The 54,511-nt window shown below is 72.1% G+C and carries 61 protein-coding genes (1 of these 61 cut by a window edge); 31 read left to right on the forward strand and 30 right to left on the reverse strand.

Annotated features, from left to right (window positions below; all coding sequences use genetic code 11):
* The first annotated feature begins 272 nt into the window (after positions 1-272).
* Positions 273-971 (forward strand): hypothetical protein, encoded by a 699-nt coding sequence (locus BM290_RS42840; protein WP_093621741.1) that lies wholly within the window; start codon positions 273-275, stop codon positions 969-971.
* 255 nt (positions 972-1,226) lie between these two features.
* Here BM290_RS42840 and BM290_RS42845 read toward each other — a convergent pair whose 3' ends face one another.
* The 5 genes from BM290_RS42845 to BM290_RS48865 all read right to left on the reverse strand — a co-directional run bounded on the left by BM290_RS42845 (position 1,227) and on the right by BM290_RS48865 (position 6,211).
* On the reverse strand, positions 1,227-1,856 hold the full coding sequence (locus tag BM290_RS42845; RefSeq protein WP_239144096.1) for a lysophospholipid acyltransferase family protein: 630 nt from the start codon (positions 1,854-1,856) through the stop codon (positions 1,227-1,229).
* 84 nt (positions 1,857-1,940) lie between these two features.
* Positions 1,941-2,474: a P-loop nucleotide/nucleoside kinase family protein gene (locus BM290_RS42850; RefSeq protein WP_093621742.1), complete on the reverse strand. Its 534-nt coding sequence runs from the start codon at positions 2,472-2,474 to the stop codon at positions 1,941-1,943.
* 31 nt (positions 2,475-2,505) lie between these two features.
* A complete protein-coding gene (locus BM290_RS42855; RefSeq protein ID WP_093621743.1) occupies positions 2,506-3,771 on the reverse strand; it encodes a histidine decarboxylase in 1,266 nt (421 codons plus the stop codon).
* A gap of 5 nt (positions 3,772-3,776) precedes the next feature.
* On the reverse strand, positions 3,777-4,721 hold the full coding sequence (locus BM290_RS48860) for a hypothetical protein (protein ID WP_093621744.1): 945 nt from the start codon (positions 4,719-4,721) through the stop codon (positions 3,777-3,779).
* A gap of 26 nt (positions 4,722-4,747) precedes the next feature.
* Positions 4,748-6,211: an APC family permease gene (locus tag BM290_RS48865; protein WP_093621745.1), complete on the reverse strand. Its 1,464-nt coding sequence runs from the start codon at positions 6,209-6,211 to the stop codon at positions 4,748-4,750.
* A 484-nt stretch (positions 6,212-6,695) separates the two neighbouring features.
* Here BM290_RS48865 and BM290_RS42870 point away from each other — a divergent pair, with 484 nt between their 5' ends.
* On the forward strand, positions 6,696-7,388 hold the full coding sequence (locus tag BM290_RS42870; protein WP_373871152.1) for an MBL fold metallo-hydrolase: 693 nt from the start codon (positions 6,696-6,698) through the stop codon (positions 7,386-7,388).
* Here the strand turns inward: BM290_RS42870 and BM290_RS42875 are convergent.
* The 4 genes from BM290_RS42875 to BM290_RS42890 all read right to left on the reverse strand — a co-directional run bounded on the left by BM290_RS42875 (position 7,306) and on the right by BM290_RS42890 (position 12,047).
* A complete protein-coding gene (locus BM290_RS42875) occupies positions 7,306-8,607 on the reverse strand; it encodes a hypothetical protein (RefSeq protein WP_143134148.1) in 1,302 nt (433 codons plus the stop codon). The genes BM290_RS42870 and BM290_RS42875 overlap by 83 nt on opposite strands.
* Before the next feature lie 264 nt (positions 8,608-8,871).
* Positions 8,872-11,214 carry an ATP-binding cassette domain-containing protein gene (locus tag BM290_RS42880; protein WP_093621748.1) on the reverse strand — a complete coding sequence of 781 codons (2,343 nt, stop codon included), beginning with the start codon at positions 11,212-11,214 and terminating at the stop codon, positions 8,872-8,874.
* 12 nt (positions 11,215-11,226) lie between these two features.
* The gene (locus BM290_RS42885) at positions 11,227-11,640 is read right to left on the reverse strand and encodes a VOC family protein (RefSeq protein WP_093621749.1); all 414 of its coding nucleotides are present in this window, start codon (positions 11,638-11,640) and stop codon (positions 11,227-11,229) included.
* A complete protein-coding gene (locus BM290_RS42890) occupies positions 11,637-12,047 on the reverse strand; it encodes a helix-turn-helix transcriptional regulator (RefSeq protein WP_093621800.1) in 411 nt (136 codons plus the stop codon). The genes BM290_RS42885 and BM290_RS42890 overlap by 4 nt, the downstream gene beginning before the upstream one ends.
* A gap of 115 nt (positions 12,048-12,162) precedes the next feature.
* On the opposite strand from BM290_RS42890, the gene BM290_RS42895 reads away from it, so the two are divergent.
* Positions 12,163-13,179 carry a hypothetical protein gene (locus BM290_RS42895; RefSeq protein WP_239144097.1) on the forward strand — a complete coding sequence of 339 codons (1,017 nt, stop codon included), beginning with the start codon at positions 12,163-12,165 and terminating at the stop codon, positions 13,177-13,179.
* Positions 13,180-13,248: 69 nt separating this feature from the next.
* The gene (locus tag BM290_RS42900; protein WP_093621750.1) at positions 13,249-13,560 is read left to right on the forward strand and encodes a hypothetical protein; all 312 of its coding nucleotides are present in this window, start codon (positions 13,249-13,251) and stop codon (positions 13,558-13,560) included.
* A gap of 31 nt (positions 13,561-13,591) precedes the next feature.
* Here BM290_RS42900 and BM290_RS42905 read toward each other — a convergent pair whose 3' ends face one another.
* Positions 13,592-13,909 (reverse strand): winged helix-turn-helix domain-containing protein, encoded by a 318-nt coding sequence (locus BM290_RS42905; protein ID WP_093621751.1) that lies wholly within the window; start codon positions 13,907-13,909, stop codon positions 13,592-13,594.
* Positions 13,906-14,376, reverse strand: coding sequence for a hypothetical protein (locus BM290_RS42910; RefSeq protein ID WP_239144098.1), 471 nt, complete (start codon positions 14,374-14,376; stop codon positions 13,906-13,908). Before BM290_RS42910 ends, BM290_RS42905 begins: the two co-directional genes overlap by 4 nt.
* 107 nt (positions 14,377-14,483) lie before the next feature.
* On the opposite strand from BM290_RS42910, the gene BM290_RS42915 reads away from it, so the two are divergent.
* The 6 genes from BM290_RS42915 (at position 14,484) to BM290_RS42935 (ending at position 19,258) form a co-directional block, all read left to right on the forward strand.
* A complete protein-coding gene (locus BM290_RS42915) occupies positions 14,484-14,948 on the forward strand; it encodes a GNAT family N-acetyltransferase (RefSeq protein WP_239144099.1) in 465 nt (154 codons plus the stop codon).
* A 191-nt stretch (positions 14,949-15,139) separates the two neighbouring features.
* Entirely contained in the window at positions 15,140-15,436 is a 297-nt protein-coding gene (locus tag BM290_RS42920; protein ID WP_093621804.1) for a hypothetical protein, read from the forward strand.
* Positions 15,437-15,447: 11 nt separating this feature from the next.
* On the forward strand, positions 15,448-16,350 hold the full coding sequence (locus BM290_RS42925; protein ID WP_093621752.1) for a S66 peptidase family protein: 903 nt from the start codon (positions 15,448-15,450) through the stop codon (positions 16,348-16,350).
* 422 nt (positions 16,351-16,772) lie between these two features.
* Positions 16,773-16,943: a hypothetical protein gene (locus BM290_RS48870; protein ID WP_177320134.1), complete on the forward strand. Its 171-nt coding sequence runs from the start codon at positions 16,773-16,775 to the stop codon at positions 16,941-16,943.
* Positions 16,944-17,413: 470 nt separating this feature from the next.
* Complete coding sequence (locus BM290_RS42930) at positions 17,414-18,820, forward strand: FAD-binding oxidoreductase (RefSeq protein ID WP_177320135.1); 1,407 nt, start codon at positions 17,414-17,416, stop codon at positions 18,818-18,820.
* Positions 18,821-18,829: 9 nt separating this feature from the next.
* Positions 18,830-19,258 carry a cupin domain-containing protein gene (locus BM290_RS42935; RefSeq protein ID WP_093621754.1) on the forward strand — a complete coding sequence of 143 codons (429 nt, stop codon included), beginning with the start codon at positions 18,830-18,832 and terminating at the stop codon, positions 19,256-19,258.
* Positions 19,259-19,268: 10 nt separating this feature from the next.
* Here the strand turns inward: BM290_RS42935 and BM290_RS42940 are convergent, their stop codons facing one another.
* From BM290_RS42940 to BM290_RS42950, 3 genes are all read right to left on the reverse strand, one after another.
* Entirely contained in the window at positions 19,269-19,862 is a 594-nt protein-coding gene (locus BM290_RS42940; RefSeq protein WP_093621755.1) for a putative glycolipid-binding domain-containing protein, read from the reverse strand.
* A 76-nt stretch (positions 19,863-19,938) separates the two neighbouring features.
* Entirely contained in the window at positions 19,939-20,268 is a 330-nt protein-coding gene (locus tag BM290_RS42945; protein WP_143134149.1) for a hypothetical protein, read from the reverse strand.
* Between the two features lie 218 nt (positions 20,269-20,486).
* Positions 20,487-20,945, reverse strand: a complete 459-nt coding sequence (locus tag BM290_RS42950) for a hypothetical protein (protein WP_143134150.1) — start codon at positions 20,943-20,945, stop codon at positions 20,487-20,489.
* Positions 20,946-21,086: 141 nt separating this feature from the next.
* On the opposite strand from BM290_RS42950, the gene BM290_RS42955 reads away from it, so the two are divergent.
* Together BM290_RS42955 and BM290_RS42960 are read left to right on the forward strand one after the other, a co-directional pair.
* Positions 21,087-21,875 carry a LamG domain-containing protein gene (locus BM290_RS42955; protein WP_239144100.1) on the forward strand — a complete coding sequence of 263 codons (789 nt, stop codon included), beginning with the start codon at positions 21,087-21,089 and terminating at the stop codon, positions 21,873-21,875.
* Positions 21,876-21,993: 118 nt separating this feature from the next.
* Positions 21,994-22,485, forward strand: a complete 492-nt coding sequence (locus BM290_RS42960; protein WP_093621758.1) for a hypothetical protein — start codon at positions 21,994-21,996, stop codon at positions 22,483-22,485.
* Here BM290_RS42960 and BM290_RS42965 read toward each other — a convergent pair.
* Positions 22,482-23,246 carry an RNA ligase family protein gene (locus BM290_RS42965; RefSeq protein WP_093621759.1) on the reverse strand — a complete coding sequence of 255 codons (765 nt, stop codon included), beginning with the start codon at positions 23,244-23,246 and terminating at the stop codon, positions 22,482-22,484. The two genes, BM290_RS42960 and BM290_RS42965, sit on opposite strands and share 4 nt — an antisense overlap.
* A 70-nt stretch (positions 23,247-23,316) precedes the next feature.
* Here BM290_RS42965 and BM290_RS42970 point away from each other — a divergent pair, with 70 nt between their 5' ends.
* Positions 23,317-24,099, forward strand: coding sequence for an SAM-dependent methyltransferase (locus BM290_RS42970; protein ID WP_093621760.1), 783 nt, complete (start codon positions 23,317-23,319; stop codon positions 24,097-24,099).
* Between the two features lie 6 nt (positions 24,100-24,105).
* Here BM290_RS42970 and chvE read toward each other — a convergent pair whose 3' ends face one another.
* Complete coding sequence (chvE, locus tag BM290_RS42975; RefSeq protein ID WP_093621761.1) at positions 24,106-25,239, reverse strand: multiple monosaccharide ABC transporter substrate-binding protein; 1,134 nt, start codon at positions 25,237-25,239, stop codon at positions 24,106-24,108.
* 132 nt (positions 25,240-25,371) lie between these two features.
* On the opposite strand from chvE, the gene BM290_RS42980 reads away from it, so the two are divergent.
* The gene (locus BM290_RS42980) at positions 25,372-28,101 is read left to right on the forward strand and encodes an nSTAND1 domain-containing NTPase (RefSeq protein ID WP_093621762.1); all 2,730 of its coding nucleotides are present in this window, start codon (positions 25,372-25,374) and stop codon (positions 28,099-28,101) included.
* Between the two features lie 126 nt (positions 28,102-28,227).
* Positions 28,228-29,508 (forward strand): RICIN domain-containing protein, encoded by a 1,281-nt coding sequence (locus BM290_RS42985; protein WP_239144101.1) that lies wholly within the window; start codon positions 28,228-28,230, stop codon positions 29,506-29,508.
* A gap of 35 nt (positions 29,509-29,543) precedes the next feature.
* On the opposite strand, the gene BM290_RS42990 is transcribed toward BM290_RS42985, so the two are convergent.
* Both BM290_RS42990 and BM290_RS42995 read right to left on the reverse strand, forming a co-directional pair.
* A complete protein-coding gene (locus BM290_RS42990) occupies positions 29,544-30,158 on the reverse strand; it encodes an FMN reductase (protein WP_093621763.1) in 615 nt (204 codons plus the stop codon).
* The gene (locus BM290_RS42995) at positions 30,155-31,249 is read right to left on the reverse strand and encodes an LLM class flavin-dependent oxidoreductase (protein WP_093621764.1); all 1,095 of its coding nucleotides are present in this window, start codon (positions 31,247-31,249) and stop codon (positions 30,155-30,157) included. The genes BM290_RS42990 and BM290_RS42995 overlap by 4 nt, the downstream gene beginning before the upstream one ends.
* Positions 31,250-31,446: 197 nt before the next feature.
* Between BM290_RS42995 and BM290_RS43000 the strand changes: the two genes are divergently transcribed.
* From BM290_RS43000 to BM290_RS43020, 5 genes are read left to right on the forward strand one after another with little or no spacing between them, the layout of a single operon-like run.
* Positions 31,447-32,007, forward strand: a complete 561-nt coding sequence (locus BM290_RS43000) for an RNA polymerase sigma factor (RefSeq protein ID WP_093621765.1) — start codon at positions 31,447-31,449, stop codon at positions 32,005-32,007.
* On the forward strand, positions 32,004-32,804 hold the full coding sequence (locus BM290_RS43005; protein WP_093621766.1) for a hypothetical protein: 801 nt from the start codon (positions 32,004-32,006) through the stop codon (positions 32,802-32,804). The genes BM290_RS43000 and BM290_RS43005 overlap by 4 nt, the downstream gene beginning before the upstream one ends.
* 33 nt (positions 32,805-32,837) lie before the next feature.
* The gene (locus BM290_RS43010) at positions 32,838-33,635 is read left to right on the forward strand and encodes an ABC transporter ATP-binding protein (protein WP_093621767.1); all 798 of its coding nucleotides are present in this window, start codon (positions 32,838-32,840) and stop codon (positions 33,633-33,635) included.
* Positions 33,632-34,987, forward strand: a complete 1,356-nt coding sequence (locus tag BM290_RS43015; protein WP_093621768.1) for a hypothetical protein — start codon at positions 33,632-33,634, stop codon at positions 34,985-34,987. The genes BM290_RS43010 and BM290_RS43015 overlap by 4 nt, the downstream gene beginning before the upstream one ends.
* Positions 34,984-35,601: a hypothetical protein gene (locus tag BM290_RS43020; RefSeq protein WP_239144102.1), complete on the forward strand. Its 618-nt coding sequence runs from the start codon at positions 34,984-34,986 to the stop codon at positions 35,599-35,601. Before BM290_RS43015 ends, BM290_RS43020 begins: the two co-directional genes overlap by 4 nt.
* 52 nt (positions 35,602-35,653) lie before the next feature.
* On the opposite strand, the gene BM290_RS43025 is transcribed toward BM290_RS43020, so the two are convergent.
* The gene (locus BM290_RS43025) at positions 35,654-36,913 is read right to left on the reverse strand and encodes a hypothetical protein (protein WP_093621769.1); all 1,260 of its coding nucleotides are present in this window, start codon (positions 36,911-36,913) and stop codon (positions 35,654-35,656) included.
* A 147-nt stretch (positions 36,914-37,060) separates the two neighbouring features.
* On the opposite strand from BM290_RS43025, the gene BM290_RS43030 reads away from it, so the two are divergent.
* Positions 37,061-38,143 (forward strand): alpha/beta fold hydrolase, encoded by a 1,083-nt coding sequence (locus tag BM290_RS43030; RefSeq protein ID WP_373871151.1) that lies wholly within the window; start codon positions 37,061-37,063, stop codon positions 38,141-38,143.
* A 48-nt stretch (positions 38,144-38,191) separates the two neighbouring features.
* A complete protein-coding gene (locus tag BM290_RS43035) occupies positions 38,192-38,587 on the forward strand; it encodes a PNPOx family protein (RefSeq protein ID WP_093621771.1) in 396 nt (131 codons plus the stop codon).
* Between the two features lie 76 nt (positions 38,588-38,663).
* On the opposite strand, the gene BM290_RS43040 is transcribed toward BM290_RS43035, so the two are convergent.
* Positions 38,664-40,055 (reverse strand): hypothetical protein, encoded by a 1,392-nt coding sequence (locus BM290_RS43040; protein WP_093621772.1) that lies wholly within the window; start codon positions 40,053-40,055, stop codon positions 38,664-38,666.
* 87 nt (positions 40,056-40,142) lie between these two features.
* On the opposite strand from BM290_RS43040, the gene BM290_RS43045 reads away from it, so the two are divergent.
* Positions 40,143-40,928 (forward strand): cyclase family protein, encoded by a 786-nt coding sequence (locus BM290_RS43045; RefSeq protein WP_093621773.1) that lies wholly within the window; start codon positions 40,143-40,145, stop codon positions 40,926-40,928.
* A gap of 1 nt (position 40,929) precedes the next feature.
* Here the strand turns inward: BM290_RS43045 and BM290_RS43050 are convergent, their stop codons facing one another.
* Positions 40,930-41,436: a DUF6529 family protein gene (locus tag BM290_RS43050; RefSeq protein ID WP_239144103.1), complete on the reverse strand. Its 507-nt coding sequence runs from the start codon at positions 41,434-41,436 to the stop codon at positions 40,930-40,932.
* 8 nt (positions 41,437-41,444) lie between these two features.
* Positions 41,445-43,151, reverse strand: a complete 1,707-nt coding sequence (locus tag BM290_RS43055; RefSeq protein WP_093621774.1) for a serine/threonine-protein kinase — start codon at positions 43,149-43,151, stop codon at positions 41,445-41,447.
* A 143-nt stretch (positions 43,152-43,294) separates the two neighbouring features.
* On the opposite strand from BM290_RS43055, the gene BM290_RS43060 reads away from it, so the two are divergent.
* The 3 genes from BM290_RS43060 (at position 43,295) to BM290_RS43070 (ending at position 44,965) form a co-directional block, all read left to right on the forward strand.
* On the forward strand, positions 43,295-43,807 hold the full coding sequence (locus BM290_RS43060) for a DUF1990 domain-containing protein (protein ID WP_218163316.1): 513 nt from the start codon (positions 43,295-43,297) through the stop codon (positions 43,805-43,807).
* 105 nt (positions 43,808-43,912) lie between these two features.
* Positions 43,913-44,353: a deaminase gene (locus BM290_RS43065; protein ID WP_093621776.1), complete on the forward strand. Its 441-nt coding sequence runs from the start codon at positions 43,913-43,915 to the stop codon at positions 44,351-44,353.
* 336 nt (positions 44,354-44,689) lie between these two features.
* The gene (locus BM290_RS43070) at positions 44,690-44,965 is read left to right on the forward strand and encodes a hypothetical protein (RefSeq protein WP_093621777.1); all 276 of its coding nucleotides are present in this window, start codon (positions 44,690-44,692) and stop codon (positions 44,963-44,965) included.
* A 36-nt stretch (positions 44,966-45,001) separates the two neighbouring features.
* Here BM290_RS43070 and BM290_RS43075 read toward each other — a convergent pair whose 3' ends face one another.
* A complete protein-coding gene (locus BM290_RS43075; RefSeq protein ID WP_093621778.1) occupies positions 45,002-45,898 on the reverse strand; it encodes a S1C family serine protease in 897 nt (298 codons plus the stop codon).
* Between the two features lie 416 nt (positions 45,899-46,314).
* On the opposite strand from BM290_RS43075, the gene BM290_RS43080 reads away from it, so the two are divergent.
* The 5 genes from BM290_RS43080 (at position 46,315) to BM290_RS43100 (ending at position 48,885) form a co-directional block, all read left to right on the forward strand.
* The gene (locus tag BM290_RS43080) at positions 46,315-46,722 is read left to right on the forward strand and encodes a DUF732 domain-containing protein (protein ID WP_093621779.1); all 408 of its coding nucleotides are present in this window, start codon (positions 46,315-46,317) and stop codon (positions 46,720-46,722) included.
* A 245-nt stretch (positions 46,723-46,967) separates the two neighbouring features.
* Positions 46,968-47,249 carry a peptidoglycan-binding protein gene (locus BM290_RS43085; RefSeq protein WP_093621809.1) on the forward strand — a complete coding sequence of 94 codons (282 nt, stop codon included), beginning with the start codon at positions 46,968-46,970 and terminating at the stop codon, positions 47,247-47,249.
* A gap of 96 nt (positions 47,250-47,345) precedes the next feature.
* Positions 47,346-47,753: a hypothetical protein gene (locus BM290_RS43090; protein ID WP_143134152.1), complete on the forward strand. Its 408-nt coding sequence runs from the start codon at positions 47,346-47,348 to the stop codon at positions 47,751-47,753.
* A gap of 83 nt (positions 47,754-47,836) precedes the next feature.
* Positions 47,837-48,166, forward strand: a complete 330-nt coding sequence (locus BM290_RS43095) for a hypothetical protein (protein WP_143134153.1) — start codon at positions 47,837-47,839, stop codon at positions 48,164-48,166.
* Between the two features lie 14 nt (positions 48,167-48,180).
* The gene (locus BM290_RS43100) at positions 48,181-48,885 is read left to right on the forward strand and encodes a TIGR03089 family protein (RefSeq protein ID WP_093621782.1); all 705 of its coding nucleotides are present in this window, start codon (positions 48,181-48,183) and stop codon (positions 48,883-48,885) included.
* Positions 48,886-49,429: 544 nt separating this feature from the next.
* Here the strand turns inward: BM290_RS43100 and BM290_RS43105 are convergent.
* The 7 genes from BM290_RS43105 to paaA form a co-directional block, all read right to left on the reverse strand.
* Entirely contained in the window at positions 49,430-50,269 is an 840-nt protein-coding gene (locus tag BM290_RS43105) for a hypothetical protein (protein WP_143134154.1), read from the reverse strand.
* Between the two features lies 1 nt (position 50,270).
* Positions 50,271-50,804, reverse strand: a complete 534-nt coding sequence (locus BM290_RS43110; RefSeq protein ID WP_093621784.1) for a GNAT family N-acetyltransferase — start codon at positions 50,802-50,804, stop codon at positions 50,271-50,273.
* A gap of 68 nt (positions 50,805-50,872) precedes the next feature.
* On the reverse strand, positions 50,873-51,988 hold the full coding sequence (locus BM290_RS43115) for a 2Fe-2S iron-sulfur cluster-binding protein (protein ID WP_093621785.1): 1,116 nt from the start codon (positions 51,986-51,988) through the stop codon (positions 50,873-50,875).
* Between the two features lies 1 nt (position 51,989).
* Positions 51,990-52,484 (reverse strand): 1,2-phenylacetyl-CoA epoxidase subunit PaaD, encoded by a 495-nt coding sequence (gene paaD / locus BM290_RS43120; protein WP_093621786.1) that lies wholly within the window; start codon positions 52,482-52,484, stop codon positions 51,990-51,992.
* Positions 52,478-53,368: a 1,2-phenylacetyl-CoA epoxidase subunit PaaC gene (paaC, locus tag BM290_RS43125; RefSeq protein WP_093621787.1), complete on the reverse strand. Its 891-nt coding sequence runs from the start codon at positions 53,366-53,368 to the stop codon at positions 52,478-52,480. Before paaC ends, paaD begins: the two co-directional genes overlap by 7 nt.
* Before the next feature lie 9 nt (positions 53,369-53,377).
* On the reverse strand, positions 53,378-53,665 hold the full coding sequence (gene paaB / locus BM290_RS43130) for a 1,2-phenylacetyl-CoA epoxidase subunit PaaB (protein ID WP_177320136.1): 288 nt from the start codon (positions 53,663-53,665) through the stop codon (positions 53,378-53,380).
* Positions 53,662-54,511 carry the 3' portion of a 1,2-phenylacetyl-CoA epoxidase subunit PaaA gene (paaA, locus tag BM290_RS43135; RefSeq protein WP_093621789.1) on the reverse strand. The gene runs 68 nt beyond the window's last position, so only the last 850 of its 918 coding nucleotides appear in the window; the start codon falls outside the window, past its right edge — the gene reads right to left on this strand; its stop codon occupies positions 53,662-53,664. Before paaA ends, paaB begins: the two co-directional genes overlap by 4 nt.

Here is a 54,511-nt window from a genome sequence, read left to right on the forward strand (position 1 = left end):
GGCCGCCGGGCTGGCGGTGTCTGCCTGTGGAGCCGGCGTAAGACCTCAACGGGGGAACCTCCGTGCGGGGCAGCAGGCGATGAAGCAGGAAACCCGGCGGACGACCGCTGGAATCCCCGTCCATTAGGGCGGGGAGAAGTCAACTTCTCCCCTACCGATCTTCAGGCCATAGTGGATGCTCACGGTTCGCCTGTCGATGGGCCACCCGGGTCGCGTTCACCGAATCACCCGGCCGGTCCGCGTCGACAGGTTGACGGGCTATCCTCGGCCGCATGCCCAAGCGTCGCTGGATCATCGCCGGGGTGGTGGCCGGCCTGCTCGGCCTGGCCGTCGGCGCGACGGCGGTGGCCGCCCCGTCGATCGCCGCGATCGCCTGCCCCCAGTGTTACGGCCTGTCCAGCCTGGGCGACGGCGTCTACGCCGAGCGCGACGACGCGGCGTATCACCGGACCGTCGACGCGGCGGAGCAGCGGATCAGCGCCTTCTACGGCGAGCGGACCTCGGACGCCCGGGTGCTCATCTGCGCCACCGCGGAGTGCTATCGGAGCATCGGCGGGGGCGGCGAGAAGGGGCAGGCGTTCGGCCGGTGGGCGCTGCGGCTCTCGCCCGACGGCGCCAACGAGACCATCGCGACCCACGAGCTGGCCCACATCGAGCTGCACCAACGGCTCGGTTCGGAGTACGAGTCGGTGCCCGACTGGTTCGACGAGGGTCTGGCCGTGCTGATCTCCGACGACCCCCGCTACCTGGACCCGGCGAACGGCGGCAACCGGTGCCGCGTCCCCTACGAGGAGGCGGCGCCGATCGTCGACGCGGACTGGGCGACGTTCGGCGAGCCCGGGTCCGATCGCAAATATCTGCTGGCGGCGTGCGTGGTGAGCCACTGGGTGGACGAGCACGGCGGAGCGGCCGGCGTCCTGATCATGATCAGCGACATGCGCTCCGGCAAGAGGTTCAGCGAACTCCAGTGACCGCCGTAGGGCGGCAGGGTTCAGGCGGCCGTCCCGGACGCGGCAAGGTGCGGTGAGGCGCTTTCGGGGTGCGGCCGGACAGAAGGCCGGCCATCCGGCTCGGCGGATGTGCCGGCGCGCGGACCGGCAACCGGGCGTGATCAACCCGGCGGCACTGTTGCAAACTTGTGGCAACTGCAGCAGGATGTGCGGAGGAATGCCGACGAAAGGGCGTCCCGCCGCGATGATCCAGCAGCTGGGGCGCCCTTTCGACGGTCAGGCCCGGGCGTACTTCGGCACGTACTCCTGTCCGGAGATCTTGCCGATCGCCGCCATGATCGCCTCGGTGGCCGCGCGCCGCTCCCGGGCGTTCTCCGGGTCGCTCGCGATCGCCGCGAGCTGCACCGGCTTGCCGAAGACGACGCGCACCCGGGCCGGCCGCGGGATGACCGAGCCGGGCGGCAGCACCCGGTCGGTGCCGAACATCGCCACCGGCACCACCGGCGCCCCCGACTTCAGCGCCAGCCAGGCCACCCCGGTCCGCCCCCGGTAGAGCCGCCCGTCCGGCGAGCGGGTGCCCTCCGGGTAGATCGCGAAGGCGTTGCCCTGGCGCAGCACGTCGAGACAGGTGTCCAGCGACGCGACAGCGGCCCGCTTGTCGTCACGGTCGACAGCGACCTGTCCGTCACGCGACATGAACCAGGAGACGAACCGCCCGAACGGCCCGCGCCCGGTGAAGTACTCGGCTTTCGCCATGAAGGTGACGTGCCGTGCCACCGCCATCGGCAGGAACGTCGAGTCCGTGATGGAGAGGTGGTTCGACGCCAGCAGCACCGGGCCGTCGGCCGGCACGTGCTCGGCCCCTTCCACCCGCAATCGGACGACCCTCTTGACCAGTTCGTACACGTCCGCCCTCTCGATGAGCCCCGCTGACCCATGCCATTCTCGTCGGCTCGGACAACCATGCGGGGTCGTACGCCTTACCAACTCCTACACGCCACCGATGGCCTGGGTGATCGCCTGGATGAGGTGCGTGGCGACGACCGGCCGGTCGGTCTCGACGACGATGGTCGGGCCGATGTCGAGCGGCCGTGCCTCGGCGGCCCAGCGCGGCCAGTCCTCGGCGAGCCGCCGGTCGTCCTCGTGGACGGTGTGCCGGCCGCGCGCCCGGTAGCGTTCGACGGCCACCCCGGGCGGCACCGAGCACCAGATCTCGACAGTGCTGACCGCCCCCGAGCGGGCCACGCCCTCGGCGACGAACCCCAGGTCACGCGGGCGGAACCACCAGCTCTCCAGGATCACCACGCCCGGTGTGGCGGCCGCCAGCTCCCACATCACCTGCGAGGCGACCGGCCCGAGAGCGCCCGGCGGGACACCGGGCACGGCGGCGGCCATCGCCTCCTTCAGGGCGTCCTTGCCGATCAGGGGTACGCGTAACGCGGGCGCGAGCCGTCCGGCGAGGGTGCTCTTGCCCGACCCGGGAAGCCCGTTGATCAGAATCAGCCGCTGCGCCACAGACTGCATGCTGTCACCCGGGTGCTCGCCCCGGCACTCGTCACGCGGACAGGATCCGGTCCTCCCCCGCCTCGAGGCCCCGCCAGACCGGCCGGCTGCGGCACTCGGCCATCACCGCCCAGCGGGCGACGACACGCCCCAGGTCGGCGACGAACTCGTCGACGACCTCCTTGGTCACCCCGGGCATGCAGATGATGTGGCAGAAGTCGCCGTCGGTGGACAGCACCCAGCCGAACTCGGCGGTCAGGGCCGCCGGCGGGGTCTGCAGCACGACGGTGAACGCGTCCGGGTGACGGTAGACCGGCCAGCCGAGCGCGCTGATCCGCTCCACGGCGTACGCGGCGATCCGCCGGGCCCGCAGCGCCCGCGCCTGGTGGCCGTTGCGGCCGTAGGTGGCGATCGCCGTCCACAACAGGGCCGCCGCCTGCCCGCAGCGCGAGCCGAGGACCGTGCTGTCCAGGGTGGCGGTGTAGTTGATGTGCTCGCCCCGCTCCACCCGGACGCTGTCGCGCATCACCACCACACCGCACGGGATCGGCGTGCCCAGGAACTTGTGCCCGGAGATGGCGATGCTGTCGATCGGGCTGCCGGCGCCCAGTCCGAGCATCCCGTCGAGGGCGAGCGGGATGCCCGACAGCGCGGCGTCGACGTGCACGTGGCGGCGGGTCACGCCGTACTCGTCGAGGATCGTCTCGATCCGGTCCGGCTGGTCGACGGCCTCCCACAGGGTGGTGCCGGCGGTGGCGACCACGATCGCGGGACGGCCGCTGTGCCGGGCCACCAGCTGCTCGAAGTGGCCGTAGTCCATCTCCCCGTACCAGCTGTCGCGAACCATGGCGACGTCGTGCGGGTGGATGCCGAGCAGCCCGGCGGTCTTGCGGATCGAGTAGTGGCTGGCGTGGGTCAGGTAGAGCACCGCGTCCGGGTAGCGGTCACGGGCCACCCGGAGCGCGGCGATGTTGCTCTCGGTGCCGCCGGAGGTCACATACCCCCAGCGGTCGTTCTGCGGCAGCCCGACGACGTCGGCGAACCACCGGATGACCTCGACCTCCAGCGCGTTGGTGTGCGCGGCGCCGGACGGGGCCGTGCCGGGGTCGCCGACGTTGTTGAAGAGGCGGGTGAACAGCCCGAGGGTGCGGCTCCAGTCGATGTCGGTGGCCGCCGGGAACCCGATGGTCCGGCGCTGGGCCTGGGCGGCGCGGGCGACCATCATGGTCAGCACCGCGTCGATGTCGATCAGGCCGGGGGCCCGGTCCAGTCGCAGGGCCTCGGACCAGTCCCCCGGCCATATCGCAGGCGCGTCCACCGCATTCACCAGACCTGACCGCTTGGGTTCAGGTGGCCGGCCAGTGTCCGGGCCAGCTCCTGGAACGCCGGCCAGGCCTGGCGCAGCTGCGCGCCGAGCTTCTCCGGCACGTTCTGGGTGGTGGAGTAGACCTGGGTCGCGTCGAGCGGGTTGTTGCAGACCAGGTCGTTGCCCCGGCCCCGGCGGTTGTCGTCACGGACCACCCGGATCTCCGAGCCGTCGACGAGCAGCGCCGCCCCCTCCCCGGGGACGTAACTCATCGCCTGGAGGCTGCTGATGCCCGAGCTGAGCAGGACCGGCACCACGTCGTACCACTGCCGGCTCTCGGTGTTGAGGGTCTCCATGCCGATCCCGACGTAGCGGGTCGGCGTCGACGGGCGCTGTATGTCGCCGACGTTGACCATCAGGTAGTCGGGGTCACGCGGGTCCCACACGCGGCCGGCCTTCTCGTGCTGGGCGATGAAGGTCTCGGCGGTGGCGTTCAGACCGGTCAGGAACGCGACCAGGTTGTCGTACTCGGGGCCGGCGTAACCCCAGCGGGAGGCGCTGAGCACCTGGTAGCCCAGGTGCTGGGTGGGCGCCTCGGTGACGAAGAACAGGGTCACGCCGTGCGGGGCCAGCGGCTGGTCCCGGGAGTGCAGCCGCTCCAGCGCCCGGGTGACGTGGATGGCATTGATCCCGCGCAGGCTGGTGCCGGCGCTGTGCCGCAGGTACGCCCAGCGCCGGTCCTCCTGGGTGGGACCGCCCTGCGGCTGCCACTGCGGGGGCGGCGGCGGTGGGGCGGCGTGCTGGTGCCACGACGGCTGCTGCGGGTAGGCGGGCTGCTGCGGGTACTGCTGCGGCGGGTACTGCTGGGACTGCTGCGGCGAGACGGGCGGCCCCCAGGGCGGGGTCGGGGAGCCGTCGTCCCAGGAGGGCTGAGCATGTCGGCCGGGGACGTTGTACGACATGGGATCTCGGTTTCCCTTCGCGGGGCTCAGAGGTCGATGCGGTCGGGAACCGCGTACACGCTGGGCACGCCGTGGCTGATGCCCTCGTAGACCTGTGGCCGGGAGCGGCGCAGGCTGATCGCCCGCCACACGCCGGCGAGCGCGGCGACGACGAGCAGGGCGGGCAGGGCGTACGGAGCCAGTGAGCCGGGCTCGGCGCCGACCAGGACGTCGAGCTGAAGGAGCATGGTGACCAGGATGGCGATGCCGAAGGCCAGTCCGAACAGGGGCGCGACCGTGGTGGCCCAGCCGCTCTCGCCCGAGTCGCTGTTGCGGGCGAAGTAGCGCAGCGCGGCCGCCGCCGAGACGATCAGCAGGGCGAGCAGGCCCATCGCGCCGACGGTGCTGGCCCAGCCGAACAGGGTGGTCTGCGGGTCGGCGCCGGAGATCGCCCATCCCAGCACCACCAGGGCGGCGAGCGCGTTCTGGGCGCGGCTCGCGCCGACCGGGGCGTCGGCCGCGGTGCCGGCGCCGGTGCGGTACAGGAACTGGTGCAGGACCTGCTCCCGGCTCATCGCGAACGCGTACCGGTTGATGATGTTGTGGAAGCTGATCAGCGAGGTGAGGATCGCCAGGACCAGGACGATCACACCGAGGATGCCGAACACCGGGTGCACGCGGTCGGACAGCAGCGTCACCGGCAGGTTGTCGTCGGCCTTGGCGGCGGCGGCCACCTCGCCGGAGCCGGTCGCGGCCTGCATCGCCCAGGCCGCCGCGGTGTAGACGCCGATCAGGCTGAGCGCACAGATCATCATGCCGCGGCTGATCGCCCGGCCACGCCGGCCCTCGCCGCTGTCCTCCTCCTCGATGAAGGCGGCCATGCCCTCCGGGCCGGTGTAGGCGGCCAGGGTGAGGGCGACGGCGAGGCCGAGACCGGGGACGCTCAGGCCGGCCGGGTCGAAGGCGGCGACCGGGATGCCGTGCTGCGCGTCGACGAACCCGACGATGACGAACAGGCCGACCACCACCAGCGACGCGACCAGCACGCCCATCACGATCTGGGTGGAGAGCACGATGCGGCGGGTGCCGAGGACCGACACGACGCCGATCGCCAGCGCCGCGAACAGCCACCACGCGTCGAGGCCGGTGATCCCGGACATGATCGCGCCGAACAGTCCGTAGAGGCTGATCTGGAGAGCGTTGTAGGCGAGCAGGGCGACGAAGCCGGCCGCGACACCGCTCGTCGCGCCGAGCCCGCGGGCGGCGATGGCGTAGTAGGGGGCCGAGTGCGGCACGGCGCGGACCATCGCGGCATAGCCGACCAGGAGCAGCGTGACCACGGCGCCGACGAGGACGAACAGCAGCGGGAGCGCGGTCACCGCGGAACCGGCGTAGGTCGCGACGATACCGCCGACGAGAACGACCATGGGGGCGGACGTGGTGGCGCCCAGTGCCCAGGCAGCGCGCGCGGTGACCGTACGGCGGGCCATGGCCGCGGCTACTGTAGCCATGATTATCTATCTCCTTGAGGGGGAAGGAGTCAGCAGGAGAGATGTCCGATGTGGACGAAGCCAGAAGAGTAGTTGGTCCCTATCGGTCTCCTTCGCCAGGGTCGTGCCCACAGTTGATCAACTGAGCCGGAAGAACCTTACGCGGTGAAGAACGGGTATGGCTATCAGTGACGTTCAATGCACTCCATGCACCGCAATCACCTTCGGTGACCGTCTTCCGGCGCAACCGCGCAGCCAGCGGCGATCCCGTTCGCACACACGTCGGATCGCCGGAGAATTCAGGCGCGTCACCGCCCGCCGGGAAATGGAATCCGTCGACGGCGTCGGGCCGCGCGAAGGAAACCGATCTTCAGCGCTGAACCATTCCTCCACCACAGACGGTGACATCACAGGGGGATCACAGCGCATAGGATTCCCGGCACCTGATCCGACGAATGGGAAACGGGGGCGGCCGATGCGGGTCCACCACCTCAACTGCGGCACCATGCGGCCCGCGCTGACGCCCGGCGGGCTGGTCTGCCACGTGCTGCTCGTCGAGACCGGCGACGGCCTGCTGCTCGTCGACTCGGGGTTCGGTCTGCGCGACGCCGCCGATCCGGCACGCCGCATCGGCGGCGCGCGCCACCTCATCCGGCCGGTCCTCGACGCCTCCGAGACCGCGTCACGGCAGGTGCGGCGTCTGGGTCACGACCCCGCGGCGGTACGGGACATCGTGCTCACCCACGGCGACGCCGACCACACGGGCGGCCTGGCCGACTTCCCGCACGCCCGGGTCCACCTGACCGCCGCCGAGTCGGACGCCGTGCAGCGCACTGGTCCGCGCCAACCACGCCCGTCTGGCCGAGCTGTGGGCGTCGGCCGACCCGTCGCTGACCATCGTCAACGCCCACGACCCGGAGCTGCTGCGCCGCGCCCGCGCACGCTGACCCCGGGAACCGCTCCGCCACCCGCCCGCACACCGGCCCCGGAAACGGCTTCGCGCACCCGCACACCGACCCCGGCAACTGCTTCGCCGCGCCCGCGCACCTCGACCCCCGGAAACGGGAGAGCCCGGCCCGCCGGAAGGCGGGCCGGGCTCTGCCGGATGTGGAACGTCAGCAGGCGGCCGCGACGACCTTGGCCTTGCCGCTGGCCGTCGCCGGGACGGTCACGCAGGCGACGGTGCTGCCCGAGTTGACCTGGGCGACGCCACTGCGGACGACCTTGATCTGGACGCCGCCGAAGGCGACCTCCTTGGCGGCCTTCGGCAGGTACTTGGCGGGCTTGCCGCCCTCGGCGAGCGCGGACAGCACGGCCTGCTGGCCGACCAGATCCGCCCACACCTTCGCGTCGCCGCCGCCGGCGCCCTCGGTGCCGAGGCCCGCGCCGGCGAGACCCGCGCCGGCCTGGCTGATCGCCTCGAAGATCGGGGCGATGTCGAGCTTGGTGGCACCCTCCGGCGCGGTGATCTCGGTGCTGGTGGAGATCTCCACACGCACCGAGGCACGGCCGGTGTTGCCCTCGACGAACTGCAGGAAGTTGATCTCGAACGCCTTGAACTTGCCGTTGTCGATCCACAGGTCGAGCACGATCGGCTTGTCGGCCGGCGGCGTGTCGAAGCTGTCGCCGACGGCCTCCTTCAGGATCTCGCCCTGCTCCTTGGTCGCCAGCTTCTCGATCGCCTCGACCAGCCGCTTCGCCTCGGCGTGCGCCTTGACGGTCGACGAGGTCACGGTGAGGTGGGTCTGGTCGTTGGCGTCACGGACCACGTCCGCGCCGTTGAGCAGGTTCTCCGCGCTGGTCTTGAACTCGGCGGCGAGCTTCTCGCTCTCCTCCTGCGTCGTCGGGGTGGCAGCGCCCGCCCCGCCCAGCTCCTTGGTGAACTTCTCCACGTCGGTCGCGGCGATGGACACCCAGCCGCCGTCGATCAGCTTGTCGATGCCCGGAATCTCTTTACCGACCTCGGCGGCCATCTGGTCGATCTCGTCGGCCGGAGCGCCGAACTTCGCGGCGATCTCCTTGACCGGCACCTTGATGTAGGCGACCTGGTCCACGACCCGGATCTCCGCGCCGGTGAGGCCGTCGATGGTCGCGTTGATCAGCGCCTTGTCGTCGTTCACACCCTCGGCGGCCTTGTCCCAGGCGACGGTGAACGACGAGTTGTAGATCTTGCGGAGGATGTCCGCGTCCTCGTCGGTGAAGCCCTCGTCGCCGGACTCCTTCTTCGCCAGGGCGATCAGGTCGTCGACGCTGCCGCCGGCCTTGATGGTGAAGCCCAGCTTGTCAGCCGCGCCGAGGTCCTCCGCGGCCTTCTTCAGCTCGAGCTTCGGCTCCAGCTGCTGAATCTGGTTCGCACACCCGACCATGAGGGCCGCGGCGGCGACGCCGGCGACCGCGCCGGCCACAAAGCGCTTCATGCGCAGAGATCTCCATTCGAGAGGTAGAACGACACTCCCCCGGTGCCGCGATCTGGCAGTGTACGAGCACCCACCAAGACGATGCGCGTCAATTCCCCCGGTCAGGGTCGTCCGCACCGGATCGCCTCCTCCTCCCGGGCAGGTCGCGTGACCCGGGCGGAGGAGGGGATCCGTCCGGGACAACTGACGAATCGGGCATCCTGCCGTACTTCGGAGATCAATTCGCGTGCTCTATCTCACGACACGAAATGGTGTCGAAACTGTTCAGGCGCCGACGTAGTCGGCCAGGTGCTCGCCGGTCAGCGTGGAACGGGCCGCGACCAGGTCGGCCGGGGTGCCCTCGAAGACCACCCGCCCGCCGTCGTGACCGGCGCCCGGGCCCAGGTCGACGATCCAGTCGGCGTGCGCCATGACGGCCTGGTGGTGCTCGATGACGATCACCGACTTGCCGGCGTCGACCAGGCGGTCCAGCAGGCCCAGCAACTGCTCGACGTCGGCCAGGTGCAGGCCGGTGGTCGGCTCGTCGAGCACGTAGACGCCGCCCTTGTCGCCCATGTGGGTGGCCAGCTTGATCCGCTGCCGCTCACCGCCGGACAGCGTGGTCAGCGGCTGGCCCAGCGTCAGGTAGCCGAGACCCACGTCGACCAGGCGCTTCAAGATGGCGTGCGCGGCCGGGATCCGGGCCTCGCCCTCGGCGAAGAACCGCTCGGCCTCGGTCACCGGCATGGCCAGGACCTCGCTGATGTCCTTCCCGCCGAGCCGGTAGTCGAGCACCGACGCCTCGAAGCGCTTGCCCTCGCACTCCTCGCACGGCGTGGCCACCCCGGCCATCATGCCCAGGTCGGTGTAGATCACGCCGGCGCCCTTGCAGGTCGGGCAGGCGCCCTCGGAGTTGGCGCTGAACAGCGCCGGTTTCACCCCGTTGACCTTGGCGAAGGCCTTGCGGATCGGTTCGAGCAGGCCGGTGTACGTGGCCGGGTTGCTTCGCCGGGAGCCGCGGATCGCCGTCTGGTCGATCGCGACCACGCCGTCGCGCCTGGCGACCGAGCCGTGGATCAGCGAGCTCTTGCCGGAGCCGGCCACCCCGGTCACCACGACCAGCACGCCGAGCGGGATGTCGACGTCGACGCTCCGCAGGTTGTGGGTGGCGGCGCCGCGGATCTCCAGCTTCTCCGCCGAGGTACGGACCGTGGCCTTCAGCTTCGACCGATCGTCCAGGTGACGGCCGGTGATGGTCCCGCTGGCGCGGAGGCCTTCGACCGTACCCTCGAAGCAGATCTGCCCTCCGGAGGTGCCCGCGCCCGGACCGAGGTCGACCACCCGGTCCGCGATGGCGATGGCCTCGGGTTTGTGCTCCACCACGAGCACCGTGTTGCCCTTGTCGCGCAGGCGCAGGAGCAGCTCGTTCATCCGTTGGATGTCGTGCGGGTGCAGGCCGATGGTGGGCTCGTCGAAGACGTAGGTGACGTCGGTGAGCGCCGACCCGAGGTGCCGGATCATCTTGGTGCGCTGCGCCTCGCCGCCGGAGAGCGTGCCGGCCGGGCGGTCCAGCGACAGGTAGCCGAGGCCGATCTCGACGAACGAGTCGAGGGTGTGCTGCAGCTTCTCCAGCAGCGGGGCGACCGACGGCTCGTCCAGGCCGCGCACCCACCCGGCCAGATCGCTGATCTGCATCGCGCACGCGTCGGCGATGCTGACCCCGTTGATCTTCGAGTTGCGGGCGTGCTCGGCGAGCCGGGTGCCGTCGCACTCCGGGCAGGTGGTGAACGTGATGACCCGCTCCACGAAGGCCCGGATGTGCGGCTGCATCGCGTCGACGTCCTTGGACAGGAACGACTTCTGGATGCCGGGGATCAGACCCTGGTAGGTCAGGTTGATCCCCTCCACCTTGATCTTGGTGGGCTCCTTGTAGAGCAGATCGTTCAGCTCACGCTTGGTGAACTTGCCGATCGGCTTGTCCACGTCGAAGAAGCCGCAGCCCCGGAGGATCCGGCCCATCCACCCTTCCATGCTGTAACCGGGGATCGCGATGGCGCCCTCGTTGATCGACCTGGTGTCGTCGTACAGCTGGGTCAGATCGAAGTCGTTGACGTTGCCGCGGCCCTCGCAGCGCGGGCACATGCCGCCGGTGATGCTGAAGCTGCGCCGCTCCTTGACCTGGGCGCCGTGTTTCGCCACGGTCACCGCGCCGGCCCCGGAGATCGAGGCGACATTGAAGGAGTACGCCTGCGGGGAGCCGATGTGCGGATCGCCGAGTCGGCTGAACAGGATCCGCAGCATCGCGTTGGCGTCGGTGGCGGTGCCGACCGTGGAGCGCGGGTCGGACCCCATCCGCTCCTGGTCGACGATGATCGCCGTGGTCAAGCCCTCCAGCACGTCCACGTCCGGCCGGGCCAGGGTCGGCATGAACCCCTGAACGAACGCGCTGTACGTCTCGTTGATCAGCCGTTGCGACTCGGCCGCGATCGTGCCGAACACCAGCGAGCTCTTGCCCGAGCCGGACACCCCGGTGAAGACGGTGAGCTGGTGTTTCGGGATCTCGACGCTGACGTCCTTGAGGTTGTTGACCCGGGCTCCGTGCACACGGATCGAGCGGTGGGCGGTCATCGAGGTCCTCTCTCAGCCGAGCTGGTTGATACGCACCAGGTTGCCCGCGGGGTCGCGGAACGCGCAGTCCCGGACACCGTACGGCTGATCGGCCGGCTCCTGGACCACGTCAGCGCCGGTGGCCTGGAGCTTGTCGAAGGTCTCCGCCAGGTCGGAGGCGCCCAGGATGATGGCGGCGTAGCTGCCCTTGGCCATCAGCTCGGCGATGACCCGGCGCTCGTCGTCGGTGATGCCCGGGTCGGTGACCGGCGGGTGCAGGACGATCGAGGTCTGCGGCTGGCCGGGCGGCCCGACCGTGATCCAGCGCATGTCGCCGTAACCGACGTCGTTGCGCACCTCGAAGCCGAGGCCGTCGCGGTAGAACTCGAGGGATTTCTCCGGGTCGTCGGCGGGCAGGAACGTGGAGTGAATGACCAGGCTGCTCATGCACTCGATGCTAGAGACGGGCGGTCGCCGGGGACTTCTCTATTCCTGACCGGTCGGGTCACCTGTTTGGTGACACATCCGGGCAGTCCCCGCCACTCGTCCGCGCCGAGTTTGCGGTAGGCGCCCGGCGAGATGCCGACCAGCTCGGTGAACCGGGTGGTGAACGTACCGAGCGACGAGCAGCCGACCGCGAAGCACACGTCGGTGACGCTCAGGTCGCCCCGGCGCAGCAGGGTCATCGCCCGCTCGATCCGGCGGGTCATCAGATAGCTGTACGGCGACTCGCCGAACGCCGCCTTGAACTGCCGGCTCAGGTGCCCCGCGGACACGTGCACATAACGCGCGAGCGCCTCGACGTCGAGCGGCTGGGCGTAGTCACGGTCGATCCGGTCGCGGACACGCCGCATCAGCACGAGTTCGCGCAGCCGGGCGTCAGTCACCGGCCCAGACTAGTTCACCTGTCCTCCACCTCTTTTCGTGAAGAACCTTTTATATTCACGTCCACCGATAATTGGAGGACGTGTGCGAATCATCCGCTCCCTGGCGGCCGGCGCCCTGATCGCCACCGCGCTGACCACTCCCGCGCACGCGGCGCCCGGCCGGGCCGAGATCGCGCTGCGCTGGGCGCCCATCCACTACCAGGACGTCGACACCACCGGGTCGCACGCGCTGGCGGGCAAGAGCGACTACATCACGCGGTACGACTTCGACGGGAACCTGAACGGCCGGGACAACTGGGACAACACCGGGACGAACACCGACGCCGCCGTCTACTACTCGGTCGTCGAGACCAGCACCCACTGGTACCTGACGTACCTGTTCTTCCACCCGCGCGACTGGATCGACCACCCGTTCTTCGAGACCGAGCACGAGAACGACGGCGAGGGCGTGCTGGAGATCGTCGAGAAGGACGGCTCGGAGTACGGCAGCCTCAAGGGCGCGGTCACGGTGGCACACAGCGACTTCTACTCGTACAAGCCGTCGGCCAGCGGATGGGCCAACGGGGCCGAGACCATCGACGGGACCCTGCAACTGCAGTCGTCGCCGCACGACGCGTTCCAGCACCCGGTCACCGCCCAGGAGCGGGGCGGGCACGGGCTCAAGGCGTGGCCGCAGTACGACATCGACGGCGACGGGATCGTCTACTACCCGTCACTGAGCGTCTCCGAGTCCCCGGGCAACGCCAACGACCGGGACGTCCGCTACCGGCTGATCGACATCTTCGCCGACGGCGGACTGTGGGCGCAGCGCACCAACGCGAGCCTGTTCGCGTCGCTCGGCACCTTCGCCGGGGACACCACCGGCGGCTGCGGCACCGGCACCTTCTCCTGCGGCACCAACTCCGCCAACGCGCCGTGGGGCTGGGACGACGGCAACGACGTGCCCGGGCGCGGCGAGATCGCCACCGATCCGGCCAAGCTCGCCGCCTCCTACTTCACCGTCACCGGCACCCTGTCGCGCAGCTACACGTACAACCCGTACCAGGCCGCGGCCGCCGCCCTGAAGGCCGCCCGGTCCCTGCCGCCGGTCACCGACTGACAGCGCGACGCCGCCGCCCGAAGCCGTGAAGAGGCTGCGGGCGGCGGCGGGGTGGCTGAGCATGGGGGGATGGCCGAAGTCGTCGTCGAGATCCACGTCCCGATGGTCCCGGTGTCCGGCCCGCACCTCTGGATCGACCGGATCGAGGAGTTCCTCACCGAACTCGAGGAGGGCGGAGACGTCGAGGTGCCCGACGACGGGGAGGAGTTCGGGGACGTCTACGTCTTCCTCCTGGGCGGGGCCGGCGAGGAGGAACTGCTCGCCGCCGCCTCCCGGGCGGTCTCACTCCCCGATGTGCCGGCCGGGGCGTTCGCGATGGTCACCGACGACGAGGCCCCGGAGTGGGGCCTCGGCCGCCGCGTCGACCTGCCGCTCCGCTGAGCCCTTCGCAGGCCCACGGCCGGCTGCGTCGTCAGCCGACCTGATCGGGCAGGACCGCGAGGCCGGCCCGGGCCACGATCTCCTGCAGGGCGGCCACGTGGCCGGCGAACGCCTCGTGACCGGGAGCGGTCAGCTTCACCGACGTCCGGGGCCGTTTCGCGATGAACGACTTGCGGATCTCCACGTAGCCGGCCTCCTCCAGCGTGGTGAGCTGCTTCGACAGGGCCGAGTCGGACATCGCCAGGCTGTCGCGGAGGAACTTGAACTCGGCCCAGTCGGTCGCCGCCAGCAGGCTCACCAGCGACAGCCGGGTCGGCGCGTGGATCAGCTCGTCGAACCGGGGCGTCACCGGGAACCCGCCAGCGGGCGTGACAGCATCAGCCGCCGCAGGTAGGACATCAGCGCCGGGCCGCCCACGGTCAGGCCGACGGACACCGGCAGCGTGGCCAGCAACGCCGGGAACGGGACCGACAGCGCCTCCAGCCCGAATCCCAGGCCGACACCGATCACGACCAGGACGGCGGCGAAGCCGAGGATCGCGCCGATGCCCCGTGCGCCGAGTAGCTCGAACCGCACCTGGACCCGGGCCTTGCGGACCACGGCGAGGATCACCGCGGCCAGGCCCAGCGTGTAGACGATCGTGCCCACCGCCATCACCCAGGACACACCGGTCTCCATCGCGCCGACGAACAGCAGCATCAGGCCGCCGACCGAGGGCCAGAACCAGGTGGGCACCAGATTGGTGTCGACGACCTGCTCGCGGCGGGCCTGCACCTCGGCCAGGGCGAACTCGGCATCGGTCGGGGGGATGTCCATTACTTCCTCCTCCGGAATCAACTTTCCTAGCAGGAAAGTACACAAGCACTTTCCAGTCAGGCAAGTACTTTCCCGATCGGTCGGCGAGTGGCGCGTAGAGTCGACGAGTGGACGACAGTGCGGCGGTGCGGCTTCGCCCGGTCGAGGCCGGCGACATCGAGGTCTTCTTCGCGCAGCAGAACGATCCCGAGGCCCAGCGGCGGGCCGACTTCCCCGGCCGCGAGCGCGACGCGTTCGTCGAGCACTGGCAGCGGCGGGTGCTCGGCGACCCGACCGGGCGCGCTCGGGCGATCGTCGTCGACGGCGCCGTGGCCGGCAACATCGTGGCCTGGTGGCAGGACGGCCGGCGGCTCGTCGGGTTCTGGCTGGGCCGCGAGTTCTGGGGGCGCGGGCTCGGCACCCGCGCGCTGACGGCCTTCATCGGCCCCGGGCAGGAGGAGACCCGCCCGCTGTACGCCGAGGCCGCGGTCCACAATGTGGCGTCGATCCGGGCGCTGAAACGCTGCGGGTTCGACGAGATCGAGGTGGTCCAGGAGGGGCCCGACGAGTTCGTGGTCCTGAAACTCGGCTAGCCGCCGGCCACCGTGGTCGCCACCCCCGGGTGGAGCGGGCGGACCGGCGGGTGTCGGCGGTGCGCCGGACCGGATGGTCATCGACCACCATCACCCGGTCGGGGAGTCGTTCGCATCGGTCACGGCGTCACCCTGACGGCCGCCGCCGAGTCGTGGGCCGGGCCGCGGGGCCGCCGTGTACGGTCGGGGTCATGCGCGTACCGACCGCGGTCATCACCGCCGGCTCCCTGATCGGCGGATGGCAGATCGCCCGCCGCACCGGCATCCGCCCGCTGGGTGGCGCCGTCCTCGCCGCCGGTGGCCTGGCCGCCGGCCGTGAGTGGGCGCGCCGCACCGGTCCGGTCACCACCGGCGCCCTGGTCGCGACGTACCTCGGCGCGTTCGCCGTCTCGCACCCGCTGGCCAAGCGCATCGGCTCCTGGCCGTCGGTGATCGCGGTCTCCGCCGTCACCGCCGCCGTCTCCTACGCCGCCGCCGACCGGCGCTGACGACACCGTCGTTGCGGGCCGCGATCCGGCCGAGGCGCCTGGGGCCCGGCGACCTCGTGGCCCTGGTGGCGCCGGCCGGCCCGGTCACCGAGACGCAGGCCGCCGACGCGGCCGGCATTCTGGCGGCCTGGGGGCTGCGCACCAGGCCGGGCAGGCACACTCTCGGCAGGCGATTTTTCCTTTCCGGTACGGACGACGAGCGCCGCTTCGATCTGGAGGAGGCGTTCCGCGATCCGGAGGTCCGTGGCGTCCTGTGCCTGCGGGGCGGCTACGGCACCCAGCGCATCGTCGACGACCTCGACTACGGGGCCGTGCGCGCCGACCCGAAGCTGGTGATCGGCTTCTCCGACATCACCGCCCTGCACCTGGCCCTGTGGCACGAGGCCGGCCTGGCCACCGTCCACGGCCCCACCGGAAGCACCCTGCTCAACGATCCGCCGACCACGGCCGCGGCGCGCCAGGCGCTGATGACGCCCGTGCCGCTGACCGTCAGCGCCGCCCCGGCCGCCGAGGGCACGCCCGTCCACCGTCCCGGCCAGGCCGAGGGCACCCTGCTCGGCGGCAACCTGACCCTGCTGGCGGCCACCGCCGGCACCCCGCACCAGCCCGACCTGACCGGCGCGATCCTGCTGATCGAAGAGGTGAACGAGGCCGCGTACCGCGTGGATCGCATGATCGTCCAGCTGCGGCGCTCCCGCATGCTCGACGGCCTCGCGGGAGTGGCGGTGGGCGCGTTCACCGCCTGCCCCGATGCCGACCGCGTCCTCGCCGAACACCTCACCCTGCTGAACATCCCGGTCCTGTCCGGCCTCCCGATCGGTCACGGCCCCACCCAGCTGGCGGTCCCTCTGGGCGTCCCCGCCCACCTGAACGCCGACACAGCCACCCTGACCGTCCAGCCCGCGGTCCACTGACCCCCGGCCGACCCTCGGTGCTGTCCCGGTGGCACCGGGACAGCCGCACCAACCAGCGGGAACGGCACGGTCGGCTGGTCACCGGGGTGGCGCTCGGACAGCCGCACCAACCAGCCGAAACGGCAGGATCGGCTGGTCACCAGAGTTGCCAGGGCCGGCGTTCGGAGAGCACTGGGGCCAGCCGGGAACGGCCTGGTCGGCCGGGAACGGCCTGGTCGGCCGGGAACCGCCTGGTCGGCTGGACGTCAGCGCCGTCTCGGCGGTGCCTGGACAGCACCGGGGAGCCGCCGGGTTTCCGGGACCACCGCATTCGGCCCGGCGGGCGCGCTTCGGCCGGGAGTGGCGCATCGGTCGCGGGGACCGGCACGGTTCCGGGGTGGACCGTACAAGCAAAGGTTGTTGGGTCGCGGCAGGATGAGACGGTGACGGAATCGGTGTGGGTGGTCTGGCGGCAGGATGACAACGGGAACCGTTTCGTGGTGACGAAGCGGGCTTCCCGGGCGGAGGCCGAGGAAGTGGCGTCCGAGATGGAAGCGCGTGGCCACAAGCAGCTCTACTGGGTCGCGGCGGCGTCGGCTCCGCCCGCCCCCTGAGCTTCGCCGTCACCGCAGCCCTCAGCTGATTCGCCACACCCATGCATCGTCGTCGGCCCTGAACATCGCCCGTGGCCTCGCCGCCCGGCCGGACTCTCCTACGTCCTCGCCACGACGGTCGCCTTGACCTCGCCGTCCCGGCCGGACTCGCCACGTCCTCGCCACGACGGTCGCCTTGACCTCGCCGCCCCGGCCGGGCTCGCTCTCCCTCTGCCCTCGCCGCGACGGTCGCCTTGGCCTCGCCGCCCCCTCTCCCTCGCCGCGACGGTCGCCTTGGCGCGCCTCGGTGGCTTTGGCTCGCTTCGCCGCACTTGCCCGTCGCCGGCGCGGGCGTCGCTGGGGTGGCCTCGAACGGACAATAGGTAGGCGAAGCAGAAAGACGACATAACTGCCTATGTCAGGATGTTTTTATGGTGCTGTCCCGTCGTGCGGTGTTGGGGGCCGGCCTTGCCGGGATGATGGGAAGGCGAGTGCCAAGGCCGAATGTGATCACTCCCGGGCTCGTGCGGGCGACGCCGGCGCCCGGCCCCGCCGAGGCGGAGTGGCAGGCGCTCGCCGCCGGGCTCGACGGTGGGCTGGAGCGGCCCGGCAGCGCCTCCTACGACCAGGCGCGGTTGCTGTTCTCGCCGAGGTTCGACGGGGTGCGGCCGGCGGCGGTGGTGCGTTGCGCCGGGCCGGGTGACGTGGTGGAGGCGCTGCGGTTCGCGGTCCGGGCCGGGCTGCCGATCGTGCCGCGTGGGGGCGGGCACTCCTATGTCGGCGCCTCCACCACGGCGACCGGGATCGTGCTGGATCTGCGGCCGATGCGGACGGTCGGCCTCGACGCGGCGACCGGGACCGCGACGATCGGCGGGGGCGCAACGCTGCTGGAGGTCTACACCGGCCTGGGCGGCCATGGCGTGTCGGTTCCGGCGGGGACCTGCGGGAGCGTCGGGATCAGCGGGCTCACGTGTGGCGGAGGGATCGGGGTGACCGCTTCTGCACATGGCTTGACGTGTGACTCCGTGGTGGCGGCGGACGTGGTGACGCCGGACGGCAACCACCGGACCGTGGACGCGGAGCGGGAGCCGGAGCTGTTCTGGGGGCTGCGCGGTGGTGGCGGCGGCCGGTTCGGGGTGGTCACGTCGTGGCGGATGCGGACCCATCCGGCCGGGACCGCCGGGACGTACCAGCTGGGCTATCCGTGGGCGGACGCGGCCGCAGCCGTCGCGGGCTGGCAGGCGCGGAACGCGGTGGCGCCGGACGCCGCCTGGTCGTCGTGCCAGTTCGCCTCGGACGCGACGGGCGCGCTGTCGGTCCGGGTCGCCGGGTGCGTCGTCGACGGCGACGCGCGGGCGGAGGCGGCCGCGATGGTCCGGGCGATCGGGCGGGAGCCGGCCACCACGACGGTCGAGAGCCGGCCGCACGTGCGGATGCTGCAGGACCGGGCGGCCGGCGCGGCGCGGGGCACGCACGTGATCGGCAGTGAGATCTTTCCCGCGGCGGTGCCTCCGGCCGGTGTGGACGCGCTGATCGCCGTGCTGCGGGCGCGGGCCGCGAGCCGCCGGCCGGGACTGGCCAAGATCAAGCGGATGACCGGCGCGCCGGCCCGGGTCGGGGCGGAGGCGACGGCGTTCCCGTGGCACGGCGCGTACGCCATGATGCAGTGGCTGGTGGATCTGCCGGCGGCCGATCCGGCGGCGGTGGCCGACGGGTACGCGTGGATCGAGTCGGGGCATCGTGCGATGGCGCCGTGGTCGTCCGGCCGCTACGTGAACTATCTGGAGCCGGGTCCCGTCGATCCGGCCCGCTATCACGGCCCGCACGTCGAGCGGCTGCGCCGGCTCCAGGCCGCCACCGACCCGACCGGGGTGTTCCGGGTCGCGTACCCCCTATGATCGGTGCCCATGGCTTCTGATCTCGTCGAGCGTCTCGGGCTGGAACCGCACCCCGAGGGCGGCTGGTATCGGGAGACGTGGCGCTCCCCCGTGACGTTCGAGCCGGACGGCTACGGCGGTCCCCGGCACGCTGCCACGGCCATCTACTTCCTGCTGCACCCGGGCGAGCGGTCCGCGTGGCACGTGGTGCGATCGGCGGAGCTGTGGTTCTGGCACTCGGGCGGGCCGCTGCTGCTGCGGCGCGGTGGCGGCGGCGACCGGCCCGCCGACGGCGACGAGGTCCTGCTCGGCCCGGACGTCGCGGCCGGCCAGGAGCCGCAGGTGCTGATCCCGCCGGGTGTGTGGCAGGCCGCCGAGCCGGCCGGCGATGAGCCGGTCCTGGTCAGTTGTGTGGTCGCGCCGGGCTTCGACTTCGCCGATTTCCGTATGGAGGACTGAGGACCGGCGGTCAGCGGGCCAGGCGCAGGTTGCCCGGCTGGTAGGCGACGATCCCCGCATGGTCCAGCTCGTAGGTGACCGCGGGCCCGTCGCCGGTGATCCGCAGCCGGTGCGGGCTGAGCAGCTGGTATGTCGCCGTTCCGGGCACCACTGTCAGGGACGGCGTGAGGACCCGCACCGACGGCACCCGGACCGGTCCGGTCTTGACGGTCAGCCCGAGCCGCCGCAGCGCCCAGGTCACGAAGATCGGTGAGTCGGCGAGGCGGACCACGGCGCCGGGGTCGATCGTGGCGGGCGCGCCGGGCGCCTCGCACTCCCAGCCGTCGCCGTTGTGCCGCAGCCGGGCCGTACGGCTCCAGTCGGCGCCACTGCAGATGACGGTCAGGTCGCGGACCGCCGCGTCGGCGCCGATCTCGGCCTGCCAGTCGATCGCATGTGGCGAGACGCCGGTGACGACGGCGGTCCCGTGCGCGCCGGGCCGCTCGCCGGCGTGCGGGAACACCAGCTCGGTCCCGATCGCCGCGGTCCGCTGCCAGGCCAGTGGACCGCTGGGAAGTGACTGGTGAGCGGGGGTGTCTGCCCGCGTCAACAGGGTCTCGGACATGACGCCTCCTTTGCCGCCCGTGCCGTTTTCCCATGTTCGCACCCGGCAAACACCGATCTCCCCGGTTCGCCGGAGTTCAGCGGTTCCAGAACCAGCGGCGGTTGCGGCGGTGACGCCAGGTCATCTCGTCGGCGATCATCGACCGGACGCTGGCCACCGCGACGGTGAGCGCGTCACGCAGCCCCGCGCAGGTCCGGCAGTCCACGTCGCCGTCGCATTCGGTCCGGTGGTCGAAGGCGATGTCGGTGATCACCCGGTCGAGGGCGGCGCACGCGTAGGTGCCGCGGTCGTTGGGATGCTGCCGCGACAGGATCTCCCGGAACGCCGCTATCTCGTCCTCGCCGGACGCATACAGCCGGGCGGCGCTCTCCACCTGCTGCAACGCGTCCCGCGCCGGATCGTTCACCTGCAAGGCACTCCCCCAAGGCCAGGTGACGTGTGGACGGTGACCCTACCGCCACACCGGTGTCGCTCACATGGGCCGGACAGCCGATCATCCTCATCGAACTCACGACTCCTTCCGGGTGAGCGCCCGGAACCGTATCAGCACGTCGGGACCGCTGTCGTCCCCGGTTGCACCGAACCCCCGGGCCGCCTGGCGGGCCGGGGGTTCCTCGGGGGCGATCAGCGGGTCGACTTGACCGTCTCGCCGTCGACGGCCTGCTTGCTCTCCTCGATGCTGACGACGAGCGCGTCCACGTCCTGGCAGATGGTCTGGAACTTCAGCATCGCGGTGCGCAGCTCGGCGAGGTGGGTGGCCTCCTCGGGCTGGCCGGCGGAGGCCTGCGCCTGCCGGGTCGACACCGAGAGCACGTTCGCGGCGGCGGTGATGATGGTGCTCTTGGAGTTCTTACCGAGCGTCACGATCTGGGTGGCGGTGGGGACGTCGAAGTCGTATCCGCCCTCACCGAGAGTGGCCTGCTGGGCGATCCCGCAGACGGACGCGGTGGCTTCGTCCAAGCCGCTGATGCTCACGGCGGGGGCCGCGGTGGCGGCCGGCTCGACGGACTGGCCGCTGGTGGCGCAGCCGGAGATCGCCAGAAGGGTGCTGGTGACGACGGCCACGGTGGTCATTGCTCGCATGAGCCGGAGGCTACCTGCCATCGGGCGGGCCGACGGCGTGGCCCCCGCTCGGGTGTGACGCAGTCGTCCGCATTCTGGGAGTCACGCACCGTCATTGCAACCCGGGAGGCGATGACGTTGCGTCATCAGAAACGATGGGGTGTGACCTTTGACGAGTTGCCCGCGCCGCCGTCGTGCGCGCCCGACCTCGCCGACGACTTCACCGGCCCGGCGCTGCGCGAGGACCTCTGGATCGATCATTATCTGCCGCACTGGAGCACTCCGGAACGGTCCCGGGCGCGGTACGACCTCGACGGCGACGGGCTGCGGCTGCGGATCGACGCCGACCAGCCGGACTGGCGGCCCGAGGACGCCCCGCTGCGGGTGTCCAACGTGCAGACCGGCGACTTCTGCGGGGCGGCCGGCGCGGACCGGGGCACCCACCGGCACCGGCCGGACGGGCTGACCGTCCGCACCCCGGGCACGACCCGCCTGCTCTGGACGCCGTCGGCCGGCCGGGTCGACGTGACGGTGACCGCCACCGCCGACCCGGGCGCCATGCTCGCCGTCTGGCTGGTCGGCAGCGAGCACCGTGACCCTCGCGACAGCGGCGAGATCTGCGTCTTCGAGATCGACGCCGAGGCGGTGGGCGGCGACGCCACGACCGCCCGGATCGGGATCAAGGCGCATCACGACGACCGGTTGCGTACCGACATGACCGAGGTGTCCGTGCCGGCCGGCGCGGGCCGCCCGCACACGTGGACGGCGATCTGGGGTCCGGGCGGCACCGTGATCGGCTGCGAGGGCCGCGTCGCCGGGCGGTTCGCGCAGGCGCCGGACTACCCGCTGATCCTGATGATCGACATCTTCGAGACCGGTGGACGGTCCGCGGACGCCGCCTATCCGAAGACGGCCCGCGTGCACCGGGTCCGGGGCTGGGACCTGACCTGATTTAAGGTTCAGGGTGACGGACGTGACGCAGTGTGCGCTGACACGTTTGCGGGTTCCAGCCGCGTCGTAGTGCTGGAGTGGTTATGGGGACGGCACTCTCGGCGAAGGCGGATCGCGCATGCAGGACGAGGATCTGGTCAGGGCGGTCACCGCGGCGGTGGCGTTCGCGGTGATGCTCGCCGGGCACTACATCGGCGACCACTGGGTGCAGACCAGTGGCCAGGCGTATGGCAAGGGCCTCGACAACGAGGGTTGCGTACGGTCGGTGGCGCTGTGGCACTGCGCGAAGCACGTCATGTCGTGGACCGCGACGACCACGATCTTCCTGCTCGGCGCCGGCTGGTGGCTGCGCCTGCCGCTGGAGCCGGGCTGGCTCGTGGCGGGGATCGCCCTCAACGCGGTCACGCATTTCGTCGCCGATCTGCGGACCCCGCTGATCCGGCTGGGCCGGCTGCTGGGCCGCGGCGGCTACCTCGACCACGTCGGGGTGGTCCGGCCGTCCGGCGCGGCGACCAGCGGCCCGGGCACCGGCCTGTTCGAGCTGGATCAGGCCTGGCACATCGGGTGGCTCGCGGTGTCCGCCCTGCTCATCGCGGGTCCGCCGGTCTAGCGGCGACGCTTGAGCGTGCGGGTGTAATCCTGGAAGCGGGCCTTGGCGATCACCGACCGGTCGGCGGTCCGCAGCACCACGCCCTCGGCGGCGCCGTGGCCGGAGTCGTCGAGCGGCACGAGCGTCCGGGGCAGCCGCTCACCGAGCAGCGCGTGCATCCCCTCGATCGTCTGCGGGAGCTCGGCGGCGTCGACGGTGAAGAGCCGCGGTGTCAGGTCGAGGCCGACCTTGTGCAGCTCGTCCTCGTGCAGGTATGTCTGGCCACCGCCCTCGCGCCACGCGGAGATCCGCTGCGGCGCCCAGCCGAGCCGCTCGTCGAGGTCGTCGATGACGGCCACGTCGAAGAGCCGCCAGCCGGTCGCGCCGAGCGTCGAGTACTGCTTGGCCTGGCCGCCGATCTTCCCGCCGTACAGCTCCAGGTAGTGGACGCGGATGGTGTCGCCGCGGGCGCCGGCCAGGGTCTCGGCGAGGGGCCGCAGGTTCTGCACGATGCCCAGGGCCGGGTTGCCGATCAGGTCGCCCTGGGCGTAGAGCAGCTCCTCGCGGGAGCCCAGCAGGTAGGAGCCGTCCGGCAGCACGATGATCCGTGAGTTGGTGCCGTCGACCTTCTCGGTGCCGATGACCGTCCCGGTGAACGGGACCGGCTGCTCGGTGAGGCTGCCGTTGGCCGGGTCGAGGGCGTGGTAGGTGGGAATCGACGGGTACTTGGTGAGGGAGTTGAGCGCGGCCAGATCCACCGCGCGCACATCGAAGCCGGACATGCCGACGATGGTGGCAGGCCACCGAGGGGCGGGGCGACCGATTTCGGCGCGCGGACACTATCCTCTGTGGATGAGTGAGAGCCTGGACACCGGGCGGCCGCATCCGGCGCGCGTCTACGACTACATGCTGGGCGGCAAGGACAACTTCGCCGCCGACCGGGCCGCCGCGGCGAAGGGCCTCGAGGTCAACCCGAACGCGGCCACCGCGCCCCGGCAGAACCGGGCGTTCCTGCAGCGGACCGTGCGGTTCCTCGCCGAGTCGGGGGTCCACCAGTTCCTGGACATCGGGACGGGCCTGCCGACCTCGCCGAACGTGCACGAGGTCGCGCAGGGTGTGCACCCGTCGGCGCGGATCGTCTATGCCGACAACGACCCGCTCGTGCTGGCTCACGCCCGGGGGCTGCTGACCAGCTCGCCGGAGGGGCGGACCGCCTACGTCGACGGCGATCTGCGGGATCCGGCGACGATCCTGGCCGGCGCGCGTGAGGTGCTCGACTTCGATCAGCCGGTCGGGTTGCTGCTCTTCGCCGTCCTGCACTTCCTCGACGACACCGACGAGCCGTACCGGATCGTCGACGAGCTGACGGCCGCGCTGCCGGCCGGCAGTCACCTGGTGATCTCGCACATCACCGCCGACCACGACCCGGAGTCGTGGGAGCGGTTCGTCACGGTGATGCGCAGCCAGGGGATCACCAGCCGGCTGCGCAGTCACGCCGAGGTGTCGCGGTTCTTCACCGGCCTGGAGCTCGTCGACCCGGGTGTGCTGCCGATCGCCCGCTGGCGGCCGGACACGGTGGTCGAGTTCACCGACGCCCAGGTCGCCCTCTACGGCGGTGTGGGCCACAAGCCCTGACGGGTGTCACCTCAACTGGGCCGGTGTGTAGAAGCCGCTGTCGACCAGCGCCTTCTGGTAGTTGTCCCGGTTCACGATCGTGGTGTCGAGCAGCATCGACGGCACCACCTTCACGCCGTTGTCGTAGTCCTTGTCGTTGTTGGTGACCGGCTTGCGGCCCTTGATGATGGCGTCGGCCATCTGGGCGCTCGTCCTCGCCAGGTCCCGATAGTCCTTGAAGACGGTGGAGTACTGCTCTCCGGCGATGATCGACTTCACCGAGGTGACCTCGGCGTCCTGCCCGGTGATCACCGGGTAGGGCTGCCCGGCGGTGCCGTACCCGCTGCTGCGGAGCGCCGAGACGATGCCGATGGACAGGCCGTCGTAGGGCGACAGCACCCCGTCGACCTTCAGCCCGGTCCGATAGGTGGAGGTCAGCAGGTTCTCCATCCGGTTCTGGGCCTCCCGGGCCTGCCACCGCAGGATGGCGATCGTCTTGAAGTCGGTCTGTTTGCTGGGCACCTTCAGCACACCCTTGTCCAGGTACGGCTGGAGCACCGACATCGCGCCGTTGTAGAAGAACGTGGCGTTGTTGTCGTCCGGTGAGCCGGCGAACAGCTCGACGTTGAACGGGCCCTTCGCGGCGCCCGGCGTGCCGTCGGGGTTGAGCAGCTTGAGCCCGATCAGCAGGGACGTCGCCTGCTGCACGCCGACCTTGTAGTTGTCGAAGGTCGCGTAGTAGTCGACGTTCGGCGATTTGAGGATCAGACGGTCGTACGCGATGACCGGGATCTTGGCGTCCGCGGCGGTCTGCAGCTGCGAGTCCAGCGCGGTGCCGTCGATGGAGGCGATGATCAGCAGCCGGACGCCCTTGGTGATCTGGGCGTCGATCTGGTTCACCTGGGTCGGGATGTCGTCCTCGGCGTACTGGAGGTCGACCCGGTAGCCGAGCGCCTCGAGCTCCTTCTTGACGTTCTCGCCGTCCCCGTTCCACCGCTGTGACGCCCGCGTCGGCATGGTGACGCCGATCAGGGCTCCGGCGTTGTCGGCGGCGCCGGTGGACGTCCCTTTGTCGGCGGTCTTCGCGCTGGAACCGCAGCCGGCCGGGAGAGCGGCCAGCAGAGCGGCCACCGCCGCCACGACGACACGGGTTTTTCGCATGCCCAGCTCCTTCTACTGTGGAAAGGCCGGTTTCCGACCGTAGGCGAGCGAAGGGTGTTCAGGATCGGCCCGGAAAACCGAACAACAAACACCGGACACGGCTCGGCAGTACGGACGAGTGAGGGAGGTGACGTGCCCCGAGAGGAACGTCCGCTGGAGTCCGAGGACACGCCCCTGCTTCAGCTCGCCGGTGACCTGCGGCGACTTCGACTCGGATCGGGCCGGCTCTCGTACCGGGAGCTGGGGCGGCGGACGAACTACTCGGCGGCGGCGCTGTCCGACGCGCTGTCCGGCCGTCGTCTGCCCAGCCTCGCCATCACCCTGGCGGTGGCCGGGGCCTGCGGTGGCGACGTCGGCGAGTGGACAGAGCGGTGGCGACGCGTCGCCGCGACGCAGCGGGGGACGAACGCCGGCGCGCCCAGCCCGTACGCCGGGCTCGCCGCCTATGGGATCGGTGACGCCGATCGGTTCTTCGGTCGCGAGGCGGTGACCGCGACCCTGATGACGCTTGTCGGCGAGCGCCCGTTCGTCGGTGTCTTCGGCCCCTCCGGCGCGGGCAAGTCGTCGCTGCTGCAGGCCGGGTTGATCGCCGGCACCGAGCGCACCGCGATACTGATCACGCCGGGAGCCGACCCGGTCACCGAGCTGGCCGCGACCGTGGCGCACCTCGCCGACGAGCCCGTCGACCGCGTCCGCGGCGACCTGGCCGCCGGCCCGGAGGCGTTACGCGGGTGGCTCGCGAAGGCCGCCGACGACGTGTTGCTGGTTGTCGACCAGTTCGAGGAGGTGTTCACCCTCTGCGGCGAGACCGAACGGCACTGGCTGATCCGGGCGCTGACCTGTGCCGCGGGGCCCCGGGCGCGCATCGTGATCGGCGTGCGCGCCGACTTCTACGGTCACTGCGCACGGCACCCCGAGCTGGTCACCGCGCTGTACCGGGCACAGGTGCTGGTCGGGCCGATGTCCACGGAGGAGCTCCGATCGGCGATCACCGAGCCGGCCGTACGCGCGGGGGCGACGATCGAGACGGCGCTGGTCGCCCGGGTCGTCGCGGACGTCGCCGGTCAGCCGAACGCGCTGCCGCTGGTGTCGCACGCGCTCGCCGAGAGCTGGCAGCGCCGCCGGGGAGTGGTGCTGACGCTGGCCGGCTACGAGGAGGTCGGCGGTATCGGGCACGCTCTCGCCCGTACCGCCGAACGCACCTACGAACAGCTCGACGAGGACGACCGCCGGGCGGCCCGGTTGCTGTTCACGCGTCTGGTGGTGCCGGGCGAGGGCGTCGAGGACACCAAGCGGCGGGTCCGGCGCGCCGACCTGCCCGTGCCGGACGCCCTCCTCGATCGTCTCGCCGCCGCCCGGCTGATCACCATCGGCCGGGACAGCGTCGAGCTGATCCACGAGGCGCTGCTGCGGGCCTGGCCGCGGCTGGCCGGCTGGATCGACCAGGACCGGGACGTCCTGCGCCGCCAGCATCGGCTCGCCGAGGCCGCGGCGCTCTGGGCGGCGCAGGATCGCGACCCGGACGTCCTCTACCGGGGCGCCTCCCTCGACCAGGCGGCGCCGTTGCGGGACCGGGCCAACGATCTCGAACGCGAGTTCCTCGACGCCGCCCTCCAGGTCGACCGGACTCGCACCGAGGCTGCCCGGCGCGCGGCACGCCGGTTGCGCCGGCTCGCCGCCGGGATGACCGTGCTGGCGGTTCTGCTGGCCGGCGCGGCGCTGGTCGCGGCCGGCGCGCAGCAGAGGGCGGCCCGGCAGCGCAACGACGCGCTGTCGCTGCGTGCCGCCGGGACCGCCCGGGACATGATCGGCGGCCGGCCCCGCGAGGCGGCCGTGCTCGCCCTCGCCGCCTACCGGCTCGCGCCCACCGCCGAGGCACGCGACGCGCTGCTGCTGGCGCATGCCGCCGGCGGCGCCACCACGCTCGGACGCGGGTACACCTACCCGCCCGGGCGGTTCGCGGTGACCTACGCCGATGAGGACGACGGCCAGCAGCTCTGGCGGCACGACGGCCGGAGGTGGCAGCCGGCGGGCCGGATGGCCGTCGCCGACAGCTACCTGCACCGGGCCGCCGTCGACGACGGCCGGGCGATCTACTGGACCGGCCGGACCAGCTCCGCTCTGTGGGACCTGACCGATCTCGATCATCCCCACACGATCGCGGCGCCGACCGGTCTCGGAATGCTGGACGGCCTGGACCGGGCGGGCTCCCTGCTCAGTGCCGTGGGGACGGACGGCACGGCCCGGGTCTGGCGCCCGGGTGATCGCGTCTTCCTCCGCCTGCCGCCCGGCGGCGTCGTCGGGACGGCCGTGCTCGCCGACGGCTCCGGCGTGATCCTCAGCCGCCGCGAGGGCGACCAGGACGTCATCGAGAGCTGGACGCCGGACGGCCGCCTGATCGCGCCCCTGCTGCAGGTCCCCCATCCGGCGGTCGTCGAGGCCGGGGGTGGCGGGCTGATCGCCGTGAACTCCTACCTGGGCAACGCCACGGTGACGATCATGGATGTCGCCGACCCGCTGGCTCCGCGTGTGGTGGCCCGGGTCGACGGCCTGGACGAGACGACCGCCGTCGCCTTCGACACCGCCGGGCGCACCGTCGCCGTCGTCGACGGGGCCGGGGCGACGATCTGGGACGCCCGCAGCGGCGTACGGACACTGTCGTTGCGCACCCAGGGCCTGCGGCTGAACGCGCCCCGGCTCGACGGCGACCACCTGTATCTGCTGGACGGGAAGTCGGCGCTGTGGAGCATCGACACCGACCTCGACGCGGTGATCAGTCAGATCTGCGCTCGGCCGGCCGACGTCGACTGGGACCGGGATTTCCCCGGCGCGGACCCCGTCGAGCTGTGCCCGGCGCCGTGACGACACTTTAGGAAGATGTTTTAACTATTAGGACTGTTAACCTTGCGGGGCTGGGCATCGATACCTGAGGATGAACGCCAAGCGGCGCCGCCTCCCCCGCCCCTCCGTCCTCGCGAGGTATCCACGTTGGCCAGAAAGCTGCTCGAACGCGCCCTGGTGGCGTCGTTGGCCCTGCTCACCGCGATCGCGACAGGCCTGCTCGCGCACACCGCCCCGGCGTCCGCGGCGGCGCCGTTCAAGGTGCTCGCCTTCTACAACGGCACCTGGGACGCCGCCCACATCGACTTCGACAAGGAGGCCCGGGACTGGTTCCCCAAGGCCGCCGCCCAGAACGGCTTCACCTGGGAGGCCACCACCGACTGGAGCCGGCTGAGCGCCACCGGCCTGGCCGGATACCAGGTGATCATGTTCCTGGACGACGGGCCGCCGGCCGAGCGCCGCGCCGCGTTCCAGACGTACGTGCAGAACGGCGGCGGCTTCCTGGGCTTCCACGTGAGCGCGTTCACCACCAGCGCGAACTCGTGGAGCTGGTACTACAACACGTTCCTGGGGTCGGGGAACTTCGCCACCAACACCTGGGGCCCGACCGCCGAGACGCTGCGCATCGACAACCGGAACCACCCGTCCACGGCCGGACTGCCCGCCACCATCCAGTCGTCGGTCAGCGAGTGGTACTCGTGGAGCAACGACCTGCGCCAGAACCCGGACATCGACATCCTGGCGTCGCTCGACGCGTCCACCTTCCCGGTCGGCACCGACCCGAACCAGCAGTGGCGCAGCGGCTACTACCCGATCCTGTGGACCAACAAGAACTACAAGATGCTGTACGCCAACTTCGGCCACAACGGCATGAACTACGAGACCAACACGCGGACGTCGTCGACCTTCGACAGCGCGCAGCAGAACCAGTGGCTGATCCAGGGCCTGCTGTGGCTGGGCGGCCAGAGCCCGACCACCCCGCCGCCCGGTGACAGCCCGATCGACCCGGCCGCCTGGTATCCGGTGACCAACAAGAACAGCGGCAAGTGCGTCGACGCGCGTGCGGCCGGAACCGTCAACGGGACCGTCGTCCAGCAGTACGCCTGCAACGGCTCGACCGCCCAGCAGTACCAGTTCGCGAGCGCCGGCAGCGGTTACGTCCGGATCAACAACCGGGGCAACGCGGCCCAGGCCCTCGACGTGACCGGGATGTCCACCGCCGACAACGCCAAGATCCAGACCTGGGCGTACGGCAGCACCGCCAACCAGCAGTGGCAGCCCGTCGCCGAGGGCGGCGGCTACTACCACTTCGTCAACCGCAACAGCGGCAAGTGCCTGGACGTGCCCGCCGCGAGCACGGCGGACAGCGTCCAGTTGGTCCAGTACACCTGCAACGGAACCGCGGCCCAGAGCTTCCGCCTCGGCTGACCTCCGGGTGGCCCGGGGCGACCGGGCCACCCGGCTCAGAGGTTCTTCAGCATGTCCTCGAAGTTGGCGGTCAGCGCGAACGGGTCGGTGACCACGGCCGCCTCGCGGCGCTCGACCTCGCGGGCCAGCTCGGCCGCGGCCCGGTCGATGCGGGCACGCAGCGGGCCCTCGACCGAGTTGGCGCCCCAGTCGTCACTGGCGGCGAAGACCGACGTCGGGATGATCGCCGCCCGCAGGTAGGAGAAGAGCGGCCGCAGGGCGTGCTCCAGCACCAGCGAGTGCCGGGCGGTGCCGGCGGTGGCGGCGAGCAGGACCGGCTTGTCGATCAGGGCGTCCTTGTCGAGGACGTCGAAGAACGACTTGAACAGTCCGCTGTAGCTGGCCGAGAACACCGGGGTGACGGTGATCAGCGCGTCGGCGGCGGTGACCGCCTCCTGGGCCTGCTTGAGTGCGGTGCCCGGGAAGCCGGTGAGCATGTTGTCGGTGATCTCGTGGGCCAGGTCGCGCAGCTCGATGAACTGCACGTCGAGGTGCACGCCGAGCCGGGCGGCCGCGCCGCCCGCCGCCGCCGACAGCTGGTCGGCGAGCAGGCGGGTCGACGACGGCTGGCTCAGGCCCGCGCTGATCACGACGAGCTTGCGCTGTTTCATGCCGGCACCTCTTCCTTGGCGTCCCGGGCGGCGAGCAGGGACGCGTGGGTGGGCGCGTCCGGCACGTGCGCGGGCTTCAGCGAGGCGAACTCCTTGCGCAGCACCGGGACGACCTCCTCACCGAGCAGGTCGAGCTGCTCGAGGACGGTCTTGAGCGGCAGGCCGGCGTGGTCGAGCAGGAACAGCTGGCGCTGGTAGTCGCCGACGTACTCGCGGAAGCCGAGGGTCTTGTCGATGACCTGCTGCGGGCTGCCGACGGTCAGCGGCGTCTCGCGGGTGAAGTCCTCCAGCGACGGGCCGTGGCCGTAGACCGGGGCGTTGTCGAAGTACGGCCGGAACTCCTTCACGGCGTCCTGACTGTTCTTGCGCATGAACACCTGCCCGCCGAGCCCGACGATGGCCTGGTCGGCCGAGCCGTGGCCGTAGTGCTCGAACCGCTGCCGGTAGAGCCCGACCATCCGCTGGGTGTGCGACGCCGGCCAGAAGATGTGGTTGGCGAAGAACCCGTCACCGTAGTAGGCCGCCTGCTCGGCGATCTCAGGGCTCCTGATGGAGCCGTGCCAGACGAACGGCGGGATCTCGTCGAGCGGGCGCGGGGTGGAGGTGAAGCCCTGCAGCGGGGTGCGGAACTTGCCCTGCCAGTCGACGACGTGCTCGCGCCACAGCTTGTGCAGCAGCGAGTAGTTCTCGATGGCCAGCGGGATGCCGGCGCGGATGTCCTTGCCGAACCACGGGTAGACCGGGCCGGTGTTGCCGCGGCCGAGCATCAGGTCGACGCGGCCGTCGGCCAGGTGCTGCAGCATCGCGAAGTCCTCGGCGATCTTCACCGGGTCGTTGGTGGTGATCAGCGTGGTCGCGGTGGACAGCTGCAGGGTGGAGGTCTGCGCCGCGATGTAGGCCAGCGTGGTGGTCGGCGACGACGAGAAGAACGGCTCGTTGTGGTGCTCGCCGAGCGCGAAGACGTCGAGGCCGACCTCCTCCGCGTGCTTGGCGATCGTGACGATGTCCTTGATCCGCTCGGCCTCGCTGGGGGTCCGGCCGGTGGTCGGGTCCGTCGTGATGTCGCTGACGCTGAAGATTCCGAACTGCATGACCGGCTCCTGGACTGATCGGCCGGGAATCTGACTTCCCGGACTGCCCCGCACAACGCGTTTGACTGCGCAACTATTTCAGATTCAAACAACTTCGGCTGCGGCGGGGGTCACAGGCGCCCCCGAAGCCTCAGGTCTGTGACGACCGTCACTCCGGGAAGTGATCCGTACATGATCGCGGCAGCGACTATGTGGCTGTGAGAGCAAGCGCGCAGGACGACAGACGGCTGCTGTGCCGCGTCGCGAAGGGCGATCTCGAAGCGTTCGAGCAGCTGTACCGGAACACCTCGCCGTGGCTGGCGATGCGGTTGCGGCTGCGGTGCTCCGACGACGGCCTGGTGGCCGAGGTCGTGCAGGACACCTACCTGACGGTGTGGCGGGCAGCCGGGTCGTTCGCCGCGATGTCCCCGCGCGGCGATGCGCCGGGCAATGGCGCTGCCGGCTGGTTGTGGACCATCGCCGCGCGCCGCCTGGTCGACGCGCAACGCAAGCAGGGCCGGCGCCGGGAACGACCGGCCGAGGTGCTGCCCACCCTCAGTGTGCCGGCGGCCGAGGACGACGCGCTCGCCGGAACGGTGGGCGACGAACTCGGCACGGCCCTGGCGCGGCTGGCGCCGGAGCTGCGGGCGGTGCTGCGCGCCATGGTCCTCGACGGGCACACCGTCCAGGAGACGTCGGTGCTGCTCGGGATCCCGGAAGGCACGGTCAAGAGCCGGGCACGCCGCGCCCGCAACGCGATGAGGGAGGCGCTGTCATGACCGCGCACGTCTCGGCCGAGCTGCTGGCGCGGTACGCCGCGGGAGAGCTCCGCGTGGACGACGCTTCGACCTGGCCGGTGGAGGCGCACCTGGAGGCCTGCGCCGGGTGCCGCGACCGGCTCGGGCGGCTCACTCCCGCGCCGGTGCTGGCGATGCTCGACGACACCCGCGCCGGCATCCTGGCGATCGCGGCGAACGGCCCGCTCCCGGTACGCCGCCGCCGGCTCCGCCGCCTCGTCCATCGGTGGGCGACCTGGTCGATGCTGTCCTGGGCGGTCATGACGGCCACCGCCATCGCCGCGGCGTTCCTGATGGACCGGGCGTTCCCGGCGCGGCCGTCCCTGGTGCTGCTGCTCGCCCCGGTGGCGCCGCTGGCCGGGTTGACCATCGCGTGGTCCCGGCACGGCGACCCGGCCTGGGAGACGATCGCCGGCACGGCACGGGCCGGGGTGGACCTGCTGCTACGCCGTACGGTCGTGGTCCTCGCGGTGGTGTTCGTGCCGTTGACCGCGGCCGGCGGGCTGCTCGGCACCGACCCCGCGTTGTGGCTGCTGCCCTGTCTGGCCTTCACCGCCGCGACCCTGCTGCTCGGCGGCCTCATCGGGGTGGGCCGGTCGGCGGCCGTCCTCGGCGGCGCATGGGTGCTGGTCGTCGTGGCTCCGGCCCTCGTCACCGTACGGCTGCCCGTGCTCGTGCAGACCGGCAGCCTGCCCGGCTGGATCGCGGCCGCGGTGATCCTCACCGGGCTGGCGCTGGTGCGCGCCGGTGACCACCAGCGCCTCAGCAGCTGGAACTGACCCCTCAGGCCCCCGATCGTCAAGGAGAACACGATGGTTCGAACGGTCAGCTCGCACGAGATGTCGCCGAGCACCGAGGCCTGGGCCGTGCACGCCACCGGCCTGCGGGTCAAGGTCGGCAAGCGGTTCGCCGTGGACGGGCTCGACCTCGCCCTCGGCCCCGGCGTGCACGGCCTGCTCGGCCCGAACGGCGCCGGCAAGACCACCCTCATGCGCACGCTGGCGACGGTGATCAGGCCGGAGGAGGGCCGGCTGCGGCTGCTCGGCCATGACGTCCGGGGCCGGGGCTCGTTACGGGGCCTGCGCAGCCGGCTGGGATATCTGCCGCAGCAGTTCGGCTACTACCCGGGCTTCACCGTGCGGGAGTACGTCGAGTACATGGCGTGGCTACGGGAGATGCGGCCGGATGCGATCCCCGAGGCCACCCAGAGCGCCATCGACCGGGTGGGACTGACCGACCGCGCCGGCTCCCGGCTCAAGACCCTGTCCGGGGGCATGCTGCGCCGAGCCGGTATCGCCCAGGCCATCGTCAACAGCCCGGACATGCTGCTGCTCGACGAGCCGACCGTGGGCCTCGACCCCGAGCAGCGCATCGAGTTCCGCGATCTGCTGCGCGAGCTCGGCCTGGACCGCTGCGTGCTGGTCTCCACCCATCTGGTCGAGGACGTGGCCGCCGCGTGCAGCGACGTCGTGCTCGTCGACGCCGGCCGGCTCGTCTTCCAGGGCCTCCCCGCCGACCTGGCCCGGCTCGGCGAACACGACGGCGTCGGCGACAACCCGACCGAACGCGGCTACTCCGTGCTGCTGCGCGACCACCGGAGCGCCGCATGATCCGCCGTATCGGCACCGAACTGCGCCGCTCGAACGCCCGCGTCCTGGCGATCCTGCTGCTGGTGGGCAGCCTGGGCACGCTGGCCGTCAGCCAGGACTGGGGCCGCCAGTGGTGGCAGTTCTCCTACTACCTGGCCGCCAACCTGTTCCTCCAGGTGCCACTGGCCCTGGCCGCCGGCGCCATGCTCGGCCGGCGGGAACGGCGTACCGGCGCCGCCGAGCTTCTCGCCAGCACGGGACGGCCCCGGTGGCAGAAGATCACGCCCACGGCCGCCGCACTGGCGATCACCGTCGTCGTGGTCCAGTTGTCGACGCTTGCGGCCGGCGCGGCCCGGATCGGCGCGGCCGGCGGCTTCCTCAGCCTCGCCGGGGCCGCGCCCGCGCTGGCCGACGTCACCATCCTGATCGGAGCGGCCTGGACCGGTCTCGCCGCCGGCCGCGCCTGGGCGTCGCCGCTGCTGCCGCCGATGCTGGCCGGGGCGGCCCTGGTGGCCCAGGTCCTGGCCAGCACGAGCAACGATCCGCTGAGCGGCGAGACCAGCAGATGGGAGAGCCTGTCGCTGCTGCCGCAGCCACCGAACGCCTACTGGGAGTCGGCCACGGCCGAGGCCGTCCTGGGGCGCCTCGGACTGGGTCTCGGGCTCGCCCTCGGCGGATGGCTGCTCGTGGTGGGCGCCCGCTGGCCGTCGCGTCTCGCGGGCGTCGGCGCGGTGCTGGCGGGCCTGGCGCTGATCACCCAGCTCACCCCGACCGGCGGGCCGTACGCGCGCTATCGCATCGACACCGCGGCGCAGCAGCTGGTCTGCTCCGACGGCACGCCGCAGGTGTGCGTGACAGCGGTACGCGCCTACGAGCTGAACGAGGTGACGGCGGCGGCACGCCGGGCCCTCACCATGCTGGCCAGACTGCCGGGAGCACCGGCCCGGGCCGTCGAGTGGCGCGCCGACCGGGTGGGCAACGGCGACCCCGCCCAGTTCTGGGGCCCGGATCCGAGGACCGACCCCGGCACGGTGATGTTCGCCCTGGGCGGCTGGGGCGCGCCCTCGGCCGCCGACGTGACGGCCAGCATCCTCAACGGCGCCGGCACGACGATGAACGGCTGCGAACCGGGTGACGAGGTGGCGCTGGGCGCGGCCGGAGCGTGGCTGATGGGCGCCGACGGGCTACCCCTGCGCGACGGCGGATCGACCTACTCCGACGAGGTCAGCGCCCGGATCGGGGCAACCGTCAGGGCGCTGCGACAGCTGCCCGGGCCGGAGCAGGTCCGCCGGGTGACGGCCCTCCGCGACGCGGCGGCCGACTGCCGCAACGACGACCTGCTCGCCATCCTCACCGACGGGACAGCATCATGATCACCGGGTGGCTTCCGCTGTACCTACGGGCGCGGCGTGTCACGATCGCCGCGCCCGTCTCGCTCGCCGCCATCGTCGCCGTCATGATCTTCTGGTCCTTCTGGAGCGACAACCCCCGGGTGCACCCGAGCCTGGCCACGCTCACGCTGATGTTCGCGCTGTCGCCGCTGATCCCGACGCTGGCGGGCCACGACGACGAGCTGGACCGGACCGCGGCGATGCCCTGGCCACCACGACGGGCCCTGCACCTCGTCGCGATCGGCGCGGTCGTCGCCGGCGGGCTGCTCGGCGCCCACCTGGCCGGGATCCACTTCGGCACCGCCGGGCAGATCGCGCGCAACAGCATCGGCCTGGCCGGCCTGATCGGACTCGGCGCCGCGCTGCTCGGCACCCTCCACGCCGCCGTCGTCCCGATCATCTGGACCGCCTGGCAGGCGATCGCCGGTGGTCCCGGCGGACCGGCCTGGCAGCAGTCCCTGCTCTGGCTGGCCCAGCCGGCCGGCAGCGTGCCCGCGGCGGTCACGGCCGCGACCCTGGTCATCGCCGGGACCACCGCCTACGCGATACGTGTCGGCCCGCCCAGGCCGCCGAGCGAGAACGCCCTCGGCCATTGACCCGGCCCGGCGAAACGGCGGAAGGACCCGCTGACCCCGGCCGCGGCCCGGCTCACCGGCGCCTAACCCGGGGCCGCGATCGCTCGCCCGCGGCATAGGCGATCACCACGCAGGTGGCCACGACGGCCAGGATCCCGACCGCGACCACACCCGACCCGGGGTCCGTCAGCATCAGACCGGCGGCCGCCACCTGCGGGGCGAACAACCACCCCCAGCCCTTGCCGAGCCGCCGGATCAGGAAAGCCGTCACCGACAGGCCGCCGAACAGGATCCCGATCGAGACACCCGTGTAGTCGCCCGCCTCCACCGGGGCCGGGATCGCGGCGGCGGGCGGCGCCGGCGCCGGGCTCGCGGCCGTCGCTCGGCCGCCGGGGAACCCGATGCGCGTCCACAGCCCGTCGACGTCGCGCATCGCGAAGCCGTCCAGGCCGTTCGCGACGACCACCACATGGCCGCCCGGCACGTCCGCGACCGTCAGCATCACCGAGGCCAGGCGATCGGTGCCGTGCTCGTGGAGCAGCGCCTCCCGCTGCGGCCCGTCGATCCGCCAGCTGTCCGGCCAGCGGGCGTCGCCGGTGTCGCTCTGCACCGCGAGCTGCCCCGGCACCACCCGGTAGCAGACCACCGGGACCGAACGGGAACACGGCGAGACCGACCCGGCAGGTGAGGCCGACCGCACCGGCGACGGCTCGTCGAGATGCTGCCACGTGCGGCCGCCGTCCCTGCTGACCGCGTCCGGCTCCGGGCCGTCCTGGTAGTTCAGGTAGATCGCGCCGTCAGCGCCGACCGCCACCGCGTCCGCGCGCGCCGGGCCAGGGGAACTGTTGCTGGTCGCCGCCACGCCGAACAACGCCGCCGGCAGCATCACGGCCAGCCGCAGCGCCCGCATCCAGCGCCGGGCGGGCACCACCCCCAGCGGCCGATCCGCGGTCCACCAGGCCAGCGACAGGAACGGGCACGCCATCAGGTCGGACGGGTCGGCTCGCACGAGCGAGGGGGTGATCAGACTCCAGGCCGCGGACGCGAGCTGCGCCCCGTACCCCCAGAGTTTGACCACGAGGAACCCGGCGCCCACCGTGACGATCGCCGCGATCGCGAGCCGCCGGAACGGCAACCGCGGCGCGAGGAGGCCCGTCAGGGCCGCGAGCAGCGGCGGCGCCAGAACCATGCCGGCCGCATCGCTGAGCTTGCCGGTCACCCAGCCCGGCCAGGCGGATTTCAGCAGGTGGTCATTGATGATGAGCAGCGCCAGCGCGGTCACCGTCACCGGGTGACACAGCCACGCGAGCGCCTTCCCCCGGGCACCGTTCACACGCGACACACTGTCAGCCGTAGATCACGGATCAAACTCGTCGGAGGTACGGCCACGAGGAGCACCGGGGCCACCCGGCGACGGCGGCGGCAGTGCAGGCCGCGCGGCGGCGCCGGGCTGCTGCCGTCCCCGGCGATAATGACGCGCGTGGACGTCCGTTTCGCACGTGCCCGGGACGGTGTGACGCTCGGCTACCAGATGTTCGGGCAGGGGCCGCCGCTGGTGTGGCTGCCGTCGCTGAGCAACATCGTGGCGCAGTGGCGGATCCCGGCGCTGCGGGCCGCCTACGAGGGTCTGGCCGGGTCGCTGACGGTGGTCCTCTACGACGGCCGCGGGACCGGCGTCTCCGACCGCCGGATCGACCTCGGTGATCTCGGGCTCGACGCGCACCTGCGGGACCTGCACGCCGTCCTCGACGACGCCGGCCTGCACCGGGTGTCGCTGCTCGGGTATTACCACTCGGTGCCGACCGCGCTCGCCTTCGCCGCCCGCAACCCGGGCCGCGTCGACCGGCTGGTGCTGTTCGGCGGCACGGCCCGGCTGCGGGAGGCGATGCTGCCGGCCCAGACGCAGGCGCTGTTGTCGCTCGTCGACCAGGACTGGGGGCTGTTCGCCGACGCGGCCGCGACCGCGTGGCTCGGCTGGGACGCGGCGTCCTCCGGCCGGTGGACCGCGGAGGCGTTCCGGACGGCGACCAGCGCGCCGATCGCGAAGGCGTGGTTCGAGGCGGCCCGCGACATCGACGTCACCGGGGAGCTGTCCGCGGTCCGGGCGCCGGCGCTGGTCCTGCACCGGCAGGGCGAGCAGCGGATCCCGGCCGAGACGTCCCGGCGGCTGGCCGACGCCCTGCCGGACGGCCGTTTCGTGGAGCTGCCCGGCGCCACACCCACCCTGTTCATCGAGAACCAGGACGCCGACCTGCGCCTGGTCACCGGTTTCGTGACCGCGGGCTGGCCAACCGCGGCCGGTCCGGCGGGCTTCCCGGGCGCCGGTGGTCCGGCGGGTTCGCCCGGCGCCGCCGGACGGTCCGCGGCCGGCCGGCTGACGCCGCGGGAGACCGAGGTGCTGGGGCTGCTCGCCTCCGGTGACTCGAACGCCGAGATCGCCCGGCGGCTGGGGATCGCCGTGCACACCGTCGAGCGGCATCTGTCCTCGATCTACCGCAAGCTCGGGGCGCGGGGCCGCAGCGACGCGGTCCGTCTCATGCTGGATTTCCGTCATCCCGGGTGACGGATCGCCGGGACGCGGAACACCCGGTGACCGGCGAAGAATCGGGGCATGACAGCTCCCGCGAACACCTCCTGGCGTTTCGCCCGTGCCACCGCTCCGGCCGTGGCGCGGCTGGCCGGGCGACGCTGGTTCCCGCTGTGGGCCCGCGTCCACCATCGTGGCCGCAAATCCGGGCGGGACCTGACCGTGCCGGTCGCCGTCCTGGTCACCCCGGACGGCTTCCTGATCAACCTGCCGTGGGGCGCGCACACCAACTGGGTCCGCAACGTCCTCGCCGCCGAGGGTTGCACGCTGCGCTGGAAGGGCGCGGACCACCCGGTCGGACGGCCGCGGATCCTCGACGCCGGGCAGGCCCGGCCCTACTATCCACGGCTCACCTGGGTGATCGCCCAGCGTCTCTTCCCGGCCGACGCCTGGCTGCTGCTGCGCCCGATCACCACATGAACCACGAGGCCGACGGCTCTGCCGGGCCCGATCGCGACAGCACCCACGACCCGGCCCACGTTCTCGTCGCGCCCGGTCAGGACATGAGCCACCAGGCCGCGGCCGAGGCCACGGCGGTGAGCACGGCCGCGACTGCGGTGGGCCGTGACCAGGCGCGGCTGGTGGGGGCGTGGCGGGCCGCGGCGGACAGCGCGATGACCACACCGGACGCGGCCGCGGTTACGGCCAGGACCGGGATGACGAAGCTGGGCGGCGTCAGGACCGACGCGGGACTGCGCCAGGCGATCACCGCGATCGGGATCAGCACCACGGCGGCCGGCGGGAAGATGCCGGGCAGCAACCACCAGTACCGGCGGCCGCCCGAGCGGCGCAGCGACACCACCCCGGCGACGGTCAGCAGGAAGCCGGCGAGCAGGGCGATGACGGTGATCCTCAGGGGGCGGCCGAGCGTGTGCGGCGAGGTGGACAGCGGCAGCGGGGCGACGTCATCCGGGAAGGCCGGGAACCCGATGCGTGTCCACCGGCCGGCCGGGTCGCGGACGGCGAACCCGTCCCGGTCGTTGGCGACCACCACCACGTGGCCACCGGCCACGTCCTGGACGGCCAGCTTCCGCGCGCTCAGCATCGAGACCATCTCGATGTCGCCGTAGTCCCGCAACAGCGCCTGCCGCTGGTCCTCGCCGACGCGCCAGCTGTCCGTCCACGGGCCGCCACCGGTGCTGCTCTGCACGGCGAGTTCCTCCTCCACCACCCGGTAGCAGACCCGGTCCCGGGAGCACACCGGCTGGTCCGGCGGCTGCGGCGACACCGGCTCCGAGGACGGCGCCGGCTGCGGCCAGGACGCCGGTTCCGCGCTGTCGGTCCAGGTCACGCCACCGTCCCGGCTGACCGACCAGGCTTCCCGGTAGGGGCGTGCGGCGGTGGCGCGGAGGTAGACGGCGTCGCCTTCCACGAGAACCAGGTCGGCGCTGGTGTGCGGGAGTGGGCTGGTGGCGGCCACACCGGCCAGGGCCAACGGCAGCAGCACGGCCACCCGGACCGCCCGGGTCACCCGGCCGGCCCGGCCCGCCCGGCTGCGCCGCAACGTCCACCACGAACCGGCGAGCAACGGCAGGACGATCAGGTCGGCCGGGTCCGCTCGGATCAGCGACGGGGTGACCAGGCTCCACGTGGCGGACGCCAGCTCTGCCCCGTACCCCCAGAGCTTGACGAACGTGAAACCGGCGCCGACGGTGACGATCGCGGTGACCGCGACCGGGCGCAGCGGCAGTCGTGGAGCGATGAGGCCCGTCAGGGCCGCGAGCAGCGGCGGCGCGAGCAGCATGCCGGCCGCGTCGCTGAGTTTGCCGGTCACCCAGCCGGGGTGCGCGGCCTTGAGCACATGGTCGTTGATCACCAGCACCGCGAGCGCGGCCATCGTCACCGGATGGCCGAGCCAGGCCAGTGTGGTCCCCCGTGTCCCCGTCATGATAGACACCGTGGCAACCGGTGGTAACGGGATCGACACGGCGAGATTCCTATTGGGATCCCGCGCCACCACCGGCACGATGTGTGCATGTGCACTAAACACACCGTGACCCGCCGCGCCGCGATCGCCGGAGCCGCCGCTCTCGCCGGAGTCGCCATGACCGCCCAACCCGCCGCCGCCCGCGCCGGCCGCGGCCTTCGTGACCTCACCCATCCGCTGTCCGAGACGTTCCCGGCGTTCAGCCCGGGTGAGGAGGCGTTCCGCCGGACCGTGACGACGGTCGAGGACGACGGCTACTACATGCAGGAGTGGCGGATCATCGAGCACATCGGCACCCACGTCGACGCGCCGGGCCACTTCACCGCGGGCGGGCGGCTCGCCACCGAGCTGCGGCCCGACGAGCTGATCCGGCCGGCCGTCGTCGTCGACATCGCCCGGCGGGCCGCCCACGACCCGGACACCGAGGTGACCGTGGACGATCTGCTGGCGTTCGAGCGGCGGCACGGGCGGATCCCGGACGGGGCGGCGGTCCTGATGTACTCGGGGTGGGGCGCGCGGATCGGCGACGCGGACGCGTACCGGGGCACCGACGCCGCGGGCACACTGCACTTCCCCGGGTTCGGCGCGGACGCCTGCGAGTGGCTGCTGCGCCGCCGCAAGATCTGCAGCCTCGGCGTCGACACGCTCAGCATCGACCCGGGGATCTCCGAGACGTTCGACACCCACCTGACGCTGACCGGCGCCGACCGGTACGGCCTGGAGAACCTGGCCGGGCTGGACCGCCTGCCACGGACCGGCGCGACGATCTTCGTGGGCCTCATCCCCTACGAGGGCGGCTCCGGCGGACAGGCCCGGGTCCTCGCCACCTGGTAGGTCACCAGCTGACCCCGATGGTGGTGAAGAACCACAGCGCCGACGTCAGCCACAACCCGGCCACCGCGGTCAGCACCAGCCCACCGGCCACCGGCAGACCCCAGCCACGCCCGTCGCCGGGCCGGCTGAGCAGCAGCATCTTCGTCACGAACACGCCGTAGAGCAGACAGCCGAGCAGCGAGTGCGCCACCACCCGGGGCGTGTCGAACCGCAGGCCGAACGTGTAGAGGCAGTGCACCGCCACCGGCATCGACAGCAGCAGCGCGATCCGGCCGCTCCAGCGGTGCACCGCCCCCACCCACGCCGCGCCCGGGATCACCCCGTAGATCGCCAGCGCCGTCAGCAGCTGCACCGCCAGCAACGCCGCCACCCCGCTGGCCAGCCACACCTTCAGCGTCTGGATCCGCAGGAGCGTGTCCACGTCCGACGTGCCGACCGGCTCGTGCAGGCGCCCGTAGACGCCGAGTCCCACCGCGATCCCGACACCGGCGACCACGGGCAGCCACACGCGCGGCCTCAGAACCCCTCCCCGGTGTCCACGTCGATGGTGGTCGCCCCGCTGACGGTCCGGCCGTCGATCGTCGTGGTCCGCGCGGCCGGGTCGAGCACCGGCGCCGGCCCGGGTGTCTCGCCGCGCAGCAGCACCCCGACCTGACGGCCGTCCGGCAGCACGATCCACGAGCCGTTGACACGGGCGCCGCCCACCTGGCTGCTGAGCCGGTAGAGCCCCGACGGTTTGCGGACCACACCGATCTCGAACCGGTGCGTCCGGCCCTCCAGACTGACCTCACCGGCCGCGCGGCGGGCGTCGAACAGGCCGGTGATCTTCGTGTCGTTCTTGCCGGTGAGGTTGAGCAGCCCGTTCTTGGCGGTGCCCTTCAGCCACGCCTCGAGCCGGTCGCCGTCGCAGATGTACGCGATCGCCTGCCCGTCCCGGATCGAGATGGCCAGCGTGCCCGCCCCGTCGTCGACCTTGCCGGCCATCGTGACGCGCAGCCGTTCGGCGGCCGGCGTGTTCAGCGGCGGCAGGGCCACGTCGTTCGTCGGCGGCAGGGTCCCGACGCCCCTCTCCATCGGGGTGACCGCGGGCGGGATGCTGACCTGGGTCACCAGGTCGCCGGTGCGCGCGTCGGCCGAGGTGGCCAGGTTGAGCCCGGTCACCACGGCGGCGACCACGACGGCCGCGGCCAGGGTGACCAGCGGCCCACGGCTCCAGCGCTCGCGCCGGCGGGACGGCGGCGGCGGGGGCGGGGGCGGCTGCGGGGGCAGCTGGCCGGCCCAGCTGCCGATGGTGTCCCGCGGCCCGCCCGGGTGGCCGACGAAGGCGGCCCTCGGCGGCTGCGGCGGCGCGGGCGGCGGAAAGGTCGGCTGGGGCAGTTGCGGCGGCGGGAAGCCCAGCGCCAGCGTGGTCGGCTCGCCGTCACCGATCGGGTGCCCCGACACCGGCGCGACCGGCGGGATGCCCCGCGCCTGCGCCGCGAACTGCCGCAGGTAGGCGGCCACCCGGGCGGCCGGCGGGCGGCGGCGCGGATCGGCCGCCAGGCAGTCACGGGCCACCGGGCCGAGCGGGCCGGGCAGCGCCGACGGGTCGCCGTGCGGCCGGCCGGTGGTCAGCTCCAGCAGCAGCACGCCGAGCGACCACACGTCCGCGGCCGGGGTCGGCGGGCCGCCCTGGAAGATCTCCGGCGCCGTGTAGCCGGGCGTGCCACCGGCCACCGACGGGTGCGCGCCACCGAGCAGGACGGCCACCCCGAAGTCGGTGATCCGCACCTCCGGCGGCGTCGACCCCCGCACGACCAGCAGGTTCTCCGGTTTCAGGTCGAGGTGGACGACACGCCGCTCGTGGGCGAAGGCCAGCGCGGCGGCGGTCTGCGCGGCCACCACGACGACCTCCGGCGGGGTCAGCCGGCCGCCCCGCATCGACAGGTAGCGGCGCAGGTTGGGACCGTCCACGTACTCCATCACCAGGGCCAGCGTGCCGCCCTCGACGATCAGGTCACGCAACCCGACGATCGCCGGATGGCTCAGAGCCCGCAGCGCCGCGTCCTCACGGAGGAACAGCTCCCGGACCCGGCGGTCACCGGCCAGCTCCGGCCGCAGCAGCTTGGCCGCGAGCGGCGGGCCACCGTGCCGGCTCGTCGCGCGCCGCACCACCGCCACGGCGCCGCGACCGATCTCCTCGTGCAGCAGGTACTCCCTGCCGAGCGGTTCGTGAGCGGCCATCCCCGTACCCCTTGCCAATAGATCAGCCAAGCCCCACCGACTGTCATAACCACGTCGATCTTCCTGCGGTTCAGCGCTCCACTCGCGAATCGCATTCTTCTATAAGACGCTGATCGATGGCGAGAGTTCACTACGGTGAGTTGGTGCTGTTGGACGGACCGTTCACGTATCCCGAGGTCGGCGCGACCCGGGACGCCCGGCTACCCACCGGGTACCGGCACGTGCTGCGCGACGTCGACGTGGGCGCCGGCCGTGACGTCTTCGCCCGGGCCGCCGAGGCGCTGCTGACCTTCGGGATGCACCGGGGCGCCGGGCTGGCCGTCGGCACCCGTGCGCCCGCCGTGCCCGGGCTGCCGGTGGTGATCCGGGTCGGCGCCGGGCCGCTGCGGCTCACCGCGCCGTGCCGGGTCGTCTACCGGATCGACCAGCCCGACCGGCAGGGGTTCGCCTACGGCACGCTGGACGGGCACCCGGAGCGCGGGGAGGAGGCGTTCGTCCTGCACCTGACCGGGACCGGGCGGATCCGGTTCCGGATCACCGCGTTCTCCCGGCCGGCGAGCGCCCTGGCCCGGCTCGGCGGCCCGCTGACCACCCTCGCCCAGGAGTTCGCCACCCAGCGATACCTCCGGTCGATGCGGCGGCTGTCACGCCCGTGACTGCAGGCCCCGCAGCAGCTCCATGGCGGGGCGTCGACCGAGCGGGCCGTGTCGCTGACGATAATGTGCACTTGGCGGACCGGCGGCCGCACGACGGGGAGCAGCATGGACGACCATCGGTGGATGCGCCGCGCGATCGAGCTGGCCGGCCGTTGCCCCGCCTCCCCGTCGGCCTTCTCGGTCGGCGCGGTCATCGTCGGCGGCGCCGGCGCCGAACTGGCGCACGGCTGGTCCCGCGACTCCGACCCGCGGGTCCACGCCGAGGAGTCGGCCCTGCTGCGGGTCGCGGACCGCGCCGGCCTGCGGACCGCCACCATGTACAGCACCCTCGAACCCTGCTCCGAACGCGCCAGCCGCCCGCACGCCACCTGCACCGCCCTGATCATCGCGGCGGGCATCCCGAGGGTGGTCATCGCCTGGCGCGAACCCGACCTCTTCGTCACCTGCGAGGGCGTCGCGCTGCTCGTCGCGGCGGGCATCGAGGTGGTCGAGCTTCCCGGCCACGCTGCGGCGGCGCGGGCGGCGAACACCCATCTGGACCTTTGAGGGGTACGGCCACCGCTCCCCGACCGCAGCCCACCCCGTCCCGCCGCTCCCCGGCGACCACCGCGGCCCGTCCCGGCCAGGAGGCGCTTCCGGGCCGGAGCGGCCCGTCACCGTCTCCCCCGCCTTCGGGTCCGGACCACCGCCCTCAGCCCGGCGGCGCCCTTCGGCCGGGTCCGCCGCGGACGTCGCTTCGTGGCCGACGGGACGACCGTGGTGCGGTGGCGGGCGGGCCGGACCGTACCGCACAAAAATTCGGACTCCGGGGGCTGAACGCCTCACCGGCCCCATGCGTACTCACTGTTACCAGGATCGGTCCTGGTTCGTGAGGAGGGCATCATGACGGTCCAGGCGCTGCAGCCCCGGGAAGCCCGGCATCACACCGGCGCGATCGTGCGCAGCCGACGGTTCGCGACGCAGTTCGAGATGGACGGACATGTGCTGACCCTCGGCGTCGAGCCTGGTGTACGCGGTGGCCTCTACTATCTGCCGTCCACGCCGACGTTCGACGACGGCACCCCGGTGCCCCGCGAGATCGCCGCCGGACTGCAGTCGGTCATCGAGGAGGTCGAGCGTTTCTGGGGCCACTGGCCGGAGTTCCGCGCCACACTGTGATCACTCACGGTGATCGCTCCAGGGGCGGCGGGCGGGTCAGAGCTGGGACCGGAGCCGGTTGACGACCGTGGTGGCGGTGCCGGCGGGGATGGCGAAGCCCAGGCCCACGCTGCCGCTGCTGTCGCCCGCGGTGGCGATGGCCACGTTGATGCCGACGACCCGGCCGGACGTGTCGACCAGCGCGCCGCCGGAGTTGCCCTGGTTGATGGCGGCGTCGGTCTGGAGCAGGCCGGTCAGTTTCTCGTCGCCGGTGTCCACGCTGCGGTTCAGGGCGGAGACGATACCCGAGGTCACGGTGCCTTCCAGGCCGAGCGGCGCGCCGAACGCCAGGACCGTGTCGCCGACCGCGATGCTGTCGTCGGTGGCGAACGTGACCGGGGTCAGGCCGGTCACGCCGGTGGCCTGCACCAGCGCCAGGTCGTGGGTGGTGTCGGCGGCGACCACCTTGGCCGGGACGGTCCGGCCGTCGGCGAGGCGCACGCTGACCGTGCCGTCCGCTTCGATGACGTGGTTGTTGGTGAGGATCAGGCCGTCCGCGGTGAGGACCACGCCGGAGCCGAGCGACGACGAGCGGGAGCCGTCGACGAGGACCGTCACGATGCCGGGCTGGACCTTCGCCACGATCGGCGCCAGGTCAGAGGTCTCGGTGATCGTCGTGGCGGCGGTCGCGGCCTGCGCGGGCGCGGAGTTCAGGTAGTCCTCGGTGAGGAAGGCTCCGGTGGCGCCACCGCCGGCGATCAGGGCGAGGACCGCGGCGCCGCCGGCGATCCGCCGCATCCACCGTGGATCGCGCGGGGCGTGCACGAGCGTCGGCGGGAAGTGGGTCGGGGGCAGATCGTAGGAGACCCGATGCCGCCCGTACGGGGCGCGTGTCTCGTGGCCGCCGTAGGCCTGGTCGTCGTTGCCGGTGGGGCGCGTCATCAGGTCCGTCATGTCATCGAGACTGCTCCCCGAGGTTGTTGCGCAGCGGTGAGCCGTCTGTGACTTCGCTGTGCCCGGCGGTCGCCCGTCCGGGTGGCTCCGGCGCGGCACCGCCGAACCCCCGGTCCGCCGTCTAGGGTCGGCCGGGTGTTTCTCCCCCAGTCGTTCCCGGATGATCCGGGACCCGTCACCAGCCCTGATCACACCGGATCCGACGCCCCGCCGCCGGCGGACAGCAGCGGCATCGCCCCGCCGTCCGTCGTGCACCCCGGGCGGCCGCGGATGTCGTCGGCGTCCGAGGGGGCTCGCGTCGTGGGCCGGGCCGGGCGGGCACGGCCCGTGGTGGAGCGGCGACCGTTCGGGCCGACGATCAGCGAACCGGCGGCAGCGCTGCGGCGGGGACGGCCGGCGGCTCTGCGGGAGACCCGATGACGAGGACGGCCGCCGCAAGGGCGCGCAGGGCCGGGGCCGTCGCGGCGATGGGGGCGGCCGTCGCGGTGGCGGCCGGATGCGCGAGTGCTCCGCCCGTACCCCGATGGAAAGATCCGGAGCCGTGGGGCGCCTCGCCTGCGGTGAGTGACGCGGTGGGTGCGCCGGCGGCGAGCGTGACGCCGTCGGACCAGCGGTTTGTCGCCGCGGTGCGCGGGAAGCTGCCCGAGGTGACGGTGGATCTGCGGAACGAGGAGATCACCGAGATCGGTGGGCAGGCGTGTGCGTCGCTCGCCGCCGGGCGTCCGCGGCGGGCGGTCGCGGCGGAGGTCGCCGAGTACGGCCTCGCGGCCGCCGACGCCCGCGCGCTGGTCGCCCTGGCCCGTCGCACTCTCTGCGGAAGCTGACCGCCGGCACGGACCAGCCGTGCGCTTCGACCGTTCAGGTTTTCCGGAATGTCCGGAAAGCCGACGGCGGAAGTGGGATTGATGCCCGCCACAGTGCCCTCGTCGAAAGTACCCGCGTTAACCGCGATGACGACTCCGGGATCGGCCGAAAGTCGCAGTGGTGCACAGGGTTTGGAGACGGTGGGCAGATGTTCGGCACAGGTCATGCCGAGATGCTGGGATCACCCACGATTCGGGAGGTCACGATGTCGGCACGAGGAATGCTCAGCCTGGTCGGTAACGCCGTCGGCGGCCTGATCGGCTGGTCGGAGCCGGTCCCGCCGGCGGACCCGGAGGTGCTGCGGGCGCTGTTCGCGGACCTCGGGGTGCGGGTCGGGCCGGACGACGCGGAGCTCGCCGAGGCGGTCCGCTACTTCCAGACGCGGACCGGGCTGCCGGCCGACGGCGACGCGGGGCCGCGCACGGTGCATCTGCTGGCGCGGTACGCGGCCGAGGCTCGCGAGATCAATCGCATCCAGGCCGCCTGAGATCCCTTCGGATGATTCTCCGTTTCCCAGGCGATTTGTCAGGGGTTGTCAGCGGTGGAGGCGTCGACCGGCGACGCCGGACAACCGGAGGACGCCATGGATCGCCGTGCCATCACCCGCAAGCGCTTCGCCACGCTGGTCGCCGCGTGCGCCGTCGCCACGCTGGCCCCGGCCGCGCCCGCGAGCGCCGCGCCGGCCGTCGCCACCTCGATCACGCTGGACCGGTCCGGCGGTTTCGCGGGACAGCACCAGACCTTCCTGGTGAACCGTTCGACGCCCGACGGCCGGCCGGTGCTGCGCCTGGCCGGCCGCGGTGACTTCCTGCGGCTGCGCGCGTCGTACCTGCCGAAGAACCCGTGCTGCGACCGCTTCGAATACCGGCTGACCGTCACCTATCGCGGCGGCTTCCGCAAGACGGTCTCCACGGTTCAGGGCACCAGCGGCGTCCCGGAGATCCTCTGGACGGTCATCGGCGACGTCGAGCGGGTCGGCGCCCAGCCCTGAGCACCGGCGACCGGTTCGGGACCTTGGTCCCGACCTGACCGGCGAAGCCTCAGCACCGGGGTACGAACGGCGATGGTCCGGCCATGACCGTTTCTGTTCAGCTAGCGGGTGCCGGTCGTGTGCTCGCCCGGGTCGTGCGTGAAGGATTCCAGGCGTACGACGCCGTGATCCACCTGTCCGGCGCGGGCCGACCGGACTGCCAAGGTCACGACATCACCGAGGCGTCACTGCGGCTCGACGGCTATCCGGCCGGTGTCCTGGCGCTGCATCACGAGCGGCCTCTCACCGCCGCCCAACGGCAGTTGCTGACGGACGTCGCCGTCCAGGTCGGCCGTCTGCTCAGCGGCGACCACCCGGCCGATGACCGCTTCTACACGCTGATGGCGCGGGCTTCCCGGGCCGCCTGCGCGTGAGACCGTGAGGCGCGATGACCGACCAGTTGATCACCTTCTACGACGACGCCACCGGTGAACGCACCGGCCTCACCGCCGCCGGCCTGGGTGACTGGGTGGCCGCCACGGCGGACCTGCTCACCACCGGGTGCGGGCTGCGGGCCGGCAGCCGGGCCGGGGTGCTGCTGCCACCGCACTGGCAGACGGCGGTGGTGCTGCTGGGGGCGTGGGCGGCCGGGATCGAGGTGTCGTTCCGGAGCTGGGGCGCGGCCGGGCTCACACCGGACACCGGGCCCGCGCTGGACGTGACCTTCGTCGAACGCCGGCGGGTCGGCAGCTGGCTCGACGACGTGCCGGCGGCGTCGCACCGGTTCGTCCTCGGGCTGGCGGCCGGCGGTGGGCCGACGTCGGACGTACCCCCTGGGTATCAGGATTTCGCGCCGGCGGCGCGGGCCCGCCTCGGCGCGCCGCCACCCTCGGACGGCGTCCGGGCGGGCGCGGCGGCCACCGTCGACGGCACGACCTTCGGGGAGTACGGGTCGACAGCGGCCGCCGTGGCCGCAGCCCGCGGAATCAGACCCGGAGACCGCATCCTGATCGACACGGCGGCGTGCGAGGAGCCCCTGACCTGGTTGATGGCGCCCCTGACGGCGGGCGCGTCGATCGTGCTGTGCGCCAACCTGGACCGATCCCGCCTCGACTCGCGCCTGGCCGCCGAAGGGGTCACCCGGTCGCTCTGACCCGCTCCGATCCTGACATCGGCGGTGCAGCGCCCGGACGTCTTCCGGGCCGACCATGGGCTGACGCCCGTGTCGCCCGCATCCAGCGTCGCCCACACACGCCGACGATCATGGCCACGTCACGATCATGGCTCGACGGTCGTACGGCCGTCGGAGCGTCACGTGGCCACCCGGAAGCTCCTTCGGCGACCGGCGTCCCGGTCCACCGGATTGCGACGCCGCTCTCTGCCGATGCCGCAACCCGTCGCCGGCCTCAGGCGCCACTCTCCGCCCGCGCCGCAACCCGCTGCGGTCTCAGGCGCCTCGCGACGGATTACGGTGCCGACTCTCCGCCGGTGCCGCAACCCGCTGCGGCCTCAGGCGCCTCACGACGGATTACGGCGCCGACTCTCCGCCCGTGCCGCAACCCGCCGCCGGCCTCAGGCACCTCACGACGGATTACGGCGCCGACTCTCCGCCCGTGCCGCAACCCGCCGCCGGTCCCAGACGCCTCACGACGGATTGCGGCGCCACTCTCCGCCCGCGCCGCAACCCGCCGCCGGTCTCAGGCGCCTCGCGGCGGGACGAAGTCGTCGCAGTCGACGCCTTCGGCCAGGCCGAGGCTGTCACCGTTGCAGAGGCGGATCGACGGAAGCGACCGGCTGCCCCAGAGGCGATTGACCGAGGTACGGAAGGTCGCGGTTCCCGGGCTGCACAAAGCCCCGACGGTGTGCCATTCGATGCCGTCGGCGGGCCCGTTGCGGGTCGACTGGAACACGCCGCATGGCGCCCGCCCGGTGACCTTGAGCGTGACGGTGATCTGCGAGGAGCCCTTCGCCGTGGTGTAGACACCGGAGGCGACGGCACCGGGAACGGCCACCCGGAACGGCAGGTTCGCCGCCCGCGCAAGCCGCCCCGCGTCTGCTGACGCAGGCGTCCCCGCAGCAGCGCCCTGACCGCCGGCATCCTTGCCGGCAACGCCCGATCCGGCCACTCTCCGACCAGCAACGTCTCGGCCACCAACGTCCCGGCCGGCCACACCCTGGCCACCAACGACGTCCCGGCCGGCCACACCTTTGCCGGCACCAGCCCGGCCGGCGATGCCCTTGGCGCCGGCGCCCTGATCGGCGGCGCTCTTGCTGACGGCGGTCGCCGTTCCCTGCCCGGCGAAGGCGTCGTTCTCCGGCGGCTCGCCGTCGGCCTGGGCGGAACGGGTCAGTTCCTGAACCGCGGCGGTCGCGGTCGCGGGAAGGATGAGCAGGGTCGAAGCGACGATGACGCCGCTCATGACGCGAAAGGTCAGGGACTTCTTCATCGCCTTCTCCCGGTGCCGGCTGTTTTTCCGGCACCATCGTGGCGACAGCCCGTACCTATAAATCAGCAAATCGCCGTCAGTTTCGGACATTTCACCCGAAGGAGGTCGCGTCCACCCACCGTCTCATGCAGACCCGCGGCCACCGGTCGAGCCCCAGCGCACCCTCATGCTCCCGAACCGCCCGAAGCTCCGGCATGATCACCGCATCGTCCATCACCTCGAACCCGCACCGCCCGTAGTACGGCGCGTTCCAGGCCACGTCGGCAAAGGTCGTGAGAGTGAGCGCGGGAGCACCGACCTCCACGGCATAATTCGCCGCCCGATCGAGCAGCAGCCGCCCGATCCCCCGCCGCGAGAACTGTGGATCGACCGAGACCTGCTCGATGTGGACGTTCCCGTCGACCATGTCCGCGATCAGATACCCCAGCAGAACCCCGTCCGCGGGCACACGCTCCTCAGCGACCCAGGCCCGGCCCGCGGTCACATAGCCGGACAGCACCTCGATCGAGAACGGCTCGTCGTCGGCGATCTCCGGCATACCGACCTCACGGAAGAGAACACCGGCGGCCCGCTCGATCTCCTGCAGCGCCGGCAGTTCGCCGAGGCGCGCTTCCCTGATCCGCATCCGCCCGATTCTGCTCCGCCCGCCCGCAGCCGTAACCCGATTTTCGGCTGCGCAGGACCCGCGCACCCTCACTGGTCGAAGTCGATCACCACCTTGGGCGAGGCGGGCAGGGACTGGCAGGTCAGGACGAACCCGGCGTCGACTTCGGCCTGCTCCAGGGCGAAGTTGCGCCGCATCGTCACCTCGCCGTCGGTGACGCGCGCCCGGCACGTCCCGCAGACCCCGCCCTTGCAGGCGAACGGCAGGTCCGGCCGCGACTTCTGGGCTCCGTCGAGCAGGGTCACACCGTCCGGCACCGGTACGGTCGTCCGCCGCCCGTCGAGCACCACGGTGACGTCACTGGTCGGCCCGTCCACGAGCGCTTCCGGCCGCACCGGCGGAGGTGGCGCCTCGTCCACCCAGAAGAGTTCCCGATGGACCCGCCCGGCCGGCACCCCGAGCTCGCCGAGCACCGTGGTCGCATCGGTGACCATCCCGAACGGCCCGCACAGCCACCAATGGTCGACCGCCGGCACGTCCACCAGCAGCGGCACCAGCTCCCGCAGTCGTTGCGCGTCGAGCCGCCCGCTGAACAGCTCGGACTCCCGCGCCTCCCGGGACAGCACGTGCACCAGCTCGAGCCGATCCGGATACCGGTCCTTCAGGTCGGCCAGCTCCTCCGCGAACATGACCGTGTCGGCCCGCCGATTGCCGTAGAAGAGGGTGACCTCGGCCCCGCCGAGCACCGCAACCCCGGCGGACGGGCGCCGCCCGGCGCGCCCCAGCCAACCCGCCGGCGGCGAGGCACCGGCACGGGATCGCTCCAGGAGGGACGCCGCGATGGACAGGACCGGAGTGATGCCCGACCCGGCGGCGATCAGCACATGCCGGCCACCGGCGGCGAGGTCGGGTGTGAACGTCCCCGTCGGCGGGGCGACGTCGACCAGGTCACCGGGCCGAAGATCGTGCACGATCCACCGGGAGATCACGCCGCCCGGCACCTCCCGCACACCGATCCGCGGCGCGGCCCCGGCCGGCGCGCAGATCGAGTAGGTACGCCGTTCGCCGTCGCGGCGCACGGTCAGCGACTGCCCCGGCCCGAACCGGAACGCCGACGACAACTCGGGCGGGACCTCGAACGTGACGGCGACCGCGTCCGCGCACAACCGGTCGATCCCGGCGACCCGCAGTGGATGAAAGGGCATCTCAGATCTCCCGCACGTGTTCGAACGGTTCCCGGCACGCGGGGCATCGGCGCAGCTCACGGCACGCGGTGGCCCCGAACGCGGCGAGCACCTCGGTGGACGGCTGCCCGCATCGGGGGCAGGCGACCGCGGTCCGCACGCCGAGGGTGAGCGGGATCGGCCCCGCCGCACGTGCGGGCGCGGCGCCGGGCGGGGCGATCCCGGCCTCGGCGAGTTTGCGCCGGCCGGTCTCGCTGATCCAGTCGGTGGTCCAGGCGGGCGCCAGCACGGTGCGCACTTCGGCCCGCCCGAACCCGGCCCGCCGCAACGCCACGTGGATGTCGCCGCGGATCGTCTCCATGGCCGGGCACCCCGAATAGGTCGGCGTGATGGTCACCACGACACCGTCGCCGTCCTGCTGGACATCCCGCACGATCCCCAGCTCGGCGAGCGTCAGCATGGGCAGCTCCGGGTCGACCACCGCCGCGACCACGTCGGCCGCCGTCGCCGTCACCAGGCACCCCCGGGAACCGACCGGGCCAGCCCCTGCATCTCGTCGAGGATCTCCCCCAGCTCCGGCCCGTGCACCCCGTCCCGCCCGCCCGCGGGAGCACCGGTGGAGGACGTGACAGCCGGAGCGGCGGCCGGGTCCAGGGTCGCGGTGGTCAGGACATACGCCCAGATGTCGTCGAAGGTGGCCCGCAACCCGGCCGGGTCCACGGCGACGCCCTCCGCGGCGAGCCGGGTCTCCACCGGATGTGGCTGGAACAGTTCGCCGAGCACTGGCGTCAGCGCGTCGACGGCCGCCGCCATCCGCTGCCGGGACACGCCGGTCCCGTCACCGAGGCGGACCACCCACTGGGCCGCGTAGTCCCGGTGATAGGTCACCTCCTTGACGCCCTTGGCCGCGATCGCCGCCAGCATCGGATCCCGGGAGCCGGTGAGCTGCTGCAACAGCTCGAGCCGCCACACCGAGAAGGCGCAGAGCCGGGCCACGAGATGCGCGAAGTCGTCGTCGCCGCGCTCGGCGAGCCGCACGTTACGGAACTCGGCCACCTCCCGGCGCATGGCCAGCGCGTCCTCGTCACGGCCGCGGCCCTCGGCGGCGCCGGCCCGGGTGAGCAGCAGGCGGGCCTGGCCGAGCAGGTCGAGGCCGATGTTGGCGAGGGCCAGCTCGTCCTCCAGCTCCGGCGCACGGGTGATCCACTGCTGCAGGCGGTGCGACAGGATGAGGGCGTCGTCGCCGAGCATCAGGCAGTACGCGGCGAGGTCTTCCCGGTCCACCCCGTCGGGCAGGTCGCCGGGCACGCCGGCCAGCGGATCGCTGAACCCGGTCCCGTACGCCCAGCGGGCATCGTCCTCATGATCGGTGAGCGCGTCGTACGCGTCGTCGAATGCCATGCCCGCCCCTCAGATGTGCGGTACGGAGTCGGGGATCGCGTAGTGCGTGGGATGCCGATACGCCTTGTCGCCGCTGGGCTCGAAGAACGACTCCTTGGCGGCCGGGTCGCTGGCCACGACGGCGTCGGACCGGACCACCCAGATGCTGACGCCCTCGTTGCGCCGCGTGTAGAGGTCGCGGGCGTGGTGCAGCGCCATCTCGTGGTCGGCGGCCCGCAGCGAACCGACGTGCACATGGTTGAGACCGCGCTTGGCTCGCACGAACACCTCGAACAGCGGCCACTCGTGACTGGTCATGACATCCCTTTCGCCGCGTGTGCCGCGGCCGCCTCGCGCACCCATGCGCCGTCGGTGTCGGCCTCCCGCCGGCGGCGGATGCGCTGCTCGTTCATCGGGCCGTCGCCGGAGATGACCCGTTTCAGCTCGGCCCAGTCGGGCTCCCCGAAGTCGTGGTGGCCTCGCGCGGCGTTCCACCGCAGCTGGGGATCGGGCAGCGTGACGCCGAGGGCGGCGGCCTGCGGCACCGACATGTCGACGAACCGTTGCCGCAGCTCGTCGTTGGTGTGGCGTTTGATCTTCCAGGCCATCGACTGCGCCGTGTTCGGCGACTCGGCGTCGGGCGGCCCGAACATCATCAGCGACGGCCACCACCAGCGGTCGACCGCGTCCTGCACCATGGCCCGCTGCTCATCGGTGCCGCGCATCATGGTCATCAGCAGCTCGTAGCCCTGCCGCTGATGGAACGACTCCTCCTTGCAGATCCGGATCATCGCCCGCGCGTAGGGACCGTAGGAGCTGCGGCAGAGCGGAACCTGGTTGCAGATGGCGGCGCCGTCGACGAGCCAGCCGATCACGCCGACGTCGGCGAACGACAGCGTCGGATAGTTGAAGATCGACGAGTACTTCTGCCGGCCCTCGATGAGCCGCCGCGTCAGGTCACCGCGGTCGGCGCCGAGGGTCTCGGCCGCCGAGTACAGATACAGCCCGTGGCCGGCCTCGTCCTGGACCTTGGCGAGCAGGATCGCCTTGCGGCGCAGGGTGGGCGCCCGGGTGATCCACTCCCCCTCCGGCTGCATGCCGATGATCTCGGAGTGCGCATGCTGCGCGATCTGCCGGATCATCGTCTTGCGGTAGCCCTCCGGC

The organism is Actinoplanes philippinensis, assembly GCF_900113015.1.
GTDB classification, from domain to species: domain Bacteria; phylum Actinomycetota; class Actinomycetes; order Mycobacteriales; family Micromonosporaceae; genus Actinoplanes; species Actinoplanes philippinensis.

What these genes read in the sequence shown, in the direction of transcription:
- BM290_RS42840 (WP_093621741.1), top strand. Translation starts at nt 273, where the DNA reads ATGCCCAAGCGTCGCTGGATCATCGCCGGGGTGGTGGCCGGCCTGCTC.
- BM290_RS42850 (WP_093621742.1), bottom strand. Translation starts at nt 2,474, where the DNA reads ATGCAGTCTGTGGCGCAGCGGCTGATTCTGATCAACGGGCTTCCCGGG.
- BM290_RS48860 (WP_093621744.1), bottom strand. Translation starts at nt 4,721, where the DNA reads ATGTCGTACAACGTCCCCGGCCGACATGCTCAGCCCTCCTGGGACGAC.
- BM290_RS48865 (WP_093621745.1), bottom strand. Translation starts at nt 6,211, where the DNA reads ATGGCTACAGTAGCCGCGGCCATGGCCCGCCGTACGGTCACCGCGCGC.
- BM290_RS42870 (WP_373871152.1), top strand. Translation starts at nt 6,696, where the DNA reads ATGCGGCCCGCGCTGACGCCCGGCGGGCTGGTCTGCCACGTGCTGCTC.
- BM290_RS42875 (WP_143134148.1), bottom strand. Translation starts at nt 8,607, where the DNA reads ATGAAGCGCTTTGTGGCCGGCGCGGTCGCCGGCGTCGCCGCCGCGGCC.
- BM290_RS42880 (WP_093621748.1), bottom strand. Translation starts at nt 11,214, where the DNA reads ATGACCGCCCACCGCTCGATCCGTGTGCACGGAGCCCGGGTCAACAAC.
- BM290_RS42885 (WP_093621749.1), bottom strand. Translation starts at nt 11,640, where the DNA reads ATGAGCAGCCTGGTCATTCACTCCACGTTCCTGCCCGCCGACGACCCG.
- BM290_RS42890 (WP_093621800.1), bottom strand. Translation starts at nt 12,047, where the DNA reads ATGCGGCGTGTCCGCGACCGGATCGACCGTGACTACGCCCAGCCGCTC.
- BM290_RS42900 (WP_093621750.1), top strand. Translation starts at nt 13,249, where the DNA reads ATGGCCGAAGTCGTCGTCGAGATCCACGTCCCGATGGTCCCGGTGTCC.
- BM290_RS42910 (WP_239144098.1), bottom strand. Translation starts at nt 14,376, where the DNA reads ATGGACATCCCCCCGACCGATGCCGAGTTCGCCCTGGCCGAGGTGCAG.
- BM290_RS42920 (WP_093621804.1), top strand. Translation starts at nt 15,140, where the DNA reads ATGCGCGTACCGACCGCGGTCATCACCGCCGGCTCCCTGATCGGCGGA.
- BM290_RS42935 (WP_093621754.1), top strand. Translation starts at nt 18,830, where the DNA reads ATGGCTTCTGATCTCGTCGAGCGTCTCGGGCTGGAACCGCACCCCGAG.
- BM290_RS42940 (WP_093621755.1), bottom strand. Translation starts at nt 19,862, where the DNA reads ATGTCCGAGACCCTGTTGACGCGGGCAGACACCCCCGCTCACCAGTCA.
- BM290_RS42950 (WP_143134150.1), bottom strand. Translation starts at nt 20,945, where the DNA reads ATGCGAGCAATGACCACCGTGGCCGTCGTCACCAGCACCCTTCTGGCG.
- BM290_RS42960 (WP_093621758.1), top strand. Translation starts at nt 21,994, where the DNA reads ATGCAGGACGAGGATCTGGTCAGGGCGGTCACCGCGGCGGTGGCGTTC.
- BM290_RS42965 (WP_093621759.1), bottom strand. Translation starts at nt 23,246, where the DNA reads ATGTCCGGCTTCGATGTGCGCGCGGTGGATCTGGCCGCGCTCAACTCC.
- BM290_RS42970 (WP_093621760.1), top strand. Translation starts at nt 23,317, where the DNA reads ATGAGTGAGAGCCTGGACACCGGGCGGCCGCATCCGGCGCGCGTCTAC.
- chvE (WP_093621761.1), bottom strand. Translation starts at nt 25,239, where the DNA reads ATGCGAAAAACCCGTGTCGTCGTGGCGGCGGTGGCCGCTCTGCTGGCC.
- BM290_RS42990 (WP_093621763.1), bottom strand. Translation starts at nt 30,158, where the DNA reads ATGAAACAGCGCAAGCTCGTCGTGATCAGCGCGGGCCTGAGCCAGCCG.
- BM290_RS42995 (WP_093621764.1), bottom strand. Translation starts at nt 31,249, where the DNA reads ATGCAGTTCGGAATCTTCAGCGTCAGCGACATCACGACGGACCCGACC.
- BM290_RS43005 (WP_093621766.1), top strand. Translation starts at nt 32,004, where the DNA reads ATGACCGCGCACGTCTCGGCCGAGCTGCTGGCGCGGTACGCCGCGGGA.
- BM290_RS43010 (WP_093621767.1), top strand. Translation starts at nt 32,838, where the DNA reads ATGGTTCGAACGGTCAGCTCGCACGAGATGTCGCCGAGCACCGAGGCC.
- BM290_RS43015 (WP_093621768.1), top strand. Translation starts at nt 33,632, where the DNA reads ATGATCCGCCGTATCGGCACCGAACTGCGCCGCTCGAACGCCCGCGTC.
- BM290_RS43020 (WP_239144102.1), top strand. Translation starts at nt 34,984, where the DNA reads ATGATCACCGGGTGGCTTCCGCTGTACCTACGGGCGCGGCGTGTCACG.
- BM290_RS43035 (WP_093621771.1), top strand. Translation starts at nt 38,192, where the DNA reads ATGACAGCTCCCGCGAACACCTCCTGGCGTTTCGCCCGTGCCACCGCT.
- BM290_RS43040 (WP_093621772.1), bottom strand. Translation starts at nt 40,055, where the DNA reads ATGACGGGGACACGGGGGACCACACTGGCCTGGCTCGGCCATCCGGTG.
- BM290_RS43045 (WP_093621773.1), top strand. Translation starts at nt 40,143, where the DNA reads ATGTGCACTAAACACACCGTGACCCGCCGCGCCGCGATCGCCGGAGCC.
- BM290_RS43055 (WP_093621774.1), bottom strand. Translation starts at nt 43,151, where the DNA reads ATGGCCGCTCACGAACCGCTCGGCAGGGAGTACCTGCTGCACGAGGAG.
- BM290_RS43065 (WP_093621776.1), top strand. Translation starts at nt 43,913, where the DNA reads ATGGACGACCATCGGTGGATGCGCCGCGCGATCGAGCTGGCCGGCCGT.
- BM290_RS43070 (WP_093621777.1), top strand. Translation starts at nt 44,690, where the DNA reads ATGACGGTCCAGGCGCTGCAGCCCCGGGAAGCCCGGCATCACACCGGC.
- BM290_RS43075 (WP_093621778.1), bottom strand. Translation starts at nt 45,898, where the DNA reads ATGACGGACCTGATGACGCGCCCCACCGGCAACGACGACCAGGCCTAC.
- BM290_RS43080 (WP_093621779.1), top strand. Translation starts at nt 46,315, where the DNA reads ATGACGAGGACGGCCGCCGCAAGGGCGCGCAGGGCCGGGGCCGTCGCG.
- BM290_RS43085 (WP_093621809.1), top strand. Translation starts at nt 46,968, where the DNA reads ATGTCGGCACGAGGAATGCTCAGCCTGGTCGGTAACGCCGTCGGCGGC.
- BM290_RS43090 (WP_143134152.1), top strand. Translation starts at nt 47,346, where the DNA reads ATGGATCGCCGTGCCATCACCCGCAAGCGCTTCGCCACGCTGGTCGCC.
- BM290_RS43095 (WP_143134153.1), top strand. Translation starts at nt 47,837, where the DNA reads ATGACCGTTTCTGTTCAGCTAGCGGGTGCCGGTCGTGTGCTCGCCCGG.
- BM290_RS43100 (WP_093621782.1), top strand. Translation starts at nt 48,181, where the DNA reads ATGACCGACCAGTTGATCACCTTCTACGACGACGCCACCGGTGAACGC.
- BM290_RS43105 (WP_143134154.1), bottom strand. Translation starts at nt 50,269, where the DNA reads ATGTCCGAAACTGACGGCGATTTGCTGATTTATAGGTACGGGCTGTCG.
- BM290_RS43110 (WP_093621784.1), bottom strand. Translation starts at nt 50,804, where the DNA reads ATGCGGATCAGGGAAGCGCGCCTCGGCGAACTGCCGGCGCTGCAGGAG.
- BM290_RS43115 (WP_093621785.1), bottom strand. Translation starts at nt 51,988, where the DNA reads ATGCCCTTTCATCCACTGCGGGTCGCCGGGATCGACCGGTTGTGCGCG.
- paaC (WP_093621787.1), bottom strand. Translation starts at nt 53,368, where the DNA reads ATGGCATTCGACGACGCGTACGACGCGCTCACCGATCATGAGGACGAT.
- paaB (WP_177320136.1), bottom strand. Translation starts at nt 53,665, where the DNA reads ATGACCAGTCACGAGTGGCCGCTGTTCGAGGTGTTCGTGCGAGCCAAG.